36 protein-coding genes, 1 tRNA gene and 1 pseudogene (1 of these 38 running past the window's edge) are annotated in these 45,864 nt (G+C 73.1%); 11 read left to right on the top strand and 27 right to left on the bottom strand.

Features of this window, described 5'->3' with window-relative positions:
* Nucleotides 1-224: 224 nt before the first annotated feature.
* Nucleotides 225-815: a TetR/AcrR family transcriptional regulator gene (locus ACY1JF_RS10930; protein WP_462704827.1), complete on the bottom strand. Its 591-nt coding sequence runs from the start codon at nt 813-815 to the stop codon at nt 225-227.
* A gap of 296 nt (nt 816-1,111) precedes the next feature.
* On the opposite strand from ACY1JF_RS10930, the gene ACY1JF_RS10925 reads away from it, so the two are divergent.
* Nucleotides 1,112-1,420 carry a transposase gene (locus ACY1JF_RS10925; protein WP_462704826.1) on the top strand — a complete coding sequence of 103 codons (309 nt, stop codon included), beginning with the start codon at nt 1,112-1,114 and terminating at the stop codon, nt 1,418-1,420.
* A complete protein-coding gene (locus tag ACY1JF_RS10920) occupies nt 1,417-1,803 on the top strand; it encodes a transposase (RefSeq protein WP_462704825.1) in 387 nt (128 codons plus the stop codon). The genes ACY1JF_RS10925 and ACY1JF_RS10920 overlap by 4 nt, the downstream gene beginning before the upstream one ends.
* 184 nt (nt 1,804-1,987) lie before the next feature.
* On the opposite strand, the gene ACY1JF_RS10915 is transcribed toward ACY1JF_RS10920, so the two are convergent.
* From ACY1JF_RS10915 to bldG, 11 genes are all read right to left on the bottom strand, one after another.
* Nucleotides 1,988-2,061, bottom strand: a tRNA-Thr gene (locus tag ACY1JF_RS10915).
* A gap of 117 nt (nt 2,062-2,178) precedes the next feature.
* Entirely contained in the window at nt 2,179-3,753 is a 1,575-nt protein-coding gene (locus ACY1JF_RS10910; protein ID WP_462704824.1) for an alpha/beta hydrolase, read from the bottom strand.
* A gap of 178 nt (nt 3,754-3,931) precedes the next feature.
* The gene (locus ACY1JF_RS10905) at nt 3,932-5,137 is read right to left on the bottom strand and encodes a DNA polymerase III subunit delta' (protein ID WP_462704823.1); all 1,206 of its coding nucleotides are present in this window, start codon (nt 5,135-5,137) and stop codon (nt 3,932-3,934) included.
* A 316-nt stretch (nt 5,138-5,453) separates the two neighbouring features.
* Nucleotides 5,454-8,840: a dTMP kinase gene (tmk, locus tag ACY1JF_RS10900; protein WP_462704822.1), complete on the bottom strand. Its 3,387-nt coding sequence runs from the start codon at nt 8,838-8,840 to the stop codon at nt 5,454-5,456.
* A 248-nt stretch (nt 8,841-9,088) separates the two neighbouring features.
* Nucleotides 9,089-11,989: a type I DNA topoisomerase gene (gene topA, locus ACY1JF_RS10895; protein WP_462704821.1), complete on the bottom strand. Its 2,901-nt coding sequence runs from the start codon at nt 11,987-11,989 to the stop codon at nt 9,089-9,091.
* Between the two features lie 532 nt (nt 11,990-12,521).
* Nucleotides 12,522-12,719, bottom strand: a complete 198-nt coding sequence (locus tag ACY1JF_RS10890; protein WP_462704820.1) for a hypothetical protein — start codon at nt 12,717-12,719, stop codon at nt 12,522-12,524.
* 298 nt (nt 12,720-13,017) lie between these two features.
* Nucleotides 13,018-14,541 carry a DUF7059 domain-containing protein gene (locus tag ACY1JF_RS10885; protein WP_462704819.1) on the bottom strand — a complete coding sequence of 508 codons (1,524 nt, stop codon included), beginning with the start codon at nt 14,539-14,541 and terminating at the stop codon, nt 13,018-13,020.
* 64 nt (nt 14,542-14,605) lie between these two features.
* Complete coding sequence (locus ACY1JF_RS10880; protein WP_462704818.1) at nt 14,606-15,196, bottom strand: small secreted protein; 591 nt, start codon at nt 15,194-15,196, stop codon at nt 14,606-14,608.
* Nucleotides 15,197-15,412: 216 nt separating this feature from the next.
* On the bottom strand, nt 15,413-17,797 hold the full coding sequence (locus tag ACY1JF_RS10875) for a sodium-translocating pyrophosphatase (RefSeq protein WP_462704817.1): 2,385 nt from the start codon (nt 17,795-17,797) through the stop codon (nt 15,413-15,415).
* 303 nt (nt 17,798-18,100) lie between these two features.
* Entirely contained in the window at nt 18,101-18,535 is a 435-nt protein-coding gene (locus ACY1JF_RS10870; protein WP_462704816.1) for an ATP-binding protein, read from the bottom strand.
* 114 nt (nt 18,536-18,649) lie between these two features.
* Nucleotides 18,650-18,991 (bottom strand): anti-sigma factor antagonist BldG, encoded by a 342-nt coding sequence (bldG, locus tag ACY1JF_RS10865; protein WP_003991900.1) that lies wholly within the window; start codon nt 18,989-18,991, stop codon nt 18,650-18,652.
* An 83-nt stretch (nt 18,992-19,074) separates the two neighbouring features.
* Here bldG and ACY1JF_RS10860 point away from each other — a divergent pair, with 83 nt between their 5' ends.
* Nucleotides 19,075-21,675 (top strand): DEAD/DEAH box helicase, encoded by a 2,601-nt coding sequence (locus tag ACY1JF_RS10860; RefSeq protein WP_462704815.1) that lies wholly within the window; start codon nt 19,075-19,077, stop codon nt 21,673-21,675.
* On the opposite strand, the pseudogene ACY1JF_RS10855 reads toward ACY1JF_RS10860, so the two are convergent.
* The 7 genes and pseudogenes from ACY1JF_RS10855 to ssd form a co-directional block, all read right to left on the bottom strand.
* Nucleotides 21,671-22,030: pseudogene (locus tag ACY1JF_RS10855) on the bottom strand (Rv3654c family TadE-like protein); the annotation flags it as partial. The gene ACY1JF_RS10860 and the pseudogene ACY1JF_RS10855 sit on opposite strands and share 5 nt — an antisense overlap.
* A 98-nt stretch (nt 22,031-22,128) precedes the next feature.
* Nucleotides 22,129-22,506 carry a TadE family type IV pilus minor pilin gene (locus ACY1JF_RS10850; RefSeq protein ID WP_462704814.1) on the bottom strand — a complete coding sequence of 126 codons (378 nt, stop codon included), beginning with the start codon at nt 22,504-22,506 and terminating at the stop codon, nt 22,129-22,131.
* Nucleotides 22,493-22,723: a DUF4244 domain-containing protein gene (locus tag ACY1JF_RS10845; protein WP_462704813.1), complete on the bottom strand. Its 231-nt coding sequence runs from the start codon at nt 22,721-22,723 to the stop codon at nt 22,493-22,495. Before ACY1JF_RS10845 ends, ACY1JF_RS10850 begins: the two co-directional genes overlap by 14 nt.
* A gap of 110 nt (nt 22,724-22,833) precedes the next feature.
* The gene (locus tag ACY1JF_RS10840; RefSeq protein ID WP_462704812.1) at nt 22,834-23,622 is read right to left on the bottom strand and encodes a type II secretion system F family protein; all 789 of its coding nucleotides are present in this window, start codon (nt 23,620-23,622) and stop codon (nt 22,834-22,836) included.
* Nucleotides 23,619-24,536 (bottom strand): type II secretion system F family protein, encoded by a 918-nt coding sequence (locus ACY1JF_RS10835; RefSeq protein WP_462704811.1) that lies wholly within the window; start codon nt 24,534-24,536, stop codon nt 23,619-23,621. Before ACY1JF_RS10835 ends, ACY1JF_RS10840 begins: the two co-directional genes overlap by 4 nt.
* A gap of 1 nt (nt 24,537) precedes the next feature.
* Complete coding sequence (locus tag ACY1JF_RS10830; protein WP_462704810.1) at nt 24,538-25,710, bottom strand: TadA family conjugal transfer-associated ATPase; 1,173 nt, start codon at nt 25,708-25,710, stop codon at nt 24,538-24,540.
* A 332-nt stretch (nt 25,711-26,042) separates the two neighbouring features.
* Entirely contained in the window at nt 26,043-27,146 is a 1,104-nt protein-coding gene (gene ssd / locus ACY1JF_RS10825) for a septum site-determining protein Ssd (protein WP_462704809.1), read from the bottom strand.
* A 578-nt stretch (nt 27,147-27,724) separates the two neighbouring features.
* Here ssd and ACY1JF_RS10820 point away from each other — a divergent pair.
* A complete protein-coding gene (locus tag ACY1JF_RS10820) occupies nt 27,725-28,606 on the top strand; it encodes an HAD family hydrolase (protein ID WP_462704808.1) in 882 nt (293 codons plus the stop codon).
* A 455-nt stretch (nt 28,607-29,061) separates the two neighbouring features.
* Here the strand turns inward: ACY1JF_RS10820 and ACY1JF_RS10815 are convergent, their stop codons facing one another.
* Together ACY1JF_RS10815 and ACY1JF_RS10810 are read right to left on the bottom strand one after the other, a co-directional pair.
* Nucleotides 29,062-29,892 carry a Fic family protein gene (locus ACY1JF_RS10815; RefSeq protein ID WP_462704807.1) on the bottom strand — a complete coding sequence of 277 codons (831 nt, stop codon included), beginning with the start codon at nt 29,890-29,892 and terminating at the stop codon, nt 29,062-29,064.
* Between the two features lie 22 nt (nt 29,893-29,914).
* Complete coding sequence (locus ACY1JF_RS10810; RefSeq protein WP_462704890.1) at nt 29,915-31,159, bottom strand: polysaccharide deacetylase family protein; 1,245 nt, start codon at nt 31,157-31,159, stop codon at nt 29,915-29,917.
* 492 nt (nt 31,160-31,651) lie between these two features.
* On the opposite strand from ACY1JF_RS10810, the gene ACY1JF_RS10805 reads away from it, so the two are divergent.
* The 6 genes from ACY1JF_RS10805 (at nt 31,652) to ACY1JF_RS10780 (ending at nt 39,538) form a co-directional block, all read left to right on the top strand.
* Nucleotides 31,652-33,988, top strand: coding sequence for a bifunctional SulP family inorganic anion transporter/carbonic anhydrase (locus tag ACY1JF_RS10805; RefSeq protein WP_462704806.1), 2,337 nt, complete (start codon nt 31,652-31,654; stop codon nt 33,986-33,988).
* Between the two features lie 228 nt (nt 33,989-34,216).
* A complete protein-coding gene (acs, locus tag ACY1JF_RS10800; protein WP_462704805.1) occupies nt 34,217-36,172 on the top strand; it encodes an acetate--CoA ligase in 1,956 nt (651 codons plus the stop codon).
* Between the two features lie 153 nt (nt 36,173-36,325).
* A complete protein-coding gene (gene nhaA / locus ACY1JF_RS10795) occupies nt 36,326-37,753 on the top strand; it encodes a Na+/H+ antiporter NhaA (protein WP_462704804.1) in 1,428 nt (475 codons plus the stop codon).
* Nucleotides 37,754-37,837: 84 nt separating this feature from the next.
* Complete coding sequence (locus ACY1JF_RS10790) at nt 37,838-38,326, top strand: phage holin family protein (RefSeq protein WP_462704803.1); 489 nt, start codon at nt 37,838-37,840, stop codon at nt 38,324-38,326.
* Nucleotides 38,323-39,270: an alpha/beta fold hydrolase gene (locus ACY1JF_RS10785; RefSeq protein ID WP_462704802.1), complete on the top strand. Its 948-nt coding sequence runs from the start codon at nt 38,323-38,325 to the stop codon at nt 39,268-39,270. The genes ACY1JF_RS10790 and ACY1JF_RS10785 overlap by 4 nt, the downstream gene beginning before the upstream one ends.
* Before the next feature lie 85 nt (nt 39,271-39,355).
* On the top strand, nt 39,356-39,538 hold the full coding sequence (locus tag ACY1JF_RS10780; protein WP_462704801.1) for a hypothetical protein: 183 nt from the start codon (nt 39,356-39,358) through the stop codon (nt 39,536-39,538).
* A gap of 103 nt (nt 39,539-39,641) precedes the next feature.
* Here the strand turns inward: ACY1JF_RS10780 and ACY1JF_RS10775 are convergent, their stop codons facing one another.
* From ACY1JF_RS10775 to nth, 3 genes are all read right to left on the bottom strand, one after another.
* Nucleotides 39,642-40,844 (bottom strand): MarP family serine protease, encoded by a 1,203-nt coding sequence (locus tag ACY1JF_RS10775; protein ID WP_462704800.1) that lies wholly within the window; start codon nt 40,842-40,844, stop codon nt 39,642-39,644.
* 103 nt (nt 40,845-40,947) lie between these two features.
* A complete protein-coding gene (locus ACY1JF_RS10770) occupies nt 40,948-41,637 on the bottom strand; it encodes an NUDIX hydrolase (protein ID WP_462704799.1) in 690 nt (229 codons plus the stop codon).
* A 73-nt stretch (nt 41,638-41,710) separates the two neighbouring features.
* Complete coding sequence (gene nth / locus ACY1JF_RS10765; protein ID WP_462704798.1) at nt 41,711-42,790, bottom strand: endonuclease III; 1,080 nt, start codon at nt 42,788-42,790, stop codon at nt 41,711-41,713.
* A gap of 396 nt (nt 42,791-43,186) precedes the next feature.
* Here nth and ACY1JF_RS10760 point away from each other — a divergent pair, with 396 nt between their 5' ends.
* Nucleotides 43,187-43,861, top strand: coding sequence for a Crp/Fnr family transcriptional regulator (locus ACY1JF_RS10760; protein WP_189421912.1), 675 nt, complete (start codon nt 43,187-43,189; stop codon nt 43,859-43,861).
* 5 nt (nt 43,862-43,866) lie between these two features.
* Here the strand turns inward: ACY1JF_RS10760 and ACY1JF_RS10755 are convergent, their stop codons facing one another.
* The 3 genes from ACY1JF_RS10755 to ACY1JF_RS10745 all read right to left on the bottom strand — a co-directional run.
* A complete protein-coding gene (locus ACY1JF_RS10755) occupies nt 43,867-44,712 on the bottom strand; it encodes an MBL fold metallo-hydrolase (RefSeq protein ID WP_462704797.1) in 846 nt (281 codons plus the stop codon).
* Nucleotides 44,709-45,680 (bottom strand): NUDIX hydrolase, encoded by a 972-nt coding sequence (locus ACY1JF_RS10750; protein ID WP_462704796.1) that lies wholly within the window; start codon nt 45,678-45,680, stop codon nt 44,709-44,711. The genes ACY1JF_RS10755 and ACY1JF_RS10750 overlap by 4 nt, the downstream gene beginning before the upstream one ends.
* A gap of 76 nt (nt 45,681-45,756) precedes the next feature.
* Nucleotides 45,757-45,864 carry the 3' portion of an alpha/beta hydrolase gene (locus tag ACY1JF_RS10745; RefSeq protein WP_462704795.1) on the bottom strand. It continues 885 nt past the right edge of the window, so the window shows 108 of its 993 coding nt (coding positions 886-993); the start codon falls outside the window, past its right edge; its stop codon occupies nt 45,757-45,759.

The following is a 45,864-nucleotide window of genomic DNA, read 5'->3' as shown; positions in this document are numbered from 1 at the left end:
CGGCACACACGGCACGCACGGCGGCGACGCGCACGGCACACACGGCACGCACGGCGGCGACGCGCACGGCACACACGGCACGCACGGCGGCGACGCGCACGGCACACACGGCACGCACGGCGGCGACGCGCATGGCACGCACAGCGGCGGCACGCGCGGCACGCACAGCGGCGACGCGCACGGCACGCGCGGCACAGGTCACCCGCGCCGTGCCCGGTCCGGAACTACACCACGGCTCCGGCGAGGACCGCGGCGACGACCTCGCGGACGTCCTCGGCGCCGGGAGGCGTGTCGTCCGAACCCGCGAAGCGCAGGTGCAGCGCTCCGACCAGGGTCGGTACGAGCACGGCGACGTCGGCGTCGGCCGCGACGCGCCCCAGGTCACGCTCGGCGTCGAGGTAGGCGGTGAGGATGACGGCGATCTCGGCGAGCACCGGGACACCGCCGACCGGCCGCGCCTCGCGCAGCCGCGTCCGCACCTGGTTCTGGAAGGTGACGAGGGCGACGATCGACACGGCGAGCGGCCCGAAGAGGCGCAGCACCGCGTCGGTGAGGTTGTCGATCACGGTGCGGGTCCCGGCGGCCTCGCGCAGCGCGGCGCCCTGCGGCCGCATCCGCTCGATGCGGTCCAGCACGAACTCCGCGAGGAAGGCGTCGAACGACTCGAAATGCCGGTGCAGGACACCCTTGGCGCAGCCGGCCTGAACGGTCACCGAGCGGCTGGTGAGCGCGTTCGGACCGTCCTGGAGCAGGATGTGCTCGGCGGCGCTGAACAGCTGCTCGCGCGGATCCCGGAGATGCACTCCCGTCGGCATTGTGCGTCCTCTTCGCCTTGTCGACCTCACCCGCGCTGACGACCGGGCAAGCGCCCACCAAGGTGGGCCCCCGCCCACCATACCGCAGGGGAACTCACGTTCGCCGCGCCGGGACACCGGCCCGCGGACCCGTGGGATTCCCCGGACCACCGGGGCCGCCGGCACTCCCGCGCCACCGGCGCGAAGGCCGGCCCGGCGCCCAAAGCGCGGCCACACAACCACGGCGACGAGAGCCCTTGGCGGACACCCCCGGAAGGAGCCCTCCACCTTGATCGTGGACACCTCGACACTGGATTTTGAGTCCAGGGAGAGGAGTCCCAGGTGGGACCTATAAATACTCGGCGGAGTTCCGGGCGGACGCGGTGGCGCCGGCCCGTTCGTCGGGCCGGCCCGTCTCGCGCATCGCCGCCGAGCTCGGCGTGAACCACGAGACGCTGCGGCAGTGGATCAAGACCGCGGAGCATGCCGAGCGGCCCGAGGCGGTCGCACAGTCCACGAAGGACGCGGAGATCGCGGCCTTGCGCGAGCAGGTCCGCGAGCTGGAGAGGGAACGCGACATCCTGCGCCGGGCGGCCAAGTATTTCGCGGGCGAGACGAACTGGTGAGCCGCTTCGAGCTCGTCACCGACGCGCTCAACGCGGCCGTCCGCACGCGCGGCGGCAGGGTGGACGGCGTCATCTTCCACAGCGATCACGGGGCTCGATACGGGTCGAAGACATTCGCCGACGCCTGCCACCAGGCCGGGATCCGCCGGTCCAGGGCAGCGGTCGGCACCTCCGCGGACAACGCCGCCGCGGAGTCGTTCTTCGCCTCGCTCGAGCGGGAGGTCCTGCCCGGCCGGCGCGGCTGGCCGACCGCACGAGCCGCCCGCCTCGCAGTCTTCCACTGGCTCGGCTTCTCCAACCACCGGCGCAGGCACTCCACAATCGGCTACCTCACGCCGGTCGCCTTCGAACAGAGATCCACTACGCCGGCCATCGCTGCATGACAACCGGTGTCCACGATCAAGGTGGAAGCCCCAAGCGGAAGAAGCCCAAGAAGTAGGGCACCGGAGCGCTCCGCTCACGCATCGCTCGCGCAAGCGATCTCACGACGCCCCGGCCATGTGACGCGACATACCCCGAGCAACACGAAAGCCCAGGTCACGGGCTATGTGACCTGGGCTTTTCCAGAGCCGCCTTCGGGATTCGAACCCGAGACCTACGCATTACGAGTGCGTTGCTCTGGCCATCTGAGCTAAGGCGGCGTGTCCTGCGCACCAGGGTGCGATCAGCGACGTCGGTAAGTCTACACAGTTTCGCAGGGTGCTTCGTACCGGCCCCGGGTGGGCACCGGGGCCGGTACGGGGACCGTGCGCGGCCGGCTACGCGCAGCGCTTCCCGTCCGCCGGCGGCGTGCCCCGCAGGAGGTAGGTGTTGATCGCGGAGTCGACGCAGGTGCTGCCGCGGCCGTAGGCGGTGTGGCCGTCGCCGTCGTAGGTGAGGAGGCGGCCGGAGGAGAGCTGGGCGGCCAGGGACTCGGCCCAGCGGTAGGGGGTCGCCGGGTCCCGGGTGGTGCCGACCACCACGATCGGCGCGGCGCCGTCGGCGGTGATGCGGTGGGGTTCGCCCGAGGGCTGGACCGGCCAGTACGCGCAGTTCAGGGAGGCCCAGGCGAGGCTCTCGCCGAAGACGGGGGACGCCTTCTCGAACTCGGGGAGCGCGTCGCGGACCTCGTCGGGCGAGGAGAAGGCCGCCGGGAGGTCGAGGCAGTTCACGGCGGCGTTGGCGGACATGAGGTTGGTGTAGGTGCCGTCGGGGTCGCGTTCGTAGTAGCTGTCGGACAGGGCCAGCAGGCCGGTGCCGTCGTTCTTCCGCATCGCGGCCGTCAGGGCCTCGCGCAGCTGCGGCCAGGCGCCCTCGTCGTACATGGCGGCGATGACGCCCGTGGTGGCCAGGGACTCGGTGAGTTCGCGGCCGTCGGCGTCGCCGGTGCGGACCGGCCGGGCGTCCAGCTCCTCGAAGAACGCCTTCAGGTTCTCGCCCACCTGTCCGGGCCCGGTGCCCTCGCCGCCGAGCGGGCACCCGGAGCGCCGTACGCAGTCCTCGGCGAAGGACCGGAAGGCGGTGTCGAAGCCGGCCGTCTGCTCCCTGTTCAGCCGCCGGGCGGGCAGGGAGGGGTCCATCGCGCCGTCCAGCACCAGCCGGCCCACCCGGTCCGGGAACAGCCCCGCGTACGTCGCCCCGAGGAACGTCCCGTACGACGCCCCCACGTACGTCAGCCTCTCGTCGCCCAGCACCCCGCGCAGCAGGTCCATGTCGCGGGCCGCTTCCACGGTCGAGACGTGCCGGAGCAGCTTGGGGGCGTCGGCGCCGCAGCCCTCGGCGAAGTCCTGGTAGGCGGCGACGAGCGCCTCGGTCTCCCGCTCGTCGTCCGGAGTGACGTCCGTCCGCGTGTACGCGTCCATCTTCCGGCCCTTGAGGCACTCCACGGGCTCGCTGCGGGCCACGCCCCTCGGGTCGACGGCCACCATGTCGTAGCGGGCGCGCACCTCCTCGGGGTAACCGACGCCGGCGTACTGCTGGAGGTAGCCGACCGCGGAGCCGCCCGGGCCGCCCGGGTTCACCAGCAGCGATCCGAGCCGTTTCCCGGGGCCGGTGGCCTTCTTGCGGGCCACGGCGAGGCGGACGTCCCCGTCGGACGGGTGCGCGTAGTCGAGCGGGGCCTTCATCGTGGCGCACTGGAAGCCGGGGACACCGCAGTCGCGCCAGTTCAGTTTCTGCCCGTAGTACGGCGCCAGGTCCGACGGCGTGGCCCGGGGCAGCGCGGCCAGCACCCCTTCCGGGGCCGGGCTCGCCGAGGACGACGCGCCCGTCGAGGAACACGCGGCGGCGAACAGCGCGGCGGCGAGGAGTGCGAGACCGGTACGGGTTCTGCGGAGAGTGCGCCTTGTGTGCATCCGGCGAGCGTAACGCTCCGCGCCGACTCGAACGCCCTGCGTGGTCGATGTGGCCACGGACGGGTTACCCGGCCCCTGCCCCCTCGCTCGCCTTCACCCGGTCCCGCCATGTCTGACCAGGGACGACCAGGTCTGTTCCGCTCCCACCCGGTTTCGTCCGGTCTCCGGCGCCGTCCGCTCAGCCCGATCTCAGCGCCATCGTCATCGCCTCCACGGCCAGCAGCGGTGCCACGTTGCGGTCCAGGGCCTGGCGGCAGGCGGCGATCGCCTCGATACGGCGGAGCGTGGCCTCCGGGGTGCCGGCGCGCGCCATCCGCTCCAGGGCGTCCTCCACGTCCGCGTTGGCGATGGCGGTCCGGGAGCCGAGCTGGAGGGCGAGGACGTCGCGGTAGAAGGCGGTGAGGTCGGTCAGGGCCAGGTCGAGGCTGTCGCGCTGGGTGCGGGTCCTGCGCCGCTTCTGCTTGTCCTCCAGGTCCTTCATCACCCCCGCCGTGCCGCGCGGCATCCGGCCGCCCTGTGCCGCGCCCAGTGCCGCCTTCAGCTCCTCCGTCTCCTTGCCGTCCACCTCCTCGGCGAGCTGCTTGGCGTCCTCGCTCGCCGCGTCGACCAGTTCCTGGGCGGCCTTGAGCGCGCCGCCGACCTCCTCGACGCGCTGCGGCAGCTTCAGTACGGCGGCGCGGCGCGCGCGGGCGGCGGGGTCGGTGGCCAGCCGCCGGGCCCGGTCGACGTGGCCCTGGGTGGCGCGGGCCGCGGCGGCGGCGACGTCCGGTTCGACGCCCTCGCGGCGTACGAGCATGTCGGCGACGGCGTCGACGGACGGCGTACTCAGGTTCAGATGGCGGCAGCGGGAGCGGATCGTGGGCAGGACGTCCTCGATCGAGGGGGCGCACAGGAGCCAGACCGTACGGGGGGCCGGTTCCTCGACGGCCTTGAGGACGGCGTTGGCCGACTTCTCGTTCAGCCGCTCGGCGTCCTCGACGAGGATGATCTGCCAGCGGCCGCCCGCCGGCGAGGTGAACGACTTGCGGACGGTGTCCCGCATGTCCTCCACCAGGATCTGCGCGCCCACCGCGGCGACCGTGCTGACGTCCGCGTGGGTGCCGACGAGCGCGGTGTGGCAGCCGTCGCAGAACCCGCAGCCGGGGACGCCGCCGAGCGCGCGGTCGGGGCTCACGCACTGCAGCGCGGCGGCGAAGGCCCGCGCCGCCCTCGTCACTCCGGCGCCGGGCGGGCCGGTGAACAGCCAGGCGTGCGTCATCTTCGACACCCCGGGCGGCGGGGCGTCGGCCGCGGCGGCCACGACCAAGGCGTCGGCGTCCCGGGCGGCGGCGGTGAGCTGCTCGCTCACCCGCTCCTGTCCGACCAGGTCGTCCCATACGGTCATGGGTCACGCCGTCCTTCCCCACGCTGTCCGTGCACTGCCCGGCACGGCCGGCGCACTGCCCGCGCACCGGCTGTCATCGCCCTCCGCGCCGCCTTTCGCGCCGCGTCCCTCCATTGTGGAGGCGGCCACTGACAACGGGCCGCCGACGGTCCGGACGCCACGGGTCAGCCACCGCCGACGGCCCCGATACGCCCGCCGACACCGACGCCGACGTCCCGCGTGCGCCCGCCGATCCGGACACCCACAGCCCGGACACTCCCGCCGACACCGACACCGACAGCCCGGACACGCTCACCGGTTCGGTCACGCCTGCCGGTCAGCGGCCCCGGCCGCCCCGGCCCCGGCCGCCTTCGTCGTCGCCGTCGTCCGCGCGCGGGCCGAGCAGCTCGTCCGCCAGTGTCGGCAGGTCGTCCAGCGGCGTCTCCTCGGCCCAGTCGGGCCGGGTCCGGCGCCGCGGCGCCTGGTCGGGCTCGACCTGCGGCAGCTCCCGCGTACGGTCCACGCCGTCATCCGGCCCGGACTGCCCGGCGCCCCGCTCCTCGTCCCGGAAGTAACCCGGCGGGAACCGGTCAGCCGGCGCGTCCTCGCGCACCTGGGGCAGCACCGCCGTCTCATCGGCCGCACCGGGCGCCACCGACGGCAGCTCCGCCGTCGCCTCCGCCTCACCGGGCCGCACACCCGGCAGCTCCGCCGTCACCTCCGCCTCACCCGGCCGCACACCCGGCAGCTCCGCCGTCACCTCCGCCTCACCCGGCGAAGCCTGCGCCCCCGCCGGAGCCGACGCGGCCGACGCCACCGGCGGCACCGGCAGTTCAGCCGTCACCTCGGCCTCGGAGACCCCGGACGGCGCCCCGGAGCGCCCGTCCTCGTCCCCGTCGTCCTTGAAGAGGCTGATGCGCTCGCCCCGCCCTCCGGTGGAGGGGCGGTCGGCGGGCTCGTCCCGCACCTGCCGCAGTACCGCCGTCTCCTCCAGCGGTCCGCCGGAGGCGTTGGTCGGCGTGACCAGCGGTGTCGGCACGGTCATCGCGTCCGGGGGCGTCTGGCGCCGGGGGGCGTCCGCCGCGGGCGGGGCCGTGGGCCGCGGCCCGGCCGCCACCGCCGCAGCCGCCTGTTCCGCCGCCCGGCGGGCCTCCTCGGCGCGCAGCAACGCCTCCTCGGCCTTGCGCTGCTTCTCCAGACGCCTGGCCTCGGCCTCGGCCCGCAGCCGCGCCTCCTCCTCGGCCTGCCTGCGCAGGCGCTCCTGCTCGGCCTTGCGCCGGGCCTCCTCCTCGGCCCGCGCCTTCTCCTCCGCGAGGAGCCGCTGCCGTTCCTGCTCGGCCCTGCGGCGCGCTTCCTCGGCCCGCTGCCGGGCCTCCTCCGCCTGCCGTTCGGCCTCGCGCCGCTGCGCCTCCTCCAGCTCGCGCCGCTTGCGCTCTTCCTCCTCCTTGCGCAGCCGCTCCAGCTCCGCCAGCCGCTCGCGCTCCAGCCGCTCTTCCTCGGCCTTGCGCGCGGCCTCCTCCTCGGCCCTGCGACGCGCCTCCTCCTCGGCCTTGCGACGCGCTTCCTCCTGCGCCTTGATCTCGGCCGCGGACAGCGGCAGCACCCGGTCGAGCCGGTGCCGTACGGCGGTGGTGACGGCCTCGGGCTCCTGGCCGGCGTCGACCACCAGGTACCGCCCGGGGTCGGCGGCGGCCAGGGTCAGGAAACCGGCCCGTACGCGCGCGTGGAACTCGGCGGGCTCCGACTCCAGCCGGTCGGGCGCCTCGGTGAACCGCTCCCGGGCGGTCTGCGGCGATACGTCCAGCAGGACCGTCAGGTGCGGCACCAGCCCGTTCGTCGCCCAGCGGTTGATACGGGCGATCTCGGTCGGGGACAGGTCACGGCCGGCCCCCTGATAGGCCACCGAGGAGTCGATGTACCGGTCGGAGATGACGACCGCGCCGCGCTCCAGCGCGGGCCGCACCACCGTGTCGACGTGCTCCGCGCGGTCGGCGGCGTACAGCAGCGCCTCCGCGCGGTGCGACAGTCCGGCGCTGGAGACGTCCAGCAGGATGGAGCGCAGCCGCTTGCCGACCGGCGTCGCGCCCGGCTCACGGGTGAGGACGACCTCGTGGCCCTTGCCCCGGATCCACTCGGCGAGCGCCTCGGCCTGGGTGGACTTCCCGGCGCCGTCGCCGCCCTCCAGGGCGATGAAGAACCCGCCGGCCGCGGGCGCCTGCACCGGGTCGTCGCCGCCGAGCAGCGCGTCGCGCAGGTCCTGCCGCAGCGGCACCCCGGAACGGTCGTCGACCTTGGCCAGCACCAGCGCCGCCACCGGCAGCAGCAGCGCGCCGACCAGCATCAGCGTGAACGCCGCGCCGCCGTGCGCGAAGACGAACCTGCCGTTCTCCAGCCGGTGCGGCCCGATGCCCGCGGCCACCAGCGGGGCGATCACGGCGGCGAGCGCCACGACGAACCGCACGCACGCGTGCAGGTGCTCGGTCGTCCGGGCCCGGCGGGCCTCCTCGGTCTCCTGGTCGAGCAGGGTGTGCCCCACGTTGGCGGCCACGCCCGCGCAGGCACCGGCCAGCGCCAGGAGCAGCAGCACGGTGGTGCCGTCCGGGACCAGGCCGGCCACCAGCAGGACGATGCCCTCGACGGCGATCGCCAGGGCCAGCAGCCGTCGGCGGGACAGCGAGGGCAGCAGGGCGCGCGCCGTGCGGATGCCGACGACCACGCCGCCGGTCAGCAGGCCCACCGCCAGCCCGTACAGCACCGGTCCGCCGCCCAGGTCCTTGGCGTGCAGGACGGCCACGGCGACGGCGGCGGCCACCGCGCCGGCGACCGCGGCGCAGGCCAGCACCAGCAGCGGCAGCACTCCCGTACGGCCCTTGTCGGCGCCCGTGCCGCTCCTCGGGCGGCGCAGCCCCTCCAGCGGCGACCGCGCGCGCGGGGTGCGCGCGGCGGGCAGTTCCAGGAAGGCCACCACCGACACCGACGCGGCGAACAGTCCGGCCGCGAGGTACGAGGCGAGGGCCGCCTGGTGCTCGGCGAACCAGTCGATCCCCGCGCCCAGGAGGTTGTTGAGCAGTCCGGCGACGACCAGCGCCACCGCCGCGAGCGGCACCGACACGAAGCCGGTACGCAGCGACAGCCGGCGCAGCGTGTCCATGTGGTCGGGCAGCGGGCGCACCGTCGCGCCCTCCAGGGGCGGCGCCGGCAGCAGCGCGGGGGCCGCGCTCTCCCGGCACACCGTCCAGAAGCGCTCGGCGACGCCGACCACGAAGACGGTCGCCAGGAGGGCGGCGAGGGCGTCGTCCGGCGTCCAGTCGATCCACAGCGGCGCGACGATCAGCAGCGCCGCCCGCAGGCCGTCGGCGCCGACCATCGTCCAGCGGCGGTCCAGCGGACCGTCCTGCGCGGTGAGCGAGGTGAGCGGTCCGAGCAGTACGGCGCCGAAGAGCACGGTCGCCAGGACGCGCACCGCGAAAACGGTCGCCACTGCGAACGCCACGCCACGGTAGCCACCGCCGAACGAGCCCACGGAGACGGCCGCCTGAACGGACAGCAGGACCAGCACCAGCAGGGCGAGCGTGTCGCCGACGCCGCCCACGAGATGGGCGCTCCACAAACGCCGCAGCTGCGGCCGGCGCAGCAGGGCACGGATGGCGCGCTCGCGGGAGTCCGCCACCAGCGCTTCGTCGGGGGCCGGGTGTGGGGCCGTGGGCTGCTCGGCTCGCGTCATGCGTTCAGCCTATCGGGAGCAGCCGACAACACCGCCTCCACGCCCGAACGTACGCGCGCCCCGACACCGAATCGATGCCGGGGCGTTCGTTTCGCGAAGAGAGGCGTTCCACGAAGGGGCGTTCCACGAAGGACATTCACGAAGAGGAGGTCCCACGAAGAGGACGTCCCGCGAAGAGGACGTCCCGCGAAGGGGATGCCCCGCGAGAGGGACGTCCCGTGAAGAGGACGTCCCACGAAGAGGGGACCTCAGCCTTCGGCGCCCTTCGACGCGGTGGCCTTCTTGGCGGCTCCCGTCGTCTCCTCGGCCGCGGCGGCGGACGTCGTCCTCGCGGCGCTCTTCTTCACGGCGGTCTTCTTCGCCGCCGTCGCCTTCGCGGCGGTCTTCTTCGCCGCCGTCTTCTTCGCCGCCGTCTTCTTCGCCGCCGTCTTCTTGGCGGCCGTCTTCTTCGCCGGGGCCTTCTTCGCGGCGGACTTCTTCGCCGTCTTCTTGGCCGGTCCCTTGGCCCGCTTCTCGGCGAGCAGTTCGTAACCGCGCTCCGGAGTGATCTCCTCCACGCTGTCGCCGGAGCGCAGCGTCGCGTTGGTCTCCCCGTCGGTGACGTACGGGCCGAAGCGGCCGTCCTTGACCACGACCGGCCTCTGGCTGACCGGGTCGGTGCCCAGTTCCTTCAGCGGCGGCTTGGCCGCGGCCCGACCGCGCTGCTTGGGCTGGGCGTAGATCGCCAGCGCCTCCTCCAGCGTGATCGTGAAGAGCTGTTCCTCGGAGGTGAGGGACCGCGAGTCCGTGCCCTTCTTGAGGTACGGGCCGTAGCGGCCGTTCTGCGCGGTGATCTCCACGCCCTCGGCGTCGGTGCCGACGACCCGCGGCAGCGACATCAGCCTCAGGGCGTCGTCCAGCGTCACCGTGTCCAGCGACATGGACTTGAAGAGGGAGGCCGTGCGCGGCTTGACCGCGTTCTTCCCGGTCTTCGGGGTGCCCTCGGGGAGCACCTCGGTGACGTACGGGCCGTAGCGGCCGTCCTTGGCGACGATCGTGTGCCCGGTGGCCGGGTCGGTGCCCAGTTCGAAGTCGCCGCTCGGCTTGGCGAGCAATTCCTCCGCCAGCTCGACGCTCAGCTCGTCGGGCGCCAGGTCCTCGGGGACGTCGGCCCGCTGGTGGTTCTCGGAGTCCTTCTCACCGCGCTCGACGTACGGGCCGTAACGGCCGACCCGCAGCACGATGCCGTTGCCGACCGGGAACGAGGAGACCTCCCGGGCGTCGATCGCGCCGAGGTCGGTCACCAGTTCCTTGAGCCCGCCGAGGTGGTCGCCGTCACCGTTGCCGGCCTCGGCCGCCGTACCCGTGCCGGCGCCCTCACCGAAGTAGAACCGCCGCAGCCACGGCACGGCCTGGGCCTCGCCGCGGGCGATGGCGTCGAGGTCGTCCTCCATCTTGGCGGTGAAGTCGTAGTCGACGAGCCGCCCGAAGTGCTTCTCCAGGAGGTTGACCACGGCGAAGGAGAGGAAGGACGGGACGAGCGCCGTGCCCTTTTTGAAGACGTAGCCGCGGTCGAGGATCGTGCCGATGATCGACGCGTACGTCGAGGGGCGGCCGATCTCGCGCTCCTCCAGCTCCTTGACCAGCGACGCCTCGGTGTAGCGGGCCGGGGGCTTGGTGGCGTGGCCGTCGACCGTGATCTCCTCGGCGGTGAGGGCGTCGCCCTCGCTCACCTGGGGCAGCCGGCGCTCACGGTCGTCCAGCTCGGCGTTGGGGTCGTCGGCGCCCTCGACGTACGCCTTGAGGAAGCCGTGGAAGGTGATCGTCTTGCCGGACGCGCTGAACTCGACGTCCCGGCCGTCGGCCGCCGTGCCACCGATCTTGACGGTGACGCTGTTGCCGGTGGCGTCCTTCATCTGGGAGGCGACGGTCCGCTTCCAGATCAGCTCGTACAGCTTGAACTGGTCGCCGGTCAGGCCGGTCTCGGCGGGCGTGCGGAAGCGGTCGCCGGAGGGGCGGATGGCCTCGTGCGCCTCCTGCGCGTTCTTGACCTTCCCGGCGTACGTCCGCGGCCGCTCGGGCAGGTAGTCGGCGCCGTACAACTGCGTGACCTGGGCGCGGGCGGCGGAGACCGCCGTGTCGCTCAGCGTCGTCGAGTCCGTACGCATGTAGGTGATGTAGCCGTTCTCGTACAGCTTCTGCGCGACCTGCATCGTCGCCTTCGCCCCGAAGCCGAGCTTGCGGCTCGCCTCCTGCTGGAGCGTCGTCGTACGGAACGGGGCGTACGGCGAGCGGCGGTACGGCTTGGACTCGACGGAGCGGACGGAGAAGGCGGTGCTCTCCAGGGCGGCGGCGAGCGCGCGGGCGTTCGCCTCGTCGAGGTGGAGGGTGTTCGCGCTCTTGAGCTGTCCCAGGGAGTCGAAGTCGCGGCCCTGCGCGACCCGCTTCCCGTCGACGCTCTGCAGGCGGGCGACGAGGGAGGAGGGGTCGCTCGCGTCCCCGGCCCGGCCGGTGCCGAACGTGCCGGTCAGGTCCCAGTACTCGGCCGAACGGAAAGCGATCCGCTCGCGTTCCCGCTCGACGACGAGCCGGGTGGCGACGGACTGGACGCGGCCCGCCGACAGCCGCGGCATGACCTTCTTCCACAGGACCGGCGAGACCTCGTAGCCGTAGAGGCGGTCGAGGATGCGGCGGGTCTCCTGGGCGTCGACCAGCTTCTGGTTGAGCTGGCGCGGGTTGGCGACGGCGTCGCGGATCGCGTCCTTGGTGATCTCGTGGAACACCATGCGCTTGACCGGGATCTTGGGCTTGAGGACTTCCTGGAGGTGCCAGGCGATGGCCTCGCCCTCGCGGTCCTCATCGGTGGCGAGGAAGAGTTCGTCGGACTCCTTCAGCAGGTCCTTGAGCTTCTTGACCTGGGCCTTCTTGTCGGCGTTGACCACGTAGACGGGCTGGAAGTCGTGGTCGACGTCCACTCCGAGGCGGCGGACCTCACCGGTGTACTTCTCCGGCACCTCGGCGGCGCCGTTGGGGAGGTCGCGGATGTGCCCGACGCTCGCTTCGACGACGTAGCCGGGGCCGAGGTAGCCCTTGATCGTCTTCGCCTTGGCAGGCGACTCGACGATGACGAGTCGGCGGCCGCCGTTTGCGGTCTCGCTGGTCGGGGACAACTTCGCTCTTCTCTCCGGTCGGCGCTGGGGACTGCCCCAGGCGTGGCTCCGGGGTCGGGTCCTGCTTCCTTGTTCGCTCGTGACGCTGCGGAGTGTGACGGTACCTCCCGCCCCCGTGTCAAACGGGAAAAGCCCGCAACGGCCACTCGAACGGTAACCCGACCGACCCGCTTCCTGCCGCCCGGAGTGCCCACGGGCTTTTCTTGGTGTATCCGGAGCGCGATCTTTCGGTTACGCCCCGGGCGGCGTCCGGAACCCCCGGAATCCGCCGCGCGGAACTCCCGGCACGCGTCCGCGAGGGGCTCGCCGGTCGTTCGCCGGTCACTTGCCGGTCGTTTGCCGGGCGGCTCGCCAGGTGATTCGCCAGGCGGCACGTCCGTCGCTCGTCAGACGGTCGTGAGGTGCTCGTGAGGTGTTCGCGGGGGCGCTGGTGAGGTGTTCGTCGGAAGCGGGTCAGCGGTCGGTCAGCGGCGCGTCGCAGGCCTGCGGCAGGCACGCCCGCGGCGTACGTCGGACCTGCGCCAGGCATACCTCATACGTGCGCCAGACACCAGGCTCCGGCCGTCAGCGCGAGCACGCCGGCGATGCTCGCGACGGTCGCCGATGCGACGGGGCTCACACCCTGGGCGACGGGTCGCCGGTAGCGCACCTGGGTCGCCGTCCACGCCAGCAGACCGCCTCCGAACAGGACGAACACCACGCCCACGAAGATCGCCGATCCACGTTCCATGGCTCCCGTGCCCCTTGTTCTCCGTCCGCGAGTACCACGTCCCACGGAGGGTGACACGCGCGGGCGGCGGCCAGACGAAGCCGAGGTGAACAAGGAGCCGACGGACCTACGGGCCTACGGGCCGACAGGACACCTCACGGTCCCTTCCTGCGGCACCGGCAGGACGTGGCCGATTGGCGACGGTGTCCGTGCCGGTTCCGGCGCCCGTGCCGGTTCCTGTGCCCGTGCCCATGCCGGTTCCTGTGCCCGTGCCCGTACCGACGCCCGCGCCCGTACCGGTGGCCCGGAGCGAGGTCCCTCACTCCGCCGGTTCGATGAACCCCTGCTCCACCAGCAGCCGGATCTGCGCGGGCGTACGGTCCCGGAGCAGCACCGGGTCCTCCCCCAGCAGCCGCGCGATCGCGTCCAGGATGCGGCCCGCGCTCATCGTGCCGTCGCAGACGCCGGCGAACCCGGCCGCGACCGTGTCGACGCGGGTGGCCCGGCGCATGCCGCGGTTCTGCCGCAGGACGACGTGTTCCGGGTCCTCGGCGCCGGGCAGTCCGACCTGTTCCTGGACGACCTCACCGGCCAGGGTGAAGCGCGCTTCGAGCAGGGCCGCGTCGTCGTGCGCGCGCAGGTAGTCGAGCCGGTCGAAGTGGGCCCGGACCGTCTCACCGAGCGGCTGCTCGACCGGGTGCGGCCACTCCTCGACGGTGACCGAGGGCTCGGCGGCGTCACTGCGGCGCAGCGTGATCCAGCCGAAGCCGACGGCCCGCACCCCGCGCGCCTCGAACTCGTCCAGCCACGCGTCGTACCGCGCCTGGTACGTGGCCACGTCGTCACGGTGGTCACCCGCGTCCCGCAGCCACAGCTCGGCGTACTGCGTGATGTCCTGCACCTCGCGCTGCACGATCCAGGCGTCGCAGCCGCGCGGCACCCAGGAGCGGAGCCGGTCCGTCCATTCCTCCCCCGCCACGTGCTGCCAGTTGGCGAGGAACTGCGCGAACCCGCCGGCGGTCAGCCGTTCCCCCGCCTCCTGAACGAGCGTGCGGCACAGATCGTCCCCGCCCATCCCGCCGTCCCGGTACGTCAGCCGGGCGCCCGGCGAGATGACGAAGGGCGGGTTGGAGACGATCAGGTCGTACCGCTCGTCCTCCCGTACCGGCTCGAAGAGCGAACCCTCGCGCAGGTCCGCGCCGTGGGTCCCGGACAGGGCGAGGGTGAGGCGGGTGATGTGCAGGGCGCGCGGGTTGACGTCGGTCGCCGTCACGCGCGTGGCGTGCCGGGAGGCGTGCAGCGCCTGGATGCCGGAACCGGTGCCGAGGTCGAGGGCGGAGTCGACGGGCGTGCGGACGGTGAGCCCGGCCAGCGTCGTGGAGGCGCCGCCGACGCCCAGCACGACACCTTCCGCGCGGCTGCCGATGCCGCCCGCGCCGCCGACCGCGCAGCCCAGGTCGGAGACGATGAACCAGTCCTCGCCGCCGGGTCCGCCGTAGGGCCGTACGTCGACGGTGGCGGCCACCTCGTCGGCTCCGGCCCGCACCAGCCAGCCGCTCTCCAGGCAGTCGTCGACGGGCAGGATCGCCGCCACGCGCGCGTGCGGCACCGGCTGCTGGAGCAGGAACAGCCGTACCAGCAGCTCCAGCGGCGTGTCGCCGCGCGTGGCGCGCAGCGCGGGGACGGTCTCGCCGCGGGAGAGCGCCGCGTAGGCGGGGGCGCCGAGCAGCTCCAGCAGCCCGTCGGCGGTGTACGAGGCCCCGAGCAGCGCGTCCCGGAGCCGGGCGGCGGTGTCGGGGCGGTCGGATGCGGGCAGCGGGGAGAGGGCGTCGGCGTTACTCACGCCCCCATTGTGGCCCTGATCGCGCCCGCCGCCCGTCCGCCGACGGACCTCGGCTCGTCGCCCCTCAGCTCGTCGTCGCGGACGCCGACGCCGAGGCCGACTTGCAGCTGGCCTGCCTGGCCATCGCCTGGCCGACGTCGCCCTCCTCCAGCGCCTTGAGGGCGTCGTTGCCGCTCTCGCTGAGCTTGTTCAGCTCGGTGGCGATGTCCTTGAGCCCGTCGGCGAACTTCGCCTGGTCCTTGGTGTCCAGCTCCTCGACCTGCTTCTTCAGGGAGGCGTACGACGACGACAGCTGGTTCAGCTCGGCGACCGCGGCCTTCTGCTTCTTCTCGCCGTCCTCCACGTCCGGCGCCCCGGCCTTCCGCACGGCCGTGCCCATCGCCTTGTAGGCGTCCGACATGTCCTGGAACGCCTGGGCGTCGGTCTTCTGCACGTCGGCCGGCTGACTGCTGTCCGAGGTCTGCTTCTGGATCGCGGCGTTGGCGGCCTCGATCTTCTTCGCCTGCGGCTGTACGCCCTCGCAGACCTGCTGGGCCCAGGAGTTCAGCTTGTCGCTGTTGTCGTCGCCGCCGCATCCCGTCAGCGCCAGTACCAGTACCGCACCGCCGGACAGCGCGGCCGCGAGCTTCTTGTTCACCGGATTGGTCCCTTCCATGGCTCTCGGCCCCGGAACATACACGCCATCCGGGCGACAACCGCGCTACCAACATCCGATAAGACCACCGTTGCAGCCATTTGCACCAAGCGAGAGAAGGCTCACGGGAGCCGCACGGAAGCGCTGGTGAGAGGGTGCGCACGCACACGGCGCGGGCGGTCGGGGCGTCAAAAGGGCCCGACCGCCCGCTTCTTGGCCTCCAGTGGCTCGGCCGCCCTACGAAACCACCGCCGGATCCGCCGGTTCGGGCTCCCGTCCGCCGGCGTCCTCGTCCCCCACCGCGGTGCCGCGCCGCTTGGAGACGACCACCGCGCCGGTGATGACGAGGAAGGCGACCGCCGCGATCAGCACCCGGACCCCGACGTTCTCGTCCGGGCCGTACGAGAACTTGATCACGGCCGGCGCGATGAGCAGCGCCACCAGGTTCATGACCTTCAGCAGCGGGTTGATGGCCGGTCCGGCGGTGTCCTTGAAGGGGTCGCCGACCGTGTCGCCGATGACGGTGGCGGCGTGCGCCTCGCTGCCCTTGCCGCCGTGCCGGCCGTCCTCGACCAGTTTCTTGGCGTTGTCCCAGGCCCCGCCGGAGTTGGCGAGGAACACCGCCATCAGGGTGCCGGCGCCGATCGCGCCCGCCAGGTAGGCGCCCAGGGCGCCGACGCCGAGGGTGAAGCCGACGAAGACGGGCGCCATGACGGCGAGCAGCCCGGGCGTGGCGAGTTCGCGCAGGGCGTCCCGGGTGCAGATGTCGACGACCTTGCCGTACTCCGGGGTCTCGGTGTGGTCCATGATCCCGGGCCGCTCCCGGAACTGCCGCCGCACCTCGAGGACCACCGATCCCGCCGACCGCGACACCGCGTTGATCGCCAGTCCGGAGAAGAGGAAGACGACCGCCGCGCCCGCGATCAGCCCGACGAGGTTGTTGGGCTGGGAGATGTCCATCATCAGGCTCATCGGCGCACCCTCCCCGCCGAGCCGCTCGCCGACGTCCCGCGCGCCGGTGGTGATGGCGTCGCGGTACGACCCGAAGAGCGCCGCCGCCGCCAGGACGGCCGTGGCGATGGCGATGCCCTTGGTGATGGCCTTGGTGGTGTTGCCGACCGCGTCCAGGTCGGTGAGCACCTGCGCGCCCTCGCCCTGGACGTCGCCGGACATCTCGGCGATGCCCTGAGCGTTGTCGGAGACCGGCCCGAAGGTGTCCATGGCGACGATCACGCCGACCGTGGTGAGCAGGCCGGTGCCGGCCAGCGCCACCGCGAACAGCGCCAGCATGATCGACGCACCGCCGAGCAGGAAGGCCCCGTAGACGCCGAGGCCGATCAACAGGGCGGTGTAGACGGCGGATTCCAGGCCGATGGAGATGCCGGCCAGGACGACGGTGGCCGGGCCGGTGAGCGAGGTCTTGCCGATGTCCCTGACGGGGCGCCGGGTGGTCTCGGTGAAGTAACCGGTGAGCTGCTGGATCAGCGCGGCGAGCACGATGCCGATGGCCACCGCGACGAGCGCGAGGAGCCGCGGGTCGCCGCTCCTGCCCGCGATGGCCGCGTCGGTGACGCCGTCCAGTTCCGCGTACCTCCCCGGGAGGTGGACGAAGACGGCGACCGCGACCAGGACCAGCGAGATCACCGCGGAGACGAAGAAGCCCCGGTTGATCGCGCTCATCCCGCTGCGGTCGGCCCGCCTCGGCGCCACCGCGAAGATACCGATCATGGCGGTGACCACGCCGATCGCCGGGACCAGGAGCGGGAACGCCAGCCCGGCGTCCCCGAAGGCCACCTTGCCGAGGATCAGGGCGGCCACCAGGGTCACGGCGTAGGACTCGAAGAGGTCGGCGGCCATGCCCGCGCAGTCCCCGACGTTGTCGCCCACGTTGTCGGCGATGGTCGCGGCGTTGCGCGGATCGTCCTCCGGGATGCCCTGCTCGACCTTGCCCACCAGGTCGGCGCCGACGTCGGCGGCCTTGGTGAAGATGCCGCCGCCCACCCTCATGAACATCGCGATCAGTGCCGCGCCGAGCCCGAAGCCCTCCAGGACCTTCGGCGCGTCGGCCGCGTACACCAGCACCACACAGGAGGCGCCCAGCAGGCCGAGCCCCACCGTGAACATGCCGACGACGCCGCCCGTACGAAAGGCGATCTTCATCGCTCTGTGCGAGACGAGGGTGAGGTCCTTTCTCGGTTCACCCGGCCCCGGCGTCGCCTCCCGGGCCGCCGCGGCGACGCGCACATTACTGCGCACGGCGAGCCACATGCCGATATATCCGGTGGCCGCCGAGAACGCCGCGCCGACCAGAAAGAAGATCGAACGTCCGGCCCGCTGATTCCAGTCGTCCGCGGGCAGCAGCATGAGCAGGAAGAACACCACGACGGCGAATACGCCGAGGGTGCGCAACTGCCGGGCCAGATAGGCGTTGGCGCCTTCCTGGACGGCGGCCGCGATCTTCTTCATGCCGTCGGTTCCCTCGCCGGCCGCGAGCACCTGGCGCACCAGGACGCCCGCGACCACCAGCGCCGCCAGGGCCACGACGGCGATGACGGCGACGAGCAGGCGGTTGCCGTCGGTCAGGACCGCGGCCAACTGCTGTGAGGTGGAAAGCTCCGCCATTCGTCCTCCTTGACGCTTGGGCTGAGCTCAAGATGTGGACGGATTCTAGATACCGGAACCGGTTCTCAATAGAGCATGACAAAAGTATTCGTCCCGTCAAGCGGGAAGAGTAATGCCTTTGACGCATTGACCCGGCCGGGCTGAGATCAATAGGCGCGATTCAGCTTTACAGAATCGGACTTCCCGTAAAGGAATTCGCTCGGCTCCCGCACGGAACCACTGTATGCGCGGGCCCCGACTTCCGCACACGGCAAAGGGCCCTACGTGGTAGGGCCCTTCGGATTCGGTGAACGCGGACGGTCGTCAGACCAGGGGCGGCAGGCCGGGGGGCGGGGTGGTCGGCCAGGTCATACGGATCAGCCCGCCGTCCGCCCCGGCCTTGACCTCCACGTCGTCGACGAGCCCGCTGATGACCGCGAGGCCCATCTCGTCCTCATCGGCCTCCGGGTCGTCACCGGCGGCACCGGGAGCACCGCCGCCGGGCGCGTGCGGCGCCTCGTCGCCGACCTCGATGGAGAACTGCTTCTCCTCCTCGATCAGCGACACCTTCACGGGCGCCGTGATGCCGCCGTTCCGGTGCAGTCCCACGGCCCGGGTGCAGGCCTCGCCGACGGCGAGCCTGACCTCGTCGAGAACGGCCTCGTCCACTCCGGCCCTGCGCGCCACCGCGGCCGCCACCAGCCGGGCGGTACGGACGTGCTCGGGCAGCGCGCTGAAGCGGAGTTCAACGGTGGCCATGCATCCCCCTCGGAACTACGGGCGTGCTGTCGGGGGCCGGGCCGCCGAGAGCCCGGCCCCCTGCTGCAACTGCGCGCCGCCCCGGCCCCGAGGGCCCGGGACGGCGGTGGTCGTTCAGTCGGTGGCCGCTACCGCTTCCTCGACCGAGGTGTGGATCGGGAACACCTTAGTGAGGCCGGTGATGCGGAAAATCTTCAGAATGCGCTCCTGGTTGCAGACCAGGCGCAGCGAGCCCTCGTGGGCGCGCACCCGCTTCAGGCCGCCGACCAGCACGCCGAGCCCGGTGGAGTCGAGGAAGTCCACGCCCTCCATGTCGACGACAAGGTGGAAACTGCCGTCATTCACCAGCTCGACCAACTGCTCGCGCAGCTTGGGCGCGGTATACACGTCGATTTCGCCACCGACCCTGACGATCGTGCGATCGCCCATGGTCTCGGTCGACAGGGACAGGTCCACGGATCCTCCAGCACCTTGCTATCGAGCGGTCGCCCCTCGGGGTTACCTCGGCTTGGAGCCCCCGGGACGGTTCGCCAGCCGCGATGGCATTCAATCACTTACCGGCAGGCGTGCACGACGCCTTCGTCCCATTGTCCGTCACGCCAGTGACAGACTCGGTGCCGATGGCCGAGAATCACCGTTCCGAAGGACTCCCGACGGACCCCGTTCCCCGGCCGGATCCGGGCGCGGTCCTGGACCGGCTCGCCGCGGGGCAAAGCCGGGCTTCGCGCATCACTCATACGGAGCACTTGCCCCCGCGCGCGGGACGCCATGCCCCCTGGCCGGACCGGATTCGCCCCGAGGTGCTCGCCGCGGTGCGGGCGGCGGGCATCGAACACCCCTGGGCCCACCAGGCACGGGTGATCGAGCACGCCCTCGACGGCGACTCGGTGGTCGTCGCCACGGGCACCGCCTCCGGCAAGTCCCTGGCCTATCTGGTACCGGTCCTGTCGGCCCTTCTGGACGGCTCCGAGGCACCGAACGGCCGGGGCGCCACCGCCCTCTACCTGGCTCCGACGAAGGCCCTCGCCGCGGACCAGTACCGATCGGTGAAGGAACTTTCACAACCTCTCCGGACCGCGGTGCGCGCCGCCGTCCACGACGGCGACACCCCGTTCGAGGAACGCGAATGGATTCGTCAGTACGCCACCTTCGTCCTCACCAATCCGGACATGCTGCACCGCGGCGTCCTGCCCGCCCACCCCCGCTGGTCCTCCTTCCTCAGGGCGCTGAAGTACGTCGTCATCGACGAATGCCACACCTACCGCGGCGTGTTCGGCTCGCACGTCGCCCAGGTCCTGCGCCGGCTGCGCAGGCTCTGTGCCCGCTACGGCTCCTCCCCCGTCTTCCTGCTGGCCTCCGCCACCGCCGCCGAGTCCGCGACGGCCGCCCGCCGGCTCACCGGCCTGCCGGTGGTGGAGGTCGCGGACGACGCCTCACCCCGAGGTGAACTGGTGTTCGCCCTCTGGGAACCGCCGTTGACCGAGCTGGAGGGCGAGAAGGGCGCGCCCGTCCGCCGCACCGCCACCGCCGAGGCCGCCGACCTCCTCACCGGCCTCACCGTGCAGGGCATGCGCTCCATCGCCTTCGTCCGCTCCCGGCGCGGCGCCGAACTGATCTCCGTCATCGCCCAGGAACGCCTCGCCGAGGTGGACCGGTCACTGTCCCGGCGCGTCGCCGCGTACCGCGGCGGCTATCTGCCCGAGGAGCGCCGCGCCCTCGAACGCGCCCTGCACTCCGGTGAGCTCCTCGGGCTCGCGGCGACCAACGCCCTGGAACTCGGCGTCGACATCTCCGGCCTGGACGCCGTGGTGATCGCCGGTTACCCGGGCACCCGCGCGTCGCTGTGGCAGCAGGCGGGCCGGGCGGGACGGTCCGGGCAGGGGGCGCTGGCCGTCCTGGTCGCCCGCGACGACCCGCTGGACACCTTCCTCGTCCACCACCCCGAGGCCCTCTTCGACCAGCCCGTCGAGTCCACCGTCCTCGACCCCGACAACCCCTACGTGCTCGCCCCGCACCTGTGCGCGGCGGCGGCCGAGCTGCCGCTGACGGAGGAGGACCTGGAGCTGTTCGGCCCCGCGTGCGCGGAGCTGCTGCCGCAGCTGGAGGCCGCGAAGCTGCTCCGGCGCCGGACCCGGGCCTGGCACTGGACGCGCCGCGAACGGGCCGCCGACCTCACCGACATCCGCGGCGGGGGCGGGCGCCCGGTCCAGGTCGTCGAGGAGGGCACGGGCCGGCTCCTCGGCACGGTCGACGCCGGCGCCGCCCACACCACGGTCCACGAGGGCGCGGTCCACCTGCACCAGGGGCGCACGTATCTGGTGCGGTCGCTCGACCTGGACGATTCGGTCGCCCTGGTCGAACAGGCCAGTCCGCCCTACTCCACGGTGGCCCGCGACACCACCGCCGTCTCCGTCCTGGAGACCGACATCGAGGTCCCCTGGGGTGACGGCCGCCTGTGCTACGGCTCCGTCGAGGTCACCAACCAGGTGGTCTCCTTCCTGCGCCGCCGCCTGATCACCGGAGAAGTCCTCGGCGAGACGAGACTCGACCTCCCTCCCCGTACGCTGCGCACCCGAGCCGTGTGGTGGACGGTCACCGAGGACCAGCTCGACGCCGCCCGGATCAGCCCGGAGATCCTCGGCGGCGCCCTGCACGCCGCCGAACACGCGTCGATCGGCATGCTGCCGCTCTTCGCCACCTGCGACCGCTGGGACATCGGCGGCGTATCGATCCCCCTGCACCCGGACACCCTCCTGCCCACGGTCTTCGTCTACGACGGTCACCCCGGCGGCGCCGGCTTCGCGGAGCGCGCCTTCCACACGGCCCGCGCGTGGCTCACCGCGACCCGCGAGGCCATCGCCTCCTGCGAGTGCGACACCGGCTGCCCGTCCTGCATCCAGTCCCCCAAGTGCGGCAACGGCAACGACCCGTTGCACAAGAGGGGCGCGGTACAGCTGCTCACGGTGCTGCTGCGGGGGGCTCCGCGAGAGACGCAGGAGGCGGAGGAGGCGGAGGAGGCAAGCGAGACGGTGGAGGCAGTGGAGACAGATGAGACCGTAGAGGCGGATGGGGTGAAAGAGGTGGAAGAGGTGGAAGAGGTGGAGGAGACGCGAGAGGCGGGAGAAACGAGGGAGACGTGAACTCCGGCGCGGGAGCCGAGGGGATCGGCGCCGCCGGACCCGCACGGGCCCTGACCTCCGCCGCGAACGGTCCCCGTCCCGACGCGGCCGTCACGTCCGACACCTGCCCGGTGAGCACGCACCGCACGATCCACGTGCCCTGCGCCCGTGCCACCCGGTCCGCTCCGGCGCACGCCCCGGCGCCGCCGAGTGCCCAGTGGTCCGCGGCCGCGAGTGCCGCCAGGTCGGCGCCGCCGGCCGCCCGGTGCCGGGCCACCACCGCCTGCCCCAGGGCCAGGACGACGCCGAAGACCACACACAGCACCGTGACGGCACCGACGCTCCAGACGGTGGCGGAGCCGCGGTCGGAGCACCGGCGGGCACACCGGCCGCGGCCCGAGAACCGCTGGAACCGCTGGAACCGCTCAGCCGCCCCTCGCCTGACTCCGCCTGCGCCCCTCACGGCCCCGCCCCTCACGGCGCCACCCCCGCCGGCCGCTCCACCGAGGCCACGGCCTCCTCCCGCACCTCGAACGGCAGCCCGCTCAGCACCGGTGGCTTCGCCACCACGACCACCCGGACCTGTTCCGCATCCCGGCCGACCGAGACCTCCGCGCCGTCCGGCGCCGCCTCCCGGGTGACCGCGACGACCGCGTCGGCCGGGTCCTGCCGGGCCGCGGCGCGGGCGCCGGTCCTGGCCGCGTCCACGCACTGGATCTGCGCGGCCACCACCAGCAGCCCCCACACCAGCGCCATGGCGAACATCACCAGCACCGGGAGGGCGACGGCCGTCTCGGCGGTCACGAAACCCCCGTCGCCCCCGCGGCCCGCGTCCCTCTCACATCCGCGCATCGAGCGCCTGCTTCACGATGCGCTCCAGCTCACCGCTGACCGCTCCGCTGGTCACCACCTTGTAGAGGACCACCGCGAACGCCACCGCCGCCACGATGCCCATCGCGTACTCCGACGTGACCATCCCCGCGTCCCGCCGCGCGGCTCCACCCGTCCAGCGCACCGCACGCGCCCTGCACACCAGAGCGCGCAGCCGCGCCCCGACCATTCGACACATCTCGACCCCCGTGGGATTGACTGCTTCTTGTCGCGTTCCTTGTCGCGTTCCTTGCTTCTTCGCTTTCCGGGCTCACCCGCACAGCTCACCCGCGTCTCCCGGCCGCCGCCTCAGCCACCACCCCCTCCCAGCACCCCGCCCGCCACGCCGATCACCACCGGCAGCACGCCCACCGCGATGAACGCGGGCAGGAAACACAGGCCCACCGGCGCGGTGACCGCCACGGCCGCCCGCCGGGCCCGTGCCGTGGTCGCCCGGGCCCGGTCCGCGCGGGCCTGCTCGGCGAGGTGCGCGACCGGGCCGGCCGCGGGCAGCCCGGACTCGTCGGCGCGCTCCAACAGGCGGGCCAGCGCCGAGGCACCCCGCGTCGCGGCCAACTCGTGCCACGCGCCACCGGGTCCACCGCCCAGCCGGACCTCCGCCGCACCGCGGGCCAGTGCCTCGCCGACCGGTCCACCGAGGGCGTCGCCCACGGCCCGGGCGGCGACCACCGGACCGGCCCCCGCCGCGATACAGGCCGCCAGCAGATCCGCCGCCAAGGGCAGTTGCCGTACCGCCTCGGCGCCGTCGCTCCGCGTGTCCGCACCCGTTGAGGGCCGCCGCCGCTGCCAGTGCCACAGCCCCGCCGCGACGACCGTCCCCGCCAGCACTCCCGCGACGCCGCCGACCAGCGCCCACCCCGCGCCCGCCGTGCCCACCAGGGGCAGCCACGCGCGGAGCCGCCGGCCGAGGGCGCCCACCCGCGGGGCGGCGCGCGTCCGCCCCGCGAGCGGCAGCGCGGCGAGCCGACGCCGTGCCTTCCTTTCCCGCCGGGCGGCACGCGCCCACCCCGCCAGCCACCCGGCGAGCGACAGCGTCCCCATGACCGCCCCCAGGTCGTGGACAAGGTTCCCGTTCACGCCTGCTCCTCCGCTCGCCGCACGATCCGGCCCACCCACCACATCCCGAGCCCCTCCAGCACTCCGCCGGCCAGCAGACAGCCCAGTCCCGCTCCGCTGTGCAGCAGGACGCGCAGCGGGTCGGCCCCGAGGGCCGTCCCGAACAGCAGTCCCAGGACCGGCAGGCCGGCCAGCATCACCGCGGTGGCGCGGGCCCCGGCCAACTGGGCGCGCAGATCGGCCCGCCGGTCCCGTTCGGCGCGCAGCGCCCCCGTCAGCCGGTCCAGTCCGGTGGCGAGACCCGCGCCCTGGTCGACGGCGACCCGCCAGCACGCGGCGAGGCCCCGCAGCCCTTCGGCACCCGGCTGCCGCGCCGCCGTCGCGAGCGCGCCCGGCACGTCCCCGCCGAACCGGGCCGCCGCCAGCACCGCCGCCTGCCCGTGGCCGAGCCCGCCGGACTCCCGCGCGGCGCACAGCAGTGCTTCCCCCGGCTGCCGTCCCGCCCGCACCTCACCCGCCAGGAACGCGCACAGCCCGATCACCGCCTCCTCCCGCCGCTCCCGGGCACGCCGCGCCCGGCCCGCCAGTCGTGCCCGGCGCAGTACCGGAACCCCGGCCGCCGCCACGACGAGCGGCAGGACCGACGCCCCCAGCACCGCCAGCGCCAGTCCGGCGACCGGGGACCACCACTCGGCCCGCCACCGCCGTCGGAGCCGGCGCAGCCCGTCCGTCAGCCGAAGGCCGCCCGCCGTCACCCGGCCGGTTCCCGCCGCTCCGGTCCCGCCCACGCTGCCGCCCGCACCGCTTCCCGCCCCGCCGCCGGCGAGCAGCAGACGTGCCCGACGCGCCCCGGGCCGCCGCCCTCCGGTCAGCCACGCCGCCGTCGCGAGGCAGGCCAGGGCCACCGCCGTCGACAGCTCAGCCACCCCGCTCATCTCACTCACCCCGCTCACCACCGGCGCTCTCCCCACCTGCCAGCAGCTCCCTGAGCCGCTCCCATCCGCGCTCCCGCACGAACGCCTCCTCGCCCCACCGCAGCGCCGGCACCGTCCGCACCAGCCCCGCGGGGTCCCGCTCCAGCACCCGCACCTCCGCGATCCGCCGCCGTCCGGTCCGGTCCCGTACGAGGTGCAGCAGCACCGACAGCGCTGCGGCCACCTGGCTGTGCAGGGCGGCCCGGTCCAGCCCTGCGGCCGTGCCGAGCGCCTCCAGCCGGGCTGGGACGTCCGCCGCGGCGTTGGCGTGGACCGTGCCGCACCCTCCCTCATGGCCGGTGTTGAGGGCCGCCAGCAGGTGGACCACCTCGGGTCCCCGTACCTCGCCGACGACCAGCCGGTCCGGCCGCATCCGCAGTGCCTGGCGCACCAGGTCCTCCAGCGTCACCAGGCCCGCGCCCTCCTGGTTGGCCGGTCTGGCCTCCAGGCGTACGACGTGCGGATGGTCCGGCCGCAGCTCCGCCGAGTCCTCGGCCAGCACGATCCGCTCCCCGGTCCCGACCAGCCCGAGCAGGGCGCTCAGCAGCGTCGTCTTGCCACTGCCCGTACCACCGCTGACCAGGAACGACAGCCGGGCGTCCAGCAGCGCGCGCAGCACCCTGTCACCGCCCGGCGGCACCGTCCCCGCCGCGACCAGCTCGTCGAGCGTGAACGCGCGCGGACGCACCACCCGAAGCGACAGGCAGGCGCAGCCGACGGCGACCGGTGGCAGTACCGCGTGCAGCCGGGTCCCGTCGGGCAGCCGGGCGTCCACCCAGGGCCGGGCGTCGTCGAGGCGGCGCCCGGCGACGGCCGCGAGCCGCTGCGCGAGCCGCCGGACCGCCCCGGCGTCCGGGAAGGACACGGAGGTCAGCTGCAGTCCACCGCCCCGGTCCACCCAGACCCGGTCCGGGGCGGACACCAGTACGTCGGTCACCGACGGGTCGGCGAGCAGCGGCTCCAGGGGTCCGCTGCCCACGAGTTCGGAACGCAGCCGTTCGGCAGCACCGAGGATCTCGGCGTCCCCGAGCACGCGGCCCTGCGCGCGCAGGGCCTGTGCCACGTGCGCGGGCGTCGGTTCCGCCCCGCTCTCGGCGAGGTGACGCCGTACGCCGTCGAGCAGTGCCGCCGACATGCCGACGGCACCGGGCTCCTGACGCCCCTGTACCGCGCCGTCTTCCCGCCCCTGCCCGCCCACCGGCCTCGGAAAGTCCGGGGACTCCGGCAGCCCCCGCATCACGCCACCCCCGCGCCCGGGGCCGCCCACGGACGCGAGGCCGCCCACGGGCCCCGGTGACTCCCGGCGGCCCCACCCCACACCACCCCCTCCGTCCCGACCGCCTCTTCCTTCCCGACCGTCGTTTCCATCCCGACCACCCCTTTCATCCCGACCGCCTCTTCCATGCCGACCGCCTCCTCCACCCCGACCGCCTCCCTCGTCCCGGCCCTCCCGGCCGTCCGGCGTCCTCATCCGGTCCTCTCCTCCGTCAGCGCCCGCTCCCAGAACTCCCGGCAGAAGCGCGCCAGCGGTCCGCGGACGGCGGACCCCGGTGGCCGACCGCCCTCGGTGGCGCGCGGCAGTCCGGGCTCGACGGGGACCTCGCCGGCCAACGGCAGCCCGAGCAGCCGCGCCACCTCCCGGTCGTCGAGCCCCGGCGCGTACGGCCCGCGCACCGCGACCCGCAGGTCGCCCAGGACCATGCCGACGGCGGAGGCGACCCGGCCGGCCGCCGCGACCGCCCGCAGTTCGGCGGGAACGACGAGCACCCCGAGGTCGAGCTGGGCGAGGACCTCGGCCACCCCGTCGTCGATCCGGCGCGGCAGGTCGACGACGACCGCCCCGCCCCGGCGCCGGGCCGCGGCGAGCACCGCGCGCACCGCCCGGGGCGGCACGGCGACGCAGTCGCCGCGGTCCCAGCTGAGCACCCGCAGGGAGTGCAGCTCGGGCAGTGACTCCTCCAGGGCGCCGCCGCCGACCCGTCCGCGGGAGGCGGCGAACGCGGGCCAGCGCAGCCCTTCGGTGGTCTCACCGCCGAGCAGCACGTCGAGTCCGCCGCCCAGCGGGTCGGCGTCCACCAGCAGGGTGCGCTGCCCCTCCCGTGCGGAGGTGACGGCGAGCGCGCAGGCCAGGGTGGAGGCCCCGGCGCCACCCCGGCCGCCGATGACGCCGACGGTGAGCGCCGGCCGGCCGACGCCCTCGGCGACGTCGGCGATGCGGTCGACCAGCCACTGTTCACCGTCGGGCAACATCAGGACGTGGTCGGCGCCGATCTCGACGGCGCGCCGCCACACGCCGGGGTCGTCCTGGTCACGGCCGACCAGCACCACCTGGCGTCTGCGGGGCGCGCCCCGCACCCGGCGGGCCGCGTCGTCGCCCACCAGGACGAGCGGCGCGGTCTCCCAGCCGTCCCGGCGCTCGGGCACCGTGGGACGCACCTCGGGTGTGGCACCCGCCGCGGCGCACAGCCGCAGCAGGTCGTCGAGCAGGTCGGGATCCTCGGTGACGATCAGCGGTCCGCTCCGCCGCCCTCCGGCGGCGGACGGCGGGTCGTGCGTGACTGTTCCGGTCATGGCGTGTGCCCCCCTCAGGCATCTCGCGCGGCCTGTGGGACCCCGCGATTCCCAAAACGTGTGAAGAACCGGCGACCGGCCTTCATATGAGCGGCCGGCGAAAACCGGCCGTCCGCGCCCGGCAAACGGAAGCCGCCGTTGAACTCGGCGCGACCGGGACGCGTTGGAATCACGGTGCAGCGATCCGGGAAATCGTGTGGATCTTGGTCGATAACTGTGGACGACTCGGCGATTGTGAATATCGCCGTCACCCATACCGGTGAGTGTCGGCACACTCTCCGCACAGCTGGGTACGACTGCCGCAGAGCAGCATGACGGCTACCCACAGTGACGTCGGACGATCAGGGGGTGCGCGCGAGGATGATCGGAGAAAGGCCGCGGCCGGGGTCCGCGATCCGCATGAAAACCCGTCCGGACATGCGACGACCCCCGCCGGGGGGGAGAGCGGGGGTCGTCTCCACGGCCGACTCGGGGGGGGAGGAGTCGGACCGGGTTAGCACGGTCGCGAACGATCCGTGACTTCCATGGTGTACCCGAGAGCCTTCTCAGGCAAACCCACACGCCCCACGATACGCCGAATGGGGTGCGCCTATGCTCAGGGCGTGGAAAACCACTCGCCGGCCCACTCGCCGACCCCCTCGTCACCTCACTCGACGCCCCGCGCCGCGGCCTTCTTCGACCTGGACAAGACGGTCATTGCGAAGTCGAGCACACTGACGTTCAGCAAGTCGTTCTACCAAGGCGGTCTGATCAACCGCAGGGCTGTCATACGTACCGCATATGCCCAGTTCGTCTTCCTCGCGGGCGGCGCCGACCACGACCAGATGGAGCGGATGCGCGAGTACCTCTCCGCGCTCTGCCGGGGCTGGAACGTCGAGCAGGTCAAGGCGCTCGTCGCCGAGACCCTGCACGACCTGATCGACCCGATCATCTACGACGAGGCCGCCTCCCTGATCGAGCGGCACCACACGGCCGGCCGGGACGTCGTCATCGTCTCCACCTCGGGCGCCGAGGTCGTGGAGCCGGTCGGCGCGCTCCTCGGGGCCGACCGGGTCGTGGCCACCCGCATGGTGGTGGGTGAGGACGGCTGCTTCACCGGCGAGGTGGAGTACTACGCGTACGGCCCGACGAAGGCCGAGGCGATCCGCGAGCTGGCCGCCTCCGAGGGGTACGACCTCGCCCGCTGCTACGCCTACAGCGACTCGGCCACCGACCTGCCGATGCTGGAGGCGGTCGGACACCCGCACGCCGTGAACCCGGACCGCGCGCTGCGCCGCGAGGCACTCGCGCGCGAGTGGCCGATCCTCGACTTCCACCGGCCGGTCCGGCTCAAGCAGCGCGTCCCCGGTTTCTCCGTACCGCCCCGTCCAGCGCTGGTGGCCGCCGCCGCGATAGGCGCCGCGGCGGCCACGGCGGGGCTCGTCTGGTATGCCGCCGGCCGCCGTCGGGCGGTGGCGTGACGCCGCACCGCACCCCCAGGCGCCCCTTTCGTACCTGAAGACGAAATGTGAACCTAAAAGTAAAGAAGTGCGGGCACCACTTCCGCTTGTCCGTCGCCAGGAGTACAAAGGACTCAACGGCCCGCGAGACCAAGGGCATCCGAGAGGATCGCCTCAACAACGCATACGGCCCCACGGACCGAGCATGGCCATCGGGCACCCACGCGACGTCGACCCGTCGATTACGGGCCAGCCGCACCAGGTGACGGGCGAAAGTTCCCGACCTGATGGGCGACATACCGAGGACGCCTGGTAACCCGGTGAGCATGCCAGCGGCGGTACGGATCCCGTACCGCCGCGACCTATGTCGACCCATGCCGATCCATGCGGATTCGCGTCGGCCCGCGCCGACCCGTATGCACCGGCCTCTGCCGGCCCGCATCGGCCTCCGCCGACCCGTGCCGGCCCGCGCCTCCCTACGCCGCCCCGCGTTGCAGCGCCTCGCACACCGCCGTCGATTCCCGTGCCCCCAGCACGACCGCCTTGCCGCAGTGTTCGATCCAGGCGGCCATGCCCTCCGCCGTCCCGGAGACGTATCCGTCGAGGGCCGCGAGACAGGCCGCCCGGCCCAGCTCGGCGTACCCGACCTCGGCCGGGCAGACCGACTTCGGGTCCAGGCCGCTGCCGACCAGGACGATCCGTTCGGCGGCGCGCGCGACCAGGCCGTTGTGGGAGGTGAACGGGCGCAGCGCGAGCAGCTCGCCGTGCACCACGGCGGCCTGCACCAGCGCCGGCGCGGAGCTGCCCGCGACGAGCAGGGCGGCCAGCCCCTCCAGACGGCCGTGCGCCTCCTCGGCATCCGGCAGCGGCAGCTCGACCAGCGGCTCGTCGACCGGCTCCCCCGCCTGCCGCGGACGCCCCACCCGGTCGTTCTCGTCCGCCGCCGCCACCAGGTGCAGCCGGGCCAGCACCCGCAGCGGCGACTGCCGCCAGACGGACAGCAACTGCCCCGCCTCGGCGGTCAGCCGCAGCGCCGCGCCCACCGTGCGCGCCTCGCCGTCACCGCTGAAGTCGGAACGCCGGCGCACCTCCTCAAGGGCCCAGTCGGCACCGGAGAGCGCCGCCGAGCCGCGCGCGCCGCGCAGCGCCGCCTCGGAGGTGACCGCGTTGCTGCGGCGCCGCATGATCCGGTGGCCGTAGACCCGGTCCACGGCCTTGCGCACGGACTCCACGGACTCGGCCACGCCGGGCAGTGCGCCCAGGGCCGCCAGGGGATCGGACTCGGCGGTCGCGCCTGTCGTACTCATGAGCACGACACTAACCGTCCCCTCACCGCTTCCCGGCCGTCGCCCCGGGCACCCCCTTCGGAGCCGGCGCCGGGTCGGCCGACAGGTACGACGCCCAGCCCCCGGCCGGGGCCTCGCCGACGCCCAGGGCGCGCAGCTTGCGCAGCGTCCCCGCGTCCTGGGCGTCCAGCCAGTCCGCGAGCTGCCGGAAGGAGACGCAGCGCACGTCCTTCTTGGTGCACACCTCCTCGACGACCTCCTCCACGGCGCGCATGTACGTGCCGCCGTTCCAGGACTCGAAGTGGTTGCCGATGATCAGCGGGGCGCGGTTGCCGTCGTAGGCGCGGCGGAAGCCCTGGAGGAGGCCGTCGCGCATCTGGTCGCCCCAGAACTCGTGCATGGCCGGGTCGCCCTGGGTGGTACCGCCCGACTGGTTGACCATGAAGTTGTAGTCCATGGTGAGCTGCTCGTAGGAGTGGCCGGGGAACGGCACGAGCTGCATCGACAGGTCCCACAGGCCGTTCTTCTTCTCGGGCCACACCTGGTTGTTCACGCCGCTGCTGTCGTAACGGAAGCCCATCTCCGCGGCGGCCTCGGTGAAGTTCTCCCGGCCCTCCAGGCAGGGCGTGCGGGCGCCGATGAGTTCCTTGTCGTAGTCGAAGGGCAGCGGCGCGGCCTTCGCCGACCCGGTGTTGGTCTTCCAGGTCTTCACGAACCGCTTGGCCTGGCGGATCTCGTCCTTCCACTCCTCGGCCGACCACTCGCCGACCCCGCCGTCGGCACCGCAGAAGTGGCCGTTGAAGTGGGTGCCGATCTCGTTGCCCTCCTGCCAGGCCAGGCGGAGCTGCTCGACGGTGTCGGCGATGCCCTGCTCGTCGCCGAAGCCGATGTCGGAGCTGCCCGGGGAGTGCCGCGGCGGGCGGTACTGGTCCCGCTTCTCCTCCGGCAGCAGGTACACGCCGCTGAGGAAGTACGTCATCGTCGCGTCGTTGGCCTTGGCCACCTCGCGGAAGTGGGAGAACAGCTTCTGGCTGTCCTCGCCCGCGCCGTCCCAGGAGAACACCACGAACTGCGGCGGCTTCTGGCCCGGCTTCAGCCGCTCGGGTCTGGGCAGGTGCGGCTGCGCGCCGGTGTAGGCGGTGGAGCCGTCGCCGATCAGCCGGACCGCGTTCCGGGCGGCCGGGGCCTGCTTCGCCTTCGGTCCGTGCACGCCTTCACCGGGGCCCTCCGCGCCGCAGCCGGCCAGCGACGCGGCGCAGACCGCGACGGTCACGGAGCCGGCGGCGATCCTGCGAGTGGCGGCTGCCCCGCGGGCGACGGCCGCCCCCCGGGCGACGGCCGCCCCCCGGGCGACGGCCGCCCCCCGGGCGACGGCCGCCCCGCGGGAGGCGGCTGTCCCGCGGGAGGCGGCGATCCTGTGGTTGGCGGCCAATCCGCCCACCTTCTTCCTTCTCTCGGGCCAACGCCGATGACGGCGGTGTCGGGTGCTGTGCCGGGCCGTGCCGTCAGCGCCGACAAGCTCGCACGGAACTGAGAAGGAATTAGTACGACAAGCCGATGAAATGCCGTATTCACCCTCACGAGCGCTTCATTGCTCCATATGGGGGCAAAAACTATTCCTGGCCTTTACTTTGCATTACGATGAATTTACTCAGCGTGAGAATTCCGACGCCGAGGCATCCCGCCGCTGTACGCCGTGCCCCACGGCCGCGACCGACCCCGCCCCGAGCGGGACCACCCAGACAACGCGACCGCGCAGCCCCGGAGGAGACGGGAAAACATGTCAGCCTGCGTTCCCACCCGCGCCGACTCGGACAGCCCCCAGCACGTTCACCCACCGCACAGCCCGCCACCGGGCCCGCGCCCCTTCCGCATCGCCGGCGCCGACGTGTCGGCCTCGATCGCGGTCTTCCTGATCGCCCTCCCCTTGTCCCTGGGCATCGCCCTCGCCACCGGCGCCCCGCTCCAGGCCGGCCTCGTCGCCGCCGCGGTGGGCGGCGTCGTCGGCGGCCGGCTCGGCGGCTGCCCGCTCCAGGTCAGCGGACCGGCCGCCGGCCTGACGGTGGTCACCGCCGATCTCATCCAGCAGTACGGATGGCGGGCGACCTGCGCCATCACGATCCTCGCGGGCCTCGCCCAGCTCGGCCTGGGCTGTCTGCGCGTGGCGCGCACCGCGCTCGCCGTCAGCCCCGCCATCGTGCACGGCATGCTGGCCGGCATCGGCGTCACCATCGCCGTCGCCCAGCTCCACATCGTCCTGGGCGGCAGCCCGCAGAGCTCCGTCCCCGACAACCTGCGGGCGCTGCCCGCCCAGTTGGCCGGCCTGCACGCGGCCGACGTGTCGGCGAGCGCGCTGACCCTCGCGCTCCTGCTGCTCTGGCCCCGGCTGCCCGGCCGGATCGGGAAACTGCTGCGCACCGTCCCGGCCGCGCTCGTCGCCGTCGCCGGGGCCACCGCGGTCGCCGCCCTCATCGGGCTGCGGCTGCCCAAGGTCGACCTGCCGTCCTGGAGCAGCCACGCGCTGGCCGCGCTGCCCGACGGACCGGTGCCCGGCGTCGTCGCCGCCGTCCTCACCATCACCCTGGTGTGCAGCGTGCAGTCGCTGCTCGGCGCGGTCGCCGTGGACAAGCTGGTCGCCGCCCGCACGGACCTGTCCGGCCGCGTCGCGCGCTCCGACCTCGACCGCGAGCTGCTCGGCCAGGGGGCGTCCAACATCGTCTCCGGCGCGCTCGGCGGCCTGCCCATCGCGGGCGTCGCCGTCCGCAGCACGGCGAACGTGAACGCGGGCGCGGTGAGCCGGAACTCCACGATGCTGCACGGCGGTCTCGTAGTGATCGCCACGCTGCTGATGGTCCCGGTCCTGGAGCTGATCCCGCTCGCCTCGCTCGCCGCCCTGGTCATGGCCGTCGGCATCCGGATGGTGTCGCTGAACCACATCCGCACGGTCACCCGCCACCGCGAGGTGCTGGTCTACGCGGCCACCACCGCGGGCGTGGTGTTCCTCGGCGTCCTGGAGGGCGTCGCGCTGGGCATCGCCGTCGCCGTCGGCGTCGCCCTGCACCGCCTCACCCGCACCCGCATCACCCACGACGAGACGGAAGGAGCCCACCACGTCCACGTGCGCGGCCAGCTGACGTTCCTGGCGGTGCCCCGGCTCAGCCGCGTCCTGCACCAGATTCCCCAGGGAACCGACGTCGTCGTGGAACTGGACGGCTCGTTCATGGACCACGCGGCCTACGAGACGCTCCAGGACTGGCAGAAGACGCACACCGCGCGGGGCGGCTCCGTGGACATCACCGGCCGCCGGCCCGGCACGCGCATCTCCGAACCCGCCGACGACTCCGGGAACTGCCGCTGCCGTCCCTGGACGGCCTGGCGCAACCACCAGTGCGAACCCCCGCGGCCCGCACCACCGTCCGGCGAGCGGGAGAGCGGGGGCGAGCGGTCCAGCGGCCGTGCGCTCGCCCGGGGCATCAGCGTCTTCCAGCGCAACACCGCGCCCCTGGTCCGCGGCGAGCTGGCCCGACTGGCCCGGGAGGGGCAGCGGCCCTCCCAGCTCTTCCTGACCTGCGCCGACTCCCGGCTGGTCACATCGATGATCACCTCCAGTGGCCCCGGTGACCTCTTCACCGTGCGCAATGTGGGCAACCTCGTCCCGCTGCCCGGCGAGGAGAGCGGTGACGACTCGGTGGCCGCCGCCATCGAGTACGCGGTGGAGGTGCTGAAGGTGCGGTCCATCACGGTGTGCGGGCACTCGGGGTGCGGCGCGATGCACGCGCTGCTCCACTCCGAGCCCGGGGGCGCCCGGACGCCGCTGAAGCGGTGGCTGCGGCACGGCCGGCCGAGCCTGGAGCGGATGACCGAGGACGACGGTTCCTGGACGCCGCTGGCCGGCCGCCGGCCCGCCGACGCCACGGAGCTGCTCTGCCTGACCAACGTGGTCCAGCAGCTGGAGCACCTGCGGGCCCACGAGTCGGTCGCCCGCGCCCTGCGCGAGGGCACGCTGGAACTGCACGGCATGTACTTCCACGTGGGCGAGGCCCAGTCGTACCTGCTCGCGCGGGAAGGCGGCGCGGAGGTCTTCGACCCCGTCCAGGAGGCGGACCGGCCGGTCTGACCGCCGGGTGTGACCCGCGGCCGGCGGGGAAGGTCTGAACTCCGGCCGTCCGGCGTCCGTGCACAGGGATCGACCCCGGTGACGCCGGACCGCCGGAGCGAGATCCGCTCCGCCAACAGGTCTACACCAGTTGTCCGTCGACCCTTGTCATCGGACCGCGCGGTCTGATGAGCTGTGGCCTGGGACACAGCGGGCAACCCGCGGACAACCCTGGGAAAGGGAGACGTCGTGAGCAATGAATCCTTGGCCAACCTGCTGCGTGAAGAGCGCAGGTTCGCGCCGCCCGCCGACCTGGCCGCCCACGCCAACGTCACGGCCGAGGCGTACGAGCAGGCCAAGGCTGACAGGCTCGGCTTCTGGGCCGCGCAGGCCCGCCGGCTGAGCTGGGCGAAGGAGCCGACCGAGACACTCGACTGGTCCAACCCGCCCTTCGCCAAGTGGTTCAAGGACGGCGAGCTGAACGTCGCGTACAACTGCGTGGACCGGCACGTCGAGGCCGGGCACGGCGACCGCGTCGCCCTCCACTTCGAGGGCGAGCCCGGCGACAGCCGCGCGATCACCTACGCCGAGCTGAAGGACGAGGTCTCCAAGGCCGCCAACGCCCTGCTGGAGCTGGGCGTGCGCAAGGGCGACCGGGTCGCCGTCTACATGCCGATGATCCCCGAGACGGCCATCGCGATGCTGGCCTGCGCCCGCGTCGGCGCCGCCCACTCGGTGGTCTTCGGCGGCTTCTCCGCCGACGCGCTCGCCACCCGCATCCAGGACGCCGACGCGCGCGTGGTCATCACCTCGGACGGCGGTTACCGGCGCGGCAAGCCCTCCGCCCTCAAGCCCGCCGTCGACGAGGCCGTCGAGCGCGCCGGGAACGTGGAGCACGTCCTCGTCGTCCGCCGCACCGGCCAGGACGTCGCCTGGCACGACTCCCGCGACAAGTGGTGGCACGAGACCGTCGACCGGCAGTCCGCCGAGCACACGCCGGAGGCGTTCGACGCCGAGCACCCGCTGTTCATCCTCTACACGTCCGGTACGACGGGGCGGCCGAAGGGCATCCTGCACACTTCCGGCGGCTATCTGACCCAGACGGCGTACACCCACTGGGCGGTCTTCGACCTCAAGCCGGAGACCGACGTCTACTGGTGCACCGCCGACGTCGGCTGGGTCACCGGGCACTCGTACATCGTCTACGGCCCGCTCGCCAACGGCGCCACCCAGGTCATGTACGAGGGCACGCCCGACACCCCGCACCAGGGCCGCTTCTGGGAGATCGTGCAGAAGTACGGCGTCACGATCCTCTACACCGCGCCCACCGCGATCCGGACGTTCATGAAGTGGGGCGACGACATCCCCGCCAAGTTCGACCTGTCCTCGCTGCGCGTCCTCGGCTCGGTCGGCGAACCGATCAACCCCGAGGCATGGGTCTGGTACCGCAAGAACATCGGCGCGGACACCACACCGGTCGTCGACACCTGGTGGCAGACCGAGACCGGCGCCATGATGATCTCCCCGCTGCCGGGCGTCACCGAGGCCAAGCCGGGTTCCGCCCAGCGCGCGCTGCCCGGCATCTCGGCCACCGTCGTCGACGACGAGGCCCAGGAGGTGCCCGACGGCGGGGGCGGCTACCTGGTCCTCACCGAACCGTGGCCGTCGATGCTGCGCACCATCTGGGGCGACGACCAGCGGTTCATCGACACGTACTGGTCCCGGTTCGAGGGCAAGTACTTCGCCGGGGACGGCGCCAAGAAGGACGAGGACGGCGACATCTGGCTGCTCGGCCGGGTCGACGACGTGATGCTGGTCTCCGGCCACAACATCTCCACCACCGAGGTCGAGTCCGCCCTCGTCTCCCACCCCTCGGTCGCCGAGGCGGCCGTGGTCGGCGCCGCCGACGAGACCACCGGACAGGCCATCGTCGCCTTCGTCATCCTGCGCGGCACGGCGGCGGAGACCGCGGAACTGGTCGGCCAGCTGCGCGACCACGTCGGCGCCACGCTCGGCCCGATCGCCAAGCCCAAGCGGATCCTGCCGGTGGCCGAGCTGCCGAAGACCCGCTCGGGCAAGATCATGCGCCGGCTGCTGCGCGACGTGGCGGAGAACCGGCAGCTCGGTGACGTGACCACGCTCACCGACTCGACGGTGATGGACCTGATCCAGTCCCGGCTGCCGGCGGCGCCGAGCGAGGACTGACACACACACGTCACGGAGGGCACCCGGAGCACCGGGTGCCCTCGGCGGTTAAGGTAAGAAGGAGGTCAACAACCGAACAAGAACCTCATGGGGCGCCGGGAAGTCTGGTCGGCACGCGATTCGTGCTGCTCATCCACCGGAAGGGTCTCCACCTTGTCCACGCCCCGCAAGCTCCTCGGCCGTCTCTCCTTCCCGGAGCGGACCTACCTCGCGGACGCGCTGCGCACCGAGACCGTCGGCGGCGTCCTGCTGCTGGTCGCCGCGGTGACCGCGCTGATCTGGGCGAACGTACCGGCGCTGAGCCACAGCTACGAGAGCGTCAGCCACTTCCACCTCGGCCCCGCCGTCCTCGGCCTGGACCTGTCGATCGCGCACTGGGCCGCCGACGGACTGCTGGCCGTCTTCTTCTTCGTCGCCGGCATCGAGTTGAAACGCGAACTGGTCGCCGGGGACCTCAAGGACCCCAGGGCCGCCGCGCTGCCGGTGGTGGCGGCGCTGTGCGGCATGGCCGCCCCCGCGCTCGTCTACACCCTCACCAACACGGCCGGCGGCGGCTCCCTGGCCGGCTGGGCCGTGCCCACGGCCACCGACATCGCCTTCGCGCTGGCCGTGCTCGCCGTCATCGGCACCTCCCTGCCCAGCGCCCTGCGGGCCTTCCTCCTCACCCTCGCCGTCGTCGACGACCTGTTCGCCATCCTGATCATCGCCGTCTTCTTCACCGAGGACCTGGATTTCGCGGCGCTCGGCGGCGCGGTCGCCGGCCTCGCCCTCTTCTGGCTGCTGCTGCGCCGGGGCGTACGCGGCTGGTACGTGTACGTCCCGCTCGGCCTCGTCATCTGGGCGCTGATGTACAACAGCGGCGTCCACGCCACGATCGCCGGCGTCGCGATGGGCCTGATGCTGCGCTGCCACCGCGAAAAGGACGAGGAGCACTCGCCCGGCGAGCGGATCGAGCACCTCGTACGCCCCCTGTCGGCGGGGCTGGCGGTGCCGGTGTTCGCACTGTTCAGCGCGGGCGTCTCGGTCTCCGGCGGCGCGCTCGCCGACGTGTTCACCCGGCCGGAGACGCTCGGCGTGGTCCTCGGGCTCGTCGTCGGCAAGACGCTCGGCATCTTCGGCGGCACCTGGCTGACCGCCCGCTTCACCCGGGCCTCGCTCAGCGAGGACCTGGCGTGGGCGGACGTGTTCGCGGTGGCGACGCTGGCCGGCATCGGCTTCACCGTGTCGCTGCTCATCGGCGAACTGGCCTTCGAGGGCGACGCGGTACTGACCGACGAGGTCAAGGCCGCCGTACTGACCGGGTCCCTCATCGCGGCGCTGCTGGCCACGGTGCTGCTGCGGATACGGAACGCCAAGTACCGGGCCCTGTGCGAGGCCGAGGAGCGCGACGAGGACGAGAGCGGCGTCCCGGACGTCTACGAGCAGGACGACCCGGCGTACCACCTGCGGATGGCCGCCCTCCACGAGCGGAAGGCCGCCGAACACCGCCAAATCGCCCAGGACATCGCGCGGGAGCGGGAGTCCGCGCGGCTTGCCGAGGTGCCGGGCGGGGCAGGCGAGGAGGGCGGCCGTCCGGCATGATCTGACGAGACGGTACAAAAGACGGAACCGTACGCGGAAGAGATCGCAGACCAGTCCGCGGCGAAACAGAAGAGGGAGACCGCGATGAGCGCACCCGACGGCAGCCCGGTCGGTACCGAAAGCAGCATCGGCCAGCTGTTCGCCTCGGCGACCACCGAAATGTCGGCGCTCGTGCACGACGAGATCGCACTGGCCAAGGCGCAGCTCAAACAGGACGTCAAGCGCGGGGCCACCAGCGGCGGCGCGTTCTCGCTGGCGGGCGCCCTGCTGGTGTTCTCGCTCCCGATGCTGAACTTCGCCCTGGCGTACGGCATCCGCACCTGGAGCCACTGGAACCTGGCGGTCTGCTTCCTGCTCTCCTTCGCGGCCAACGTCCTGGTCGCCGCCGTCCTCGCGCTGGTCGGCGTCGCCTTCGCGAAGAAGGCCAAGAAGGGCAAGGGCCCGCAGAAGGTCGCCGCCTCCGTGAAGCAGTCGGCGGGCGTGCTCCAGAAGGCCAGGCCGCACCCGCGTCCGGAGCCGGCCCAGGACCGCTCCCCCGCCGCCGTCGAGGGTGTGGCACGCTCGTCCTCATGACGGACCCCGCCACTCCCGCGGCGCACCCCCCTTCGCCCGTACTGCTCGACCTCCCCGGCCACGAGGTGCTCCACCGGGACGTCGCCGCCAACGGCGCCCGCTTCCACATCGCCGAGCTGGGTGACGGACCGCTGGTGCTGATGCTGCACGGCTTCCCGCAGTTCTGGTGGGCCTGGCGGCACCAGCTCGTGGCGCTCGCCGACGCGGGCTTCCGCGCCGTCGCCATGGACCTGCGCGGTGTCGGCGGCAGCGACCGCACCCCGCGCGGCTACGACCCGGCCGGCCTCGCGCTGGACATCACCGGCGTGATCCGCTCGCTGGGCGAGCCGGACGCCGCGCTGGTCGGCCACGACCTCGGCGGTTACCTGGCGTGGACGGCCGCCGCGATGCGCCCCAAGCTGGTCCGCCGGCTCGCGGTGGCCTCGATGCCGCATCCGCGCCGCTGGCGCTCGGCCATGCTCAGGGACGCGCGGCAGACCCGCGCCAACTCCTACGTCTGGGGGTTCCAGCGGCCCTGGATCCCGGAGCGGCAGCTCACCGCGGACGGCGGCGCCCTCGTGGGCAGGCTGATCCGCGAGTGGTCCGGCCCCCGGCCGCCCGAGGACGACGCCGTGGAGGTCTACCGCCGCGCCATGTGCATCCCCTCCACGGCGCACTGCTCGATCGAGCCGTACCGTTGGCTGGTGCGCTCGCTGGCCCGGCCCGACGGCATCCAGTTCAACCGGCGGATGAAGCGGCCGGTGCGGGTGCCGACGCTGCACCTGCACGGCTCGCTCGACCCGGTGACGCGCACCCGGAGCGCGGCGGGCTCCGGGGAGTACGTCGAAGCCCCCTACCGCTGGCGGCTGTTCGACGGGCTCGGCCACTTCCCCCACGAGGAAGACCCGGTCGCTTTCTCCACCGAACTGATCAATTGGCTGAAGGACCCGGAACCCGATCGCTGACCGAGCGGCCACATGCCCGGCGCATAGGCCAATTGGGGGCCCCGGAAGCGGTTATCGACCTTGGGCCAGGGGCAGACGTCGGGGTATGGGCTGGACGCACGACTACAGTGACGCAGCACGCACTCGCCGCTCCCCGAGCGGTTTGAGCCCCCACCGGCGAGGCGGCACCCCGCAACTGGCGGGCGCCGACCCGCGGGTGGGCATTCCGCGCATCCTGCGCCGCCGCGCCCGCTGGGTCTCCGTACGCCTGCGTCACCCGCGCGGCTGAGCCACCGTGCCGCTGGAGCGGCGGGGCACGGCACCGGCGCCGCTGGAACCACGGCACGGGACCGGCCCGACCGCGCCGAGCCGCCGCGCCCGGGGACCCGCGCTCACAGGGCGCAGCTGTCGCTGTCCACCTGCTGGCCGGCGGTCCGCCCCTGGACGATGTCGTCCTGGATCTCGTCGGCGGTCAGCGCGTAGCCGGTCTGCGGGTCGTCGAGGGACTTGGCGAACACCACGCCGTAGACCTCGCCCTCGGGGGTGAGCAGCGGTCCGCCCGAGTTGCCCTGGCGGACGGTCGCGTAGAGCGAGTAGACGTCCCGGCTGACGGTGCCCCGGTGGTAGATGTCCGGGCCGCTGGCCGTGATGCGCCCGCGCAGCCGGGCCGCCCGGACGTCGTACGACCCGTTCTCCGGGAAGCCGGCCACGATGGCGTCGTCGTTGATGTCCGCGTCCTCGTCGGCGAACCGCAGCGCCGGTGCCCGCAGGTCCGGCACGTCGAGTACGGCGATGTCGCGCCGCCAGTCGTAGAGGACGACCGTCGCGTCGTACGTGCGGCCCTCGCCGCCTATCTGGACGGTGGGTTCGTCGACGCCGCCCACCACGTGCGCGTTGGTCATCACGCGGCGCTCGCCGTAGACGAAGCCGGTGCCCTCCAGGACCTTGCCGCAACCGGTCGCGTTGCCCATGACCTTGACGATGGAGCGCTGGGCGCGCACGGCGACGGCGCTCTTGGCGAGCGCCGGGTCGGGGGCGGGCACGTCGGCGATCGGCTCCTTGGAGAACGGGCTGAAGACCTGCGGGAAGCCGTTCCGCGCGAGGATCGAGGAGAAGTCCCGGAACCAGCGGTCGGTCTGGTCGGTGGGCAGCGCGACGGCGACGCCGTTCAGCACCCGGGAGTCGCGGACCGCCTTGCCGAGCGTCGGCAGCGTGGTCCCGGCGATGGCCGAGCCGATCAGCCAGGCGACCAGCAGCATGGCGACGACGTTGACGAGGGCGCCGCCGGTGGCGTCCAGGGCGCGCGCGGGCGACCAGGTGATGTGCCGGCGCAGCTTGCTGCCGAGGTGGGTGGTCAGGGCCTGTCCGACGGAGGCGCAGACGATGACGATGACGACCGCGACGACGGCGGCGGTCGTGTTCACGTCCGCGTTGCCGGTCATCGCGTCCCAGACGACGGGCAGCAGGTAGACGGCGACGAGTCCGCCGCCGAGGAAACCGATCACCGACAGGACGCCCACCACGAAGCCCTGCCGGTAGCCGACGATCGCGAACCAGACGGCGGCGACCAGCAACAGGATGTCCAGCACGTTCACCGCTTCTAGCCTCGCCTCGTCGTTCCGCTCGCTTCAGCCCGGCCGGTGCCCCGGGGCGCGTCCCCCCGCCGGGCACGGCACGGCGCCCACCCTGTCATGCGCGTCATGCCTGCCGGCCCAGCGGGACCTGCCGGGCGCGGTCCCAGGGCCGCTCCCAGCCCGCGAAGTGCAGCAGCCGGTCGATGATGCCGGCGGTGAAGCCCCACACCAGGGCCGATTCGACCAGGAACGCCGGGCCCCGGTGGCCGCTGGGGTGGACGGCGGTGGCCCGGTTGGCGGGGTCCGTGAGATCCGCCACGGGGACCGTGAAGACCCGGGCGGTCTCGGCGGGGTCGACGACCCCGACCGGACTGGGCTCGCGCCACCAGGCCAGTACGGGCGTGACCACGAACTGGCTGACGGGGATGTAGAGCTTGGGCAGCACACCGAACAGCCGCACACCGGACGGGTCGAGGCCGGTCTCCTCCTCGGCCTCGCGCAGCGCCGCCCGCAACGGGCCGTCGCCCTGCGGGTCGCCGTCCTCGGGATCGAGCGCGCCGCCCGGGAAGGCGGGCTGCCCGGCGTGCGAGCGCAGCGAACCGGCCCGCTCCATCAGCAGCAGCTCGGGGCCGCGCTCGCCCTCGCCGAAGAGGATCAGCACGGCCGACTGCCGTCCGCCGCCGTCCTCGGGGGGCAGGAAACGGCTCAGCTCGGTGGGCCGCACCGTGTCCACGGCCCGCGCCACCGGCTCCAGCCAGCCGGGCAGGCCCGACCGGTCGAGCGCGACCTCCCGCATGTCACTCGCACGCGTCATCGCCACCCCCGTTCTGTCGTGTCCAACGCCCGGTGTCCCCTAGATCGTTCCGCCGATCGGCCGCCGGCATGCGTCATGCGGGGCGCCCGAGCGGCGGCGCCGGTCTGCCGCCCGCGTCCAGGTACGCCTGCGGCGGGTTCAGCCGCTGCCCCGGGAAGCCGCCCTTCTCGTACTTGAGCAGCTTCTTCGCCTTCTCCGGGTCGGTCTCGCCCTCGCCGTACGCCGGGCAGAGCGGGGCGATGGGGCAGGCTCCGCAGGCGGGCTTGCGGGCGTGGCAGATGCGGCGGCCGTGCCAGATGACGTGGTGCGAGAGGTCGGTCCAGTCGCTCTTGGGGAACAGCCCGCCGACGGCCGCCTCGATCTTGTCCGGGTCGGTCTCGGCGGTCCACCGCCAGCGGCGCACCAGGCGCTGGAAGTGGGTGTCGACGGTGATGCCGGGACGGCCGTAGGCGTTGCCCAGGACGACGAAGGCGGTCTTGCGGCCGACGCCGGGCAGCTTGACCAGGTCTTCGAGGCGGCCGGGGACCTCGCCGCCGAAGTCCTCCGTCAGGGCCTTGGACAGCCCGATGACCGACCTGGTCTTGGCCCGGAAGAAGCCGGTCGGGCGCAGGATCTCCTCGACCTCCGCCGGATCGGCGGCGGCCAGGTCCTCGGGGGTGGGGTACTTGGCGAACAGGGCGGGGGTCGTCTGGTTGACGCGCAGGTCGGTGGTCTGGGCGGACAGCACCGTGGCCACCAGCAGCTGGAAGGGGTTCTCGAAGTCCAGCTCGGGGTGGGCGTACGGGTAGACCTCCGCCAGCTCGCGGCCGATGCGGCGGGCCCGGCGGACCAGCGCGGTACGGGACTCCTCGCGGGGGGAGCCGGCGGGGACCCTCTTCGCGGGGGCGGCGCCCTTGACGGCGGTGGTGGCTTTCTTGACGGCGGTGGTGGTGGCCTTCTTGGGCGCGGCGACGGGCTTCTCGGCGACGGGCTTCTCCGTACTGACGGCGGCCTTCTTCCCGCCGGGGGCCTTCTCCGCGCTCCCCGTCGCCTTCTTCGCCGCCGTCTTCCGGACGGGCGCCGCCTTCTTCGCCGTACCTGCGGCCTTCTTGGCCGTACTTGCCGTTGCCTTCTTGGCCGTACCTGCCGCCGCCTTCTTCTCCGTACCCGTCACCGCCCTCTTCTCCGTACCCCTCTTTTCCGTACCCCTCTTCGCCGTACCCGTCTCCGCCGCGGCCGGCCGTTTCGACGCTTTCGCCGTTTCACTACCGCCATCGGGGCCTTGTTCGCCCACAGCGGAATACCGACGTACAACCACCTGCCCGGCCCCCTCGGCCTGCGTTCTCACCGGCGATTTGGACACCCGGCCACCCTACGGCCCGGCACTGACATCCGCCCCGGACCCTGAAGATCGGCGCCCAATTGGACCCCTGCCGCGTACCCCGGCACACCTGTGCGGCATCCTTGTGACAGATCACACTGTTTGGACCGTCCCTCACAATGGGCACCACGGTCCCCTGGAACCACCGGGGAGCAAGCTCCCCTGAGCAGGTCGAATAGGAGAGAACTCGTGGACGACGTTCTGCGGCGCAACCCGCTCTTCGCGGCGCTCGACGACGAGCAGGCCGCCGAGCTGCGCGCCTCCATGAGTGAGGTGACCCTCGCTCGCGGTGACTCGCTGTTCCACGAGGGGGACCCGGGCGACCGCCTGTACGTGGTCACCGAGGGCAAGGTCAAGCTGCACCGCACCTCCCCCGACGGCCGCGAGAACATGCTGGCCGTCGTCGGCCCCGGCGAGCTGATCGGCGAGCTGTCGCTGTTCGACCCGGGCCCGCGCACCGCGACCGCCACCGCGCTGACCGAGGTCAAGCTGCTCGGCCTGGGCCACGGTGACCTCCAGCCCTGGCTGAACGTCCGCCCGGAGGTGGCCACCGCCCTGCTGCGCGCCGTCGCCCGCCGGCTGCGCAAGACCAACGACGCCATGTCGGACCTGGTCTTCTCGGACGTTCCGGGCCGGGTCGCGCGCGCCCTGCTCGACCTGTCCCGCCGGTTCGGCGTGCAGTCCGAGGAGGGCATCCACGTGGTGCACGACCTCACCCAGGAGGAGCTGGCCCAGCTGGTCGGCGCCTCCCGCGAGACGGTCAACAAGGCCCTCGCCGACTTCGCCCAGCGCGGCTGGCTCCGCCTGGAGGCCCGCGCGGTGATCCTGCTGGACGTGGAGCGGCTGGCGAAGCGTTCGCGCTGAGGCGCTCAGGGCGCGGGCGGCTGGATGAGCCCGTGCTCCTTCAGGTACTCCAGCTGCGCCCGTACCGACAGCTCCGCCGCCGGCCACAGGGAGCGGTCCACGTCCGCGTAGACCTGGGCGACGACCTCGGCGGCCGTCCGGTAACCGTCCTCGACCGCCGTCTCGACCTGCGCGAGACGGCTGGCGCGGTGGGCGAGGTAGTACTCCACGGCCCCCTGGGCGTCCTCCAGGACGGGGCCGTGCCCCGGCAGCACCGTGTGCACGCCGTCGTCGACCGTGAGCGACCTGAGCCGCCGCAGGGAGTCCAGGTAGTCGCCGAGGCGGCCGTCGGGGTGGGCCACGACGGTCGTACCGCGTCCCAGCACCGTGTCGCCCGTCAGCACCGCCCGGTCGGCGGGCAGGTGGAAGCTGAGCGAGTCGGCGGTGTGACCCGGCGTCGGTACGACCCTCAGCTCCAGGCCGCCGGCCGTGACCACGTCGCCGGCCCCGAGCCCCTCCTCGCCCAGCCGCAGCGCCGGGTCCAGCGCCCGCACCTTCGTACGGGTCAGCTCGGCGAAGCGGGCGGCGCCCTCGGCGTGGTCGGGGTGACCGTGCGTCAGCAGCGTCAGGGCGATCCGCCGGCCGGCCCGCTCGGCGGTGCCGGCGACACGCCGCAGGTGGCCCTCGTCCAGCGGCCCCGGATCGACCACGACGGCCAGGTCCGAACCGGGCTCGGCGAGGATCCAGGTGTTGGTCCCGTCCAGGGTCATCGGCGAGGCGTTGGGGGCCAGGACGTTGACGGCCCGTGCGGTGGCGGGTCCGGTCAGCACCTGGCCGCGCGGCCGGCCGGGCAGTGCGGTCGCGTCGGTCATGCGGGGGCTCCCCCGGTCTCGGTACTCGTCCCGGCGGTCGCCGGGACGTACTTGGTGAACTCCTCGTGCCCCGGCCACGACAGCACGATCTCGCCGTCCTCCAGCCGCGCCCGGGCCAGTACGGGCGTCAGATCGCGCCCGGCGGACGCCGCCAGCGCCCCGGCCGCCGTGCCGTACCCGGTGAGCGTCCGCAGCGTCGCGATCGTCGGCGGCATCATCAGCAGCTCGCCCCGGTCGTACCCGGCGGCGGCCTCGGCCGGCGTGGTCCACACCGCGCGGTCGGCCTCCGTGGAGGCGTTGCGGGTGCGCTGCCCCTCGGGGAGGGCGGCCACGAAGAACCACGTGTCGTAGCGCCGGGCCTCGAACTCCGGGGTGATCCAACGCGCCCAGGCACCCAGCAGGTCGGAGCGGAGCAGCAGGCCCCGCCGCTCCAGGAACTGGGCGAAGGACAGCTCCCGGGCGACCAGCGCGGCCCGGTCGGCCTCCCAGTCGTCGCCGGTGGTGTCCCCGACGACGGTCCCGGCGGTCGGCCCGGCGAGCAGGACGCCCGCCTCCTCGTACGTCTCCCGCACGGCGGCGCAGACGATCGCCTGGGCGGCGGCCTCGTCCGTGCCGAGCCGTTTCGCCCACCACGCGCGCGTGGGGCCCGCCCAGCCGACGGCGCGGTCGTCGTCGCGCGGGTCGACGCCGCCGCCCGGATAGGCGTACGCGCCGCCGGCGAAGGCCATGGAGGTGCGGCGGCGCAGCATGTGGACGGCGGGGCCGGGGTCCTTCAGGAGCATCACCGTGGCCGCGCGTCTGGGCATGACCGGGGTGAGACCGCCGGCCACGAGCGCGCGGATGCGCTCCGGCCACTCCTCGGGGTACCACTGACCGTTCACCTGGCCGTCCGCCCGGCCGTCCGCCTGACCCTTCGCCTGGCCGTCCGCCCGGCCGTCCGCCTGACCCTTCGCCTGACCCTTCGCCATGGCCGGAGGCTATCCGGTGACCGGCGGATGTTCGAGTGGCCCCTGCTCTGGCCTCCGTTCCGGCCCGTGCTCCCCGTCAGGCGGGCAGCGCGGCCAGCCAGTCGGTCAGCAACCGGTTGGTGTCCTCGGGGCGTTCCTGCTGGAGCCAGTGGCCGCAGCCCTCCAGGAGGTGCGAGGCGGTGAG

Source organism: Streptomyces sp. SYSU D01066-1 (assembly GCF_054956795.1).
The sequence above is the reverse complement of the archived record's forward strand: the minus strand, read 5'-3'. Positions and strand labels throughout refer to the sequence as shown.

Excerpts from the sequence above, each read along its gene's own strand:
- ACY1JF_RS10820 (WP_462704808.1), top strand. The coding sequence starts at position 27,725 with ATGGGGTGCGCCTATGCTCAGGGCGTGGAAAACCACTCGCCGGCCCAC.
- ACY1JF_RS10910 (WP_462704824.1), bottom strand. The coding sequence starts at position 3,753 with ATGCACACAAGGCGCACTCTCCGCAGAACCCGTACCGGTCTCGCACTC.
- ACY1JF_RS10875 (WP_462704817.1), bottom strand. The coding sequence starts at position 17,797 with ATGGCGGAGCTTTCCACCTCACAGCAGTTGGCCGCGGTCCTGACCGAC.
- ACY1JF_RS10905 (WP_462704823.1), bottom strand. The coding sequence starts at position 5,137 with ATGACCGTATGGGACGACCTGGTCGGACAGGAGCGGGTGAGCGAGCAG.
- ACY1JF_RS10850 (WP_462704814.1), bottom strand. The coding sequence starts at position 22,506 with ATGCGCGGATGTGAGAGGGACGCGGGCCGCGGGGGCGACGGGGGTTTC.
- ACY1JF_RS10790 (WP_462704803.1), top strand. The coding sequence starts at position 37,838 with ATGAGCGCACCCGACGGCAGCCCGGTCGGTACCGAAAGCAGCATCGGC.
- ACY1JF_RS10835 (WP_462704811.1), bottom strand. The coding sequence starts at position 24,536 with ATGAGCGGGGTGGCTGAGCTGTCGACGGCGGTGGCCCTGGCCTGCCTC.
- ACY1JF_RS10870 (WP_462704816.1), bottom strand. The coding sequence starts at position 18,535 with ATGGCCACCGTTGAACTCCGCTTCAGCGCGCTGCCCGAGCACGTCCGT.
- ssd (WP_462704809.1), bottom strand. The coding sequence starts at position 27,146 with ATGACCGGAACAGTCACGCACGACCCGCCGTCCGCCGCCGGAGGGCGG.
- ACY1JF_RS10890 (WP_462704820.1), bottom strand. The coding sequence starts at position 12,719 with ATGGAACGTGGATCGGCGATCTTCGTGGGCGTGGTGTTCGTCCTGTTC.
- ACY1JF_RS10830 (WP_462704810.1), bottom strand. The coding sequence starts at position 25,710 with ATGTCGGCGGCACTGCTCGACGGCGTACGGCGTCACCTCGCCGAGAGC.
- ACY1JF_RS10780 (WP_462704801.1), top strand. The coding sequence starts at position 39,356 with ATGGGCTGGACGCACGACTACAGTGACGCAGCACGCACTCGCCGCTCC.
- ACY1JF_RS10930 (WP_462704827.1), bottom strand. The coding sequence starts at position 815 with ATGCCGACGGGAGTGCATCTCCGGGATCCGCGCGAGCAGCTGTTCAGC.
- ACY1JF_RS10815 (WP_462704807.1), bottom strand. The coding sequence starts at position 29,892 with ATGAGTACGACAGGCGCGACCGCCGAGTCCGATCCCCTGGCGGCCCTG.
- tmk (WP_462704822.1), bottom strand. The coding sequence starts at position 8,840 with ATGACGCGAGCCGAGCAGCCCACGGCCCCACACCCGGCCCCCGACGAA.
- ACY1JF_RS10770 (WP_462704799.1), bottom strand. The coding sequence starts at position 41,637 with ATGACGCGTGCGAGTGACATGCGGGAGGTCGCGCTCGACCGGTCGGGC.
- ACY1JF_RS10755 (WP_462704797.1), bottom strand. The coding sequence starts at position 44,712 with ATGACCGACGCGACCGCACTGCCCGGCCGGCCGCGCGGCCAGGTGCTG.
- ACY1JF_RS10880 (WP_462704818.1), bottom strand. The coding sequence starts at position 15,196 with ATGGAAGGGACCAATCCGGTGAACAAGAAGCTCGCGGCCGCGCTGTCC.
- ACY1JF_RS10845 (WP_462704813.1), bottom strand. The coding sequence starts at position 22,723 with ATGTGTCGAATGGTCGGGGCGCGGCTGCGCGCTCTGGTGTGCAGGGCG.
- ACY1JF_RS10785 (WP_462704802.1), top strand. The coding sequence starts at position 38,323 with ATGACGGACCCCGCCACTCCCGCGGCGCACCCCCCTTCGCCCGTACTG.
- ACY1JF_RS10805 (WP_462704806.1), top strand. The coding sequence starts at position 31,652 with ATGTCAGCCTGCGTTCCCACCCGCGCCGACTCGGACAGCCCCCAGCAC.
- ACY1JF_RS10860 (WP_462704815.1), top strand. The coding sequence starts at position 19,075 with ATGGCATTCAATCACTTACCGGCAGGCGTGCACGACGCCTTCGTCCCA.
- ACY1JF_RS10750 (WP_462704796.1), bottom strand. The coding sequence starts at position 45,680 with ATGGCGAAGGGTCAGGCGAAGGGTCAGGCGGACGGCCGGGCGGACGGC.